Source organism: Paucilactobacillus suebicus DSM 5007 = KCTC 3549, from assembly GCF_001434475.1.
Classification (GTDB): domain Bacteria; phylum Bacillota; class Bacilli; order Lactobacillales; family Lactobacillaceae; genus Paucilactobacillus; species Paucilactobacillus suebicus.
This window is the reverse complement of sequence record NZ_AZGF01000013.1, coordinates 1-57671: the sequence shown is the minus strand read 5'-3', so window position 1 is coordinate 57671 and position 57671 is coordinate 1. Positions and strand designations below refer to the sequence as shown.

56 protein-coding genes and 1 pseudogene (1 of these 57 running past the window's edge) are annotated in these 57671 nt (G+C 39.5%); 39 read left to right on the top strand and 18 right to left on the bottom strand.

Going from position 1 to position 57671, the window contains the following annotated elements; translation table 11 throughout:
* The 3 genes from FD16_RS06870 to FD16_RS06860 all read left to right on the top strand — a co-directional run.
* Nucleotides 1-161: the 3' end of a MarR family winged helix-turn-helix transcriptional regulator gene (locus FD16_RS06870; RefSeq protein WP_010622701.1), read on the top strand. It extends 265 nt beyond the left edge of the window; only the last 161 of its 426 coding nucleotides appear in the window; its start codon lies beyond the left edge, outside the window; its stop codon occupies nucleotides 159-161.
* On the top strand, nucleotides 161-859 hold the full coding sequence (locus FD16_RS06865; RefSeq protein ID WP_010622702.1) for a YczE/YyaS/YitT family protein: 699 nt from the start codon (nucleotides 161-163) through the stop codon (nucleotides 857-859). Before FD16_RS06870 ends, FD16_RS06865 begins: the two co-directional genes overlap by 1 nt.
* Nucleotides 860-1145: 286 nt before the next feature.
* On the top strand, nucleotides 1146-2342 hold the full coding sequence (locus FD16_RS06860; protein ID WP_010622703.1) for an MFS transporter: 1197 nt from the start codon (nucleotides 1146-1148) through the stop codon (nucleotides 2340-2342).
* Nucleotides 2343-2642: 300 nt separating this feature from the next.
* Here the strand turns inward: FD16_RS06860 and FD16_RS06855 are convergent, their stop codons facing one another.
* The gene (locus FD16_RS06855; RefSeq protein ID WP_010622704.1) at nucleotides 2643-3659 is read right to left on the bottom strand and encodes an aldo/keto reductase; all 1017 of its coding nucleotides are present in this window, start codon (nucleotides 3657-3659) and stop codon (nucleotides 2643-2645) included.
* Between the two features lie 119 nt (nucleotides 3660-3778).
* The gene (locus tag FD16_RS06850) at nucleotides 3779-4438 is read right to left on the bottom strand and encodes a phosphatase (protein ID WP_010622705.1); all 660 of its coding nucleotides are present in this window, start codon (nucleotides 4436-4438) and stop codon (nucleotides 3779-3781) included.
* A 228-nt stretch (nucleotides 4439-4666) separates the two neighbouring features.
* Here FD16_RS06850 and FD16_RS06845 point away from each other — a divergent pair, with 228 nt between their 5' ends.
* The 3 genes from FD16_RS06845 (at nucleotide 4667) to FD16_RS13025 (ending at nucleotide 5889) form a co-directional block, all read left to right on the top strand.
* Nucleotides 4667-5395, top strand: a complete 729-nt coding sequence (locus tag FD16_RS06845) for a M57 family metalloprotease (protein ID WP_029508411.1) — start codon at nucleotides 4667-4669, stop codon at nucleotides 5393-5395.
* Nucleotides 5396-5416: 21 nt separating this feature from the next.
* Complete coding sequence (locus tag FD16_RS06840) at nucleotides 5417-5677, top strand: hypothetical protein (protein WP_010622707.1); 261 nt, start codon at nucleotides 5417-5419, stop codon at nucleotides 5675-5677.
* A gap of 71 nt (nucleotides 5678-5748) precedes the next feature.
* Nucleotides 5749-5889: a hypothetical protein gene (locus tag FD16_RS13025; RefSeq protein WP_164478691.1), complete on the top strand. Its 141-nt coding sequence runs from the start codon at nucleotides 5749-5751 to the stop codon at nucleotides 5887-5889.
* A gap of 178 nt (nucleotides 5890-6067) precedes the next feature.
* On the opposite strand, the gene FD16_RS06835 is transcribed toward FD16_RS13025, so the two are convergent.
* Entirely contained in the window at nucleotides 6068-6511 is a 444-nt protein-coding gene (locus tag FD16_RS06835) for a MerR family transcriptional regulator (protein WP_010622708.1), read from the bottom strand.
* A gap of 152 nt (nucleotides 6512-6663) precedes the next feature.
* On the opposite strand from FD16_RS06835, the gene FD16_RS06830 reads away from it, so the two are divergent.
* Both FD16_RS06830 and FD16_RS06825 read left to right on the top strand, forming a co-directional pair.
* Nucleotides 6664-7617: an aldo/keto reductase gene (locus FD16_RS06830; RefSeq protein WP_010622709.1), complete on the top strand. Its 954-nt coding sequence runs from the start codon at nucleotides 6664-6666 to the stop codon at nucleotides 7615-7617.
* A 171-nt stretch (nucleotides 7618-7788) separates the two neighbouring features.
* On the top strand, nucleotides 7789-8748 hold the full coding sequence (locus tag FD16_RS06825; RefSeq protein WP_010622710.1) for a zinc-binding dehydrogenase: 960 nt from the start codon (nucleotides 7789-7791) through the stop codon (nucleotides 8746-8748).
* 96 nt (nucleotides 8749-8844) lie between these two features.
* Here FD16_RS06825 and FD16_RS06820 read toward each other — a convergent pair whose 3' ends face one another.
* Nucleotides 8845-9681: an aldo/keto reductase gene (locus FD16_RS06820; protein WP_010622711.1), complete on the bottom strand. Its 837-nt coding sequence runs from the start codon at nucleotides 9679-9681 to the stop codon at nucleotides 8845-8847.
* Between the two features lie 258 nt (nucleotides 9682-9939).
* Between FD16_RS06820 and FD16_RS06815 the strand changes: the two genes are divergently transcribed.
* On the top strand, nucleotides 9940-10905 hold the full coding sequence (locus FD16_RS06815) for a ketopantoate reductase family protein (RefSeq protein ID WP_010622712.1): 966 nt from the start codon (nucleotides 9940-9942) through the stop codon (nucleotides 10903-10905).
* A gap of 330 nt (nucleotides 10906-11235) precedes the next feature.
* Complete coding sequence (locus tag FD16_RS06810; protein WP_010622713.1) at nucleotides 11236-12723, top strand: glycoside-pentoside-hexuronide (GPH):cation symporter; 1488 nt, start codon at nucleotides 11236-11238, stop codon at nucleotides 12721-12723.
* Between the two features lie 138 nt (nucleotides 12724-12861).
* On the opposite strand, the gene FD16_RS06805 is transcribed toward FD16_RS06810, so the two are convergent.
* Nucleotides 12862-13980, bottom strand: coding sequence for an ROK family transcriptional regulator (locus FD16_RS06805; protein WP_010622714.1), 1119 nt, complete (start codon nucleotides 13978-13980; stop codon nucleotides 12862-12864).
* A gap of 226 nt (nucleotides 13981-14206) precedes the next feature.
* Here FD16_RS06805 and FD16_RS06800 point away from each other — a divergent pair, with 226 nt between their 5' ends.
* From FD16_RS06800 to FD16_RS06785, 5 genes are all read left to right on the top strand, one after another.
* Nucleotides 14207-14983: an SDR family oxidoreductase gene (locus FD16_RS06800; RefSeq protein WP_010622715.1), complete on the top strand. Its 777-nt coding sequence runs from the start codon at nucleotides 14207-14209 to the stop codon at nucleotides 14981-14983.
* Nucleotides 14984-15027: 44 nt separating this feature from the next.
* Complete coding sequence (locus FD16_RS06795) at nucleotides 15028-16569, top strand: FGGY-family carbohydrate kinase (RefSeq protein WP_010622716.1); 1542 nt, start codon at nucleotides 15028-15030, stop codon at nucleotides 16567-16569.
* A gap of 89 nt (nucleotides 16570-16658) precedes the next feature.
* Nucleotides 16659-17273: an HAD-IIB family hydrolase gene (locus FD16_RS06790; protein WP_010622717.1), complete on the top strand. Its 615-nt coding sequence runs from the start codon at nucleotides 16659-16661 to the stop codon at nucleotides 17271-17273.
* Nucleotides 17188-17475 (top strand): HAD family hydrolase, encoded by a 288-nt coding sequence (locus FD16_RS13140; protein ID WP_081479637.1) that lies wholly within the window; start codon nucleotides 17188-17190, stop codon nucleotides 17473-17475. The genes FD16_RS06790 and FD16_RS13140 overlap by 86 nt, the downstream gene beginning before the upstream one ends.
* 73 nt (nucleotides 17476-17548) lie before the next feature.
* Nucleotides 17549-18163, top strand: coding sequence for a sugar O-acetyltransferase (locus FD16_RS06785; protein WP_010622719.1), 615 nt, complete (start codon nucleotides 17549-17551; stop codon nucleotides 18161-18163).
* Between the two features lie 169 nt (nucleotides 18164-18332).
* Here FD16_RS06785 and FD16_RS06780 read toward each other — a convergent pair whose 3' ends face one another.
* The gene (locus FD16_RS06780) at nucleotides 18333-18758 is read right to left on the bottom strand and encodes a peptide deformylase (protein WP_010622720.1); all 426 of its coding nucleotides are present in this window, start codon (nucleotides 18756-18758) and stop codon (nucleotides 18333-18335) included.
* Between the two features lie 91 nt (nucleotides 18759-18849).
* On the opposite strand from FD16_RS06780, the gene FD16_RS12760 reads away from it, so the two are divergent.
* Together FD16_RS12760 and FD16_RS06775 are read left to right on the top strand one after the other, a co-directional pair.
* A complete protein-coding gene (locus FD16_RS12760) occupies nucleotides 18850-19014 on the top strand; it encodes a hypothetical protein (RefSeq protein WP_155804387.1) in 165 nt (54 codons plus the stop codon).
* Between the two features lie 42 nt (nucleotides 19015-19056).
* Nucleotides 19057-19380 carry a DMT family transporter gene (locus tag FD16_RS06775; protein ID WP_010622721.1) on the top strand — a complete coding sequence of 108 codons (324 nt, stop codon included), beginning with the start codon at nucleotides 19057-19059 and terminating at the stop codon, nucleotides 19378-19380.
* A 143-nt stretch (nucleotides 19381-19523) separates the two neighbouring features.
* On the opposite strand, the gene rpsN is transcribed toward FD16_RS06775, so the two are convergent.
* From rpsN to FD16_RS06760, 3 genes are all read right to left on the bottom strand, one after another.
* Nucleotides 19524-19793 carry a 30S ribosomal protein S14 gene (rpsN, locus tag FD16_RS06770; RefSeq protein WP_010622722.1) on the bottom strand — a complete coding sequence of 90 codons (270 nt, stop codon included), beginning with the start codon at nucleotides 19791-19793 and terminating at the stop codon, nucleotides 19524-19526.
* A gap of 169 nt (nucleotides 19794-19962) precedes the next feature.
* Nucleotides 19963-20289, bottom strand: coding sequence for an AzlD domain-containing protein (locus FD16_RS06765; protein ID WP_010622723.1), 327 nt, complete (start codon nucleotides 20287-20289; stop codon nucleotides 19963-19965).
* Nucleotides 20276-20983: an AzlC family ABC transporter permease gene (locus tag FD16_RS06760; RefSeq protein ID WP_010622724.1), complete on the bottom strand. Its 708-nt coding sequence runs from the start codon at nucleotides 20981-20983 to the stop codon at nucleotides 20276-20278. The genes FD16_RS06765 and FD16_RS06760 overlap by 14 nt, the downstream gene beginning before the upstream one ends.
* Before the next feature lie 177 nt (nucleotides 20984-21160).
* On the opposite strand from FD16_RS06760, the gene FD16_RS06755 reads away from it, so the two are divergent.
* Nucleotides 21161-21883, top strand: coding sequence for a DUF554 domain-containing protein (locus tag FD16_RS06755; protein WP_010622725.1), 723 nt, complete (start codon nucleotides 21161-21163; stop codon nucleotides 21881-21883).
* 501 nt (nucleotides 21884-22384) lie between these two features.
* On the opposite strand, the gene FD16_RS06750 is transcribed toward FD16_RS06755, so the two are convergent.
* A complete protein-coding gene (locus tag FD16_RS06750; RefSeq protein WP_029508412.1) occupies nucleotides 22385-22882 on the bottom strand; it encodes a phosphatidylglycerophosphatase A family protein in 498 nt (165 codons plus the stop codon).
* Nucleotides 22883-23105: 223 nt separating this feature from the next.
* On the opposite strand from FD16_RS06750, the gene FD16_RS06745 reads away from it, so the two are divergent.
* Nucleotides 23106-23420 carry a DMT family transporter gene (locus FD16_RS06745; protein WP_010622727.1) on the top strand — a complete coding sequence of 105 codons (315 nt, stop codon included), beginning with the start codon at nucleotides 23106-23108 and terminating at the stop codon, nucleotides 23418-23420.
* On the opposite strand, the gene FD16_RS06740 is transcribed toward FD16_RS06745, so the two are convergent.
* Complete coding sequence (locus FD16_RS06740) at nucleotides 23417-25474, bottom strand: heavy metal translocating P-type ATPase (RefSeq protein ID WP_029508413.1); 2058 nt, start codon at nucleotides 25472-25474, stop codon at nucleotides 23417-23419. The genes FD16_RS06745 and FD16_RS06740 overlap by 4 nt on opposite strands.
* Nucleotides 25475-25664: 190 nt before the next feature.
* Between FD16_RS06740 and FD16_RS06735 the strand changes: the two genes are divergently transcribed.
* The 6 genes from FD16_RS06735 to FD16_RS06710 all read left to right on the top strand — a co-directional run bounded on the left by FD16_RS06735 (nucleotide 25665) and on the right by FD16_RS06710 (nucleotide 31928).
* The gene (locus FD16_RS06735; protein ID WP_010622729.1) at nucleotides 25665-26597 is read left to right on the top strand and encodes an aldo/keto reductase; all 933 of its coding nucleotides are present in this window, start codon (nucleotides 25665-25667) and stop codon (nucleotides 26595-26597) included.
* Between the two features lie 171 nt (nucleotides 26598-26768).
* A complete protein-coding gene (locus FD16_RS06730; RefSeq protein ID WP_010622730.1) occupies nucleotides 26769-27983 on the top strand; it encodes a betaine/proline/choline family ABC transporter ATP-binding protein in 1215 nt (404 codons plus the stop codon).
* A complete protein-coding gene (locus FD16_RS06725) occupies nucleotides 27976-28605 on the top strand; it encodes an ABC transporter permease (RefSeq protein WP_010622731.1) in 630 nt (209 codons plus the stop codon). Before FD16_RS06730 ends, FD16_RS06725 begins: the two co-directional genes overlap by 8 nt.
* An 11-nt stretch (nucleotides 28606-28616) precedes the next feature.
* Nucleotides 28617-29546, top strand: a complete 930-nt coding sequence (locus tag FD16_RS06720; protein ID WP_029508414.1) for an osmoprotectant ABC transporter substrate-binding protein — start codon at nucleotides 28617-28619, stop codon at nucleotides 29544-29546.
* A 3-nt stretch (nucleotides 29547-29549) separates the two neighbouring features.
* On the top strand, nucleotides 29550-30215 hold the full coding sequence (locus tag FD16_RS06715; RefSeq protein ID WP_010622733.1) for an ABC transporter permease: 666 nt from the start codon (nucleotides 29550-29552) through the stop codon (nucleotides 30213-30215).
* 279 nt (nucleotides 30216-30494) lie between these two features.
* Entirely contained in the window at nucleotides 30495-31928 is a 1434-nt protein-coding gene (locus FD16_RS06710; protein WP_304622513.1) for an NADP-dependent glyceraldehyde-3-phosphate dehydrogenase, read from the top strand.
* A gap of 238 nt (nucleotides 31929-32166) precedes the next feature.
* Here FD16_RS06710 and FD16_RS06705 read toward each other — a convergent pair whose 3' ends face one another.
* Complete coding sequence (locus tag FD16_RS06705; RefSeq protein ID WP_010622735.1) at nucleotides 32167-32841, bottom strand: type 1 glutamine amidotransferase; 675 nt, start codon at nucleotides 32839-32841, stop codon at nucleotides 32167-32169.
* A gap of 182 nt (nucleotides 32842-33023) precedes the next feature.
* Between FD16_RS06705 and FD16_RS06700 the strand changes: the two genes are divergently transcribed.
* From FD16_RS06700 to FD16_RS06685, 4 genes are all read left to right on the top strand, one after another.
* Nucleotides 33024-33797, top strand: coding sequence for an acetoin reductase (locus tag FD16_RS06700; protein WP_010622736.1), 774 nt, complete (start codon nucleotides 33024-33026; stop codon nucleotides 33795-33797).
* 168 nt (nucleotides 33798-33965) lie between these two features.
* Entirely contained in the window at nucleotides 33966-34439 is a 474-nt protein-coding gene (locus FD16_RS06695; protein WP_010622737.1) for a Dps family protein, read from the top strand.
* Nucleotides 34440-34548: 109 nt separating this feature from the next.
* The gene (locus tag FD16_RS06690; protein WP_010622738.1) at nucleotides 34549-34971 is read left to right on the top strand and encodes a MarR family winged helix-turn-helix transcriptional regulator; all 423 of its coding nucleotides are present in this window, start codon (nucleotides 34549-34551) and stop codon (nucleotides 34969-34971) included.
* A gap of 10 nt (nucleotides 34972-34981) precedes the next feature.
* Nucleotides 34982-36379, top strand: coding sequence for an MFS transporter (locus tag FD16_RS06685; RefSeq protein WP_010622739.1), 1398 nt, complete (start codon nucleotides 34982-34984; stop codon nucleotides 36377-36379).
* Nucleotides 36380-36532: 153 nt separating this feature from the next.
* Here FD16_RS06685 and ade read toward each other — a convergent pair whose 3' ends face one another.
* From ade to FD16_RS06670, 3 genes are all read right to left on the bottom strand, one after another.
* Entirely contained in the window at nucleotides 36533-38194 is a 1662-nt protein-coding gene (gene ade / locus FD16_RS06680) for an adenine deaminase (protein ID WP_010622740.1), read from the bottom strand.
* A gap of 163 nt (nucleotides 38195-38357) precedes the next feature.
* Nucleotides 38358-39557 (bottom strand): pyridoxal phosphate-dependent aminotransferase, encoded by a 1200-nt coding sequence (locus FD16_RS06675; RefSeq protein ID WP_010622741.1) that lies wholly within the window; start codon nucleotides 39555-39557, stop codon nucleotides 38358-38360.
* Nucleotides 39558-39662: 105 nt separating this feature from the next.
* Entirely contained in the window at nucleotides 39663-41069 is a 1407-nt protein-coding gene (locus FD16_RS06670) for an MFS transporter (RefSeq protein ID WP_010622742.1), read from the bottom strand.
* 191 nt (nucleotides 41070-41260) lie between these two features.
* Here FD16_RS06670 and FD16_RS06665 point away from each other — a divergent pair, with 191 nt between their 5' ends.
* Nucleotides 41261-42706: an ABC transporter permease gene (locus FD16_RS06665; RefSeq protein WP_010622743.1), complete on the top strand. Its 1446-nt coding sequence runs from the start codon at nucleotides 41261-41263 to the stop codon at nucleotides 42704-42706.
* Nucleotides 42707-42719: 13 nt separating this feature from the next.
* Nucleotides 42720-43379: an ABC transporter ATP-binding protein gene (locus tag FD16_RS06660; RefSeq protein ID WP_010622744.1), complete on the top strand. Its 660-nt coding sequence runs from the start codon at nucleotides 42720-42722 to the stop codon at nucleotides 43377-43379.
* A 344-nt stretch (nucleotides 43380-43723) separates the two neighbouring features.
* Here FD16_RS06660 and carB read toward each other — a convergent pair.
* Together carB and FD16_RS06650 are read right to left on the bottom strand one after the other, a co-directional pair.
* Nucleotides 43724-46854, bottom strand: a pseudogene (gene carB / locus FD16_RS06655) (carbamoyl-phosphate synthase large subunit).
* Entirely contained in the window at nucleotides 46847-47923 is a 1077-nt protein-coding gene (locus FD16_RS06650; RefSeq protein ID WP_010622745.1) for a carbamoyl phosphate synthase small subunit, read from the bottom strand. The pseudogene carB and the gene FD16_RS06650 overlap by 8 nt, the downstream one beginning before the upstream one ends.
* Nucleotides 47924-48164: 241 nt before the next feature.
* On the opposite strand from FD16_RS06650, the gene argC reads away from it, so the two are divergent.
* From argC to FD16_RS06620, 6 genes are all read left to right on the top strand, one after another.
* Entirely contained in the window at nucleotides 48165-49193 is a 1029-nt protein-coding gene (gene argC, locus FD16_RS06645) for an N-acetyl-gamma-glutamyl-phosphate reductase (RefSeq protein ID WP_010622746.1), read from the top strand.
* Nucleotides 49194-49212: 19 nt separating this feature from the next.
* The gene (gene argJ / locus FD16_RS06640; RefSeq protein WP_010622747.1) at nucleotides 49213-50424 is read left to right on the top strand and encodes a bifunctional glutamate N-acetyltransferase/amino-acid acetyltransferase ArgJ; all 1212 of its coding nucleotides are present in this window, start codon (nucleotides 49213-49215) and stop codon (nucleotides 50422-50424) included.
* Between the two features lie 18 nt (nucleotides 50425-50442).
* Nucleotides 50443-51201: an acetylglutamate kinase gene (gene argB, locus FD16_RS06635; protein ID WP_029508415.1), complete on the top strand. Its 759-nt coding sequence runs from the start codon at nucleotides 50443-50445 to the stop codon at nucleotides 51199-51201.
* 21 nt (nucleotides 51202-51222) lie between these two features.
* Complete coding sequence (locus FD16_RS06630) at nucleotides 51223-52374, top strand: acetylornithine transaminase (RefSeq protein ID WP_010622749.1); 1152 nt, start codon at nucleotides 51223-51225, stop codon at nucleotides 52372-52374.
* Nucleotides 52371-53384 carry an ornithine carbamoyltransferase gene (gene argF, locus FD16_RS06625; RefSeq protein WP_010622750.1) on the top strand — a complete coding sequence of 338 codons (1014 nt, stop codon included), beginning with the start codon at nucleotides 52371-52373 and terminating at the stop codon, nucleotides 53382-53384. Before FD16_RS06630 ends, argF begins: the two co-directional genes overlap by 4 nt.
* Before the next feature lie 318 nt (nucleotides 53385-53702).
* Entirely contained in the window at nucleotides 53703-54830 is a 1128-nt protein-coding gene (locus FD16_RS06620; protein WP_010622751.1) for a hypothetical protein, read from the top strand.
* 73 nt (nucleotides 54831-54903) lie between these two features.
* Here the strand turns inward: FD16_RS06620 and FD16_RS06615 are convergent, their stop codons facing one another.
* Nucleotides 54904-55380 (bottom strand): nucleoside 2-deoxyribosyltransferase, encoded by a 477-nt coding sequence (locus FD16_RS06615; protein WP_010622752.1) that lies wholly within the window; start codon nucleotides 55378-55380, stop codon nucleotides 54904-54906.
* A gap of 227 nt (nucleotides 55381-55607) precedes the next feature.
* On the opposite strand from FD16_RS06615, the gene FD16_RS06610 reads away from it, so the two are divergent.
* Both FD16_RS06610 and tyrS read left to right on the top strand, forming a co-directional pair.
* The gene (locus FD16_RS06610) at nucleotides 55608-55862 is read left to right on the top strand and encodes a hypothetical protein (RefSeq protein ID WP_010622753.1); all 255 of its coding nucleotides are present in this window, start codon (nucleotides 55608-55610) and stop codon (nucleotides 55860-55862) included.
* 295 nt (nucleotides 55863-56157) lie between these two features.
* Complete coding sequence (gene tyrS / locus FD16_RS06605) at nucleotides 56158-57411, top strand: tyrosine--tRNA ligase (protein WP_010622754.1); 1254 nt, start codon at nucleotides 56158-56160, stop codon at nucleotides 57409-57411.
* The last annotated feature ends 260 nt before the right edge of the window (nucleotides 57412-57671 follow it).

Here is a 57671-nt window from a genome sequence, read left to right as displayed (position 1 = left end):
TTATTACAATGACTGCGAGTGGAACTGAATTAGTTGTTAAATTGCACGAAAATATGGATGAGTGGTGGGATCGGTTATTTAAAAATAACCCAGAAATCGATCAAGCTGTTTTGGCTAGGGAGCTTGATAAAGTCTATCAAGGATTGGAGGAATCAAATTGATGTTAAAAAAATTGGGGATACTAGGCGTAATTAAACACTACGCTTGCCTTATATTTGGTATTGCTCTAATGGGCGCCAGCGTTGCATTGGCTAAGATTGCGTTACTGGGAACTTCACCAATTTCAAGTGTGCCAAATGTATTGAGTGAGGTTAGTAATTTAACGATTGGCCAGTGGACAATTATTTTTAACTTTTTACTTGTTGTGCTGGAATGGATTGTTTTGAGACATAATTTTACTTTTTTGAATGTTGTTCAGTTATTACCGTCAATGTTGTTTGGAGCACTGATCGATTGGTTCGTTAAACTATTTAGTTTTATAAAGTTGCCAAATTATGGTGTTCAGATTGGTTTAACTTTATTAAGTATAGTTTTACTAGCAACTGGCGTATTTTTCGAAGTTAACTCTCGTACAATTATGATGGCAGGTGAAGGGATCTCATTTGCTTTTGCTTATGTTTTGCGGATCGCATTTTCTAGAATGAAAGTGCGTAGTGATATTACGATGGTAATTGGAGCAGTGATTATTGGTCTATTGTTCAGTCATCAGTTAATAGGTGTACGTGAGGGAACTGTGTTATCGGCACTATTATCGGGACGAATAGTTGGATTCATTGAATTACACATGCCCAGACTGACACATTGGGTTCGCGATGACCAGGATAATACACCTAATCAACCCGCAATGGCGGACCGTTAATCTCAATCCGGCATATACTAGATGGTGAATCGGACACTGGTTTGCAATTAAATAATCGTTTTATGATTGTAAGCTTGCTACTAAGAAATTTTCCCCACATACCAGTCGAATTTATGAAATTAATTTAACTGATTAGTGGAATTACAGTGAAATGATAGAAAGTCACCAATACTTGTCGAAGATAGTTTATAATTGATACTTATATAATCAAAAAACGTGAATGACAGTCGTCGTCCACGTTTTTGATTAATAAATTTAGCTATAGATATGAGAAAGAGTGTTTAAAGTGACCAAGCAAAAGAAGACAACAATTGGGTTATTATTAGCGGTAATTGCAACAGGTGCATTAATGCGAGCACCAATTACTACATTGCCACTAGTCTTGAAACAACTGGCAGATAGTCTGCATGTGTCACAAGGCAGTCTTGGCATTTTAACCACACTACCGTTAGTAATGTTTCTAATTTTCTCAAATTTTGCCTCAATTCCGTTGGCTAGAATTGGTATTAAAAAATCAATGGGAATTTCTATCTTGCTACTACTACTCGGTTCGATTATCCGTGCAATTGTCACAATGCCAACGATGCTAATTGGGACAATTCTCATCGGTATCGGAATTGCCCATTTGAATGTATATATGCCATCATTTATTAAAGCATACTTTCCCGATCGAATTGATGTATATACCACACTTTATTCGTTTTCGATGAACCTCGGCAGCGGTGCATTTAACCTGATCACTGCTCCTGTTGTAAACGGTTTTGGCTGGCGCTCAATTCTTATGATTTTAGCAGTTGCTCCTGCACTAGTGATGGCAATTTGGTTGTTTGCTAGCAGTGGACTTCAGGAGAAACTAAAGATCAGTCGAAATAAGCAAATTAACCGTTCCAAAAAGGGTCAAAGTATTTGGACCAATACTAAGGCGTGGCCTTTTTTAATAACATTTGGTTGTCAGTCATTATTAAACTATACGCTAGCCGCCTGGTTTCCTGTACTGATGGCGTACCATCATTTAAATCCAGGTAGTATTGGCATTATCGTGGCCGTTTATTCTTTGATGGGAATACCCGTCTACCTAGTTATGCCAAGGCTGTTAATTCAATTAGGTAGAATGGGTACTTCAGTCATTATTTTTCTTGGTGGCCTTTGTGGCCTTATTGCCGGTGGTATGTTGTTTTTCCAAGGAACGTCATCGTTTGTGTTTTGGATGACCGAAAGTGTATTGATTGGATTGTCGATTAGTTTCTTTTTTATTTACGCAACGACCATGTTTGGCGTAAAAACTAACGATCCAATGACGACTGCCAGGCTGTCTGGGATGGCTCAATCCGGTGGCTACTTTTTGGCAGCCCTTGGTCCATCTGCATATGGACTTGCATTTAAAATAAATCCGATTGGCATTACACAAAACGTTGCTTATTTAATGATTATTATAGTTGCCGTTATCGCAGCTTTGTTGGTGGCTCGAACGGACAAAGTTTAGGGATTTTGATGATTTTGGGGCGGTTCCGCACTCTGTCTTTTGAAACGTGCTGCAGTCCACTGAGACTTAAAGAATAAGGGACTTATACAAATCAATCGCCCAACCCGCGATTAATCCGCATAAGTCCCTTATTCTACAGTCTCAACCCGTGGACTTCCGCACTCTGATTTCTGAAACGTGCTACAGTCCCACTGAGACCTAACATGTAAGGACACTATGCAAATCAATCGCAAGCCCGCGATCAATTCACATAGTGCCCTTACATATCGGTCTCAACCCGTGGGACTTCCGCACTCTGTCTTAGTGTTTGCCCCAACTGATCTCACCCTGTCCTGCAAGAATTTGATCTATTTGATCTAGTTCTTCATTTGTGAAATTTAAGTTGTTTAATGCGTGTACGTTATCTACTAACTGCTCTGGCCTGCTGGCACCTACCAGTACCGTTGCAATTGCCGGTTGTCTTAGATTCCATGCCAGCGCCATTTCTGCAAGAGTTTGGCCTCGTTTGGTTGCTAGATCATTTAGTTTGGCTACCGTTTTCAGTGTTTGATCAACTTGGGTTTCTTGCAGAAACGGACTAGTTGATTTGTTGGCCCTTGAGTTTTCTGGAATGCCATGGAGATATTTATTGGTTAACAATCCTTGAGATAATGAACTAAATCCAACTGCTGCTTTACCATTTTTTGTTAACACTGGAAATAGGTCACTTTCAACATCACGATTAAACATGTTGTAGCGCGGTTGGTGAATTAAAAATGGGGTTCCTAACTTATTGAATTCGTTCGTAATTGCTTGCGTTTGCTTGCCATTATAATTTGAAATCCCGACATAGAGAGTTTTGCCTTCACGAACAAGCTGGTCAAGAGCTGCTGCGGTTTCTTGAACAGGCGTGTCTGGATCTGGGCGGTGGGTATAAAATACATCTACATAGTCTAGTCCTAATCTTTTCAAGCTTTGATTTGCACTAGCGATGATACTCTTTCGAGATCCCCAATCTCCATACGGTCCCGGCCACATTTCGTATCCAGCCTTGGTTGCAATAAACATTTCATCACGATATGATTTCATGTCGCCAGCCATAATTCTGCCAAAATTAATCTCGGCACTACCAGGCTCAGGGCCGTAATTATTTGCTAAATCGTAGTAGGTGATACCAAGGTCAAAGGCCTGATGAATAATTGCCTTTTGGTTTTCGTAGGCGTCTACACTACCAAAATTGTGCCATAATCCTAGGCCAATGGCTGACAGTTGAATACCACTGTTACCAACACGGTTATAGACCATCTGATCATACCGTTCTTGTTTTGCTTGATACATAAATAGTTACTCCTCTCAAAATGGAATCGCTTCAAAGCTTATGATTCTAATGTACCACTTTGCTTATACCGTTGGTTAGGACAAATTAAAATGATGTTGATTAATGAAAGCAGGGCAGTCTAGTTGTAATCCGAATTTCTGAAAATTCTTGATCGTCCTAACGTGCCAAACCACTTTAGATAAGACCATTCTGAAAATTGTCCCCAGATATAACACAGAAGGATACTGCCAACCATATCAAATGAATAATTTTCAAACATTTTGATTCGTGCCACCATGACAATTAGACAAATGAGGATCATGAGAAACATGATTAACCACTTCTGCCAATTTTTTGTGATCCAAGGAAAAACGGCAACCCAGATGATAAAGCAAATCAACATGATGGCAAACAGATGATGGCTCGGGAAACCACTACTTACTAATTTAGAAGAGTGTCCGGCTGGTCGAGTTCTCGAAACCCACTTAGCGATGATCGTAAATACCAATTGACCAACAAAATAAGTTGCAAGTGCCCAGGTTGCAATTAGTTTATGTTTAAATCCCCATAGCAAAAACCAAATAATTACTGCGTAAATTCCACATACAACGGGATTACTAAGGGCTGAAAAAACATGACTGAAGACGCCAGCGTGACTGGCGGTCAACTTTGATTGGATCGAAGTATCAATTAAAGCTAAGAGGTAAGAGTTGTACTTGATAAGTGCGATTACAATTAGAAACAGTAGTCCAGCAATCGTGATGTTAAGCCAACGATCACGGTTAAACGAAACATACATGTCGAATACCTCCTAAGTATGTATTACTGATTTTTATTTTACCGCTGTTGTACGTCAAAATCATAACAATTGGAAAGACCAATTAGATTTCGAGACATTTATGATGAAAAATTGGATTATTTTGTTTTGTTGAAGGAATGGTTAAGATTGCGTCATGATTGGGTCTAAATAGATGACCGTTACTACTATTTTGGTTAAAATGCAGGATATAAAGGCGAGGAAAAATGTATGAGACATAAATCTTGGATAATTTGGATATTGTTTGGACTTGTGATTGGTGGAATGTACTCTAATACTGACTTAGAGGCCGTACCAACCAATATTTATGCTAAAGTTCAAAAATATGTTTCTGAGTTCAAAAGCGCTACTGATGGTAATTCAAGCAAAAAGGCATCGGAGTCTAGTAGTAGTGAAAGTGCCACTAGCTCATCGACGTCTAGTTCAAACTCTACTAGTACTAGTTCAAGTGAGAATGCGACGCCAATTGAATCAAACGTAGCCGGTAAAACATTAAGCAATACTTATTACTACCATTTTGATAAGAACGTGCCTCAATCAGTTAGAGAGGTATTTAAAAAGGCAATTGCCACCTATAACGCGACTGGCCTAGTTCATCTGGTTGCAGGACAGGGTACTGCCAAACAAAATCAAATTAAAATTTTTGTGTACCATAAGCAAATCGATCAGTCTCAAACTAATGAGGTCGAATTAGGCCATGGTGGGCCAACGGTGATTGAACAGACTGGTTGGGGCGCCTATACTGCAAACCATGCTGAAGCCGGATTAAACATTACTTATACAGAATCAATTAAACAATCCGTTGCAACTCATGAGTTGGGCCACGCATTGGGACTTGCCCATAGCACTTTGACTAGTTCAGTTATGTATCCAATTGATCAAGGGCACACGGTATTAACAACGGAAGATATTAACGCATTGCGTCAGATATATGGATAAATGAGAAAGGGAGCACTGACAATGAGTTCACTATTACTGCCAATTGCTATGACCCAAGGAGCTAAACTTGGAATCGGCGTCGGCGTTTTAATTTTTGTTTTACTATTCATCAAACTAATTATTGGTTTTATCAAATTTTGTTTTCGTCACCCAATTATTTTTATTTTGTTATTAGTTTGCGGTGGCTTGGGATTGGCATTTAACGTGATGTTAGCGGGTGTAATTATAGTTGCTGTTTTGGGTGGCGGAATTGTTGCGTTTATTTTCGGTAATTTTAATTAAAAAAATTATGCGTACGTATTTACCAAATCGATGAAAGCTATTACAATTATGTACAAAGGTGGTGAACTCTGGTGAAAAAGAAGTTTACAACAACGCTAGATGATAAGCTGATCAAACGTCTTAAAATCGATGCCGTTGAAAATAACACCACGGTAGCTGATATTTTAGAACATCTAATCAGACAATATCTATTAGAAGAAAATGCTAAATAAGGAAATCAGGCTATTTGGTTTTATTTTTGACGATATCTTAAACAGAAAATTGAATTGAAATACCAATTAATGGGACCTTGATACTAAACAGGGTCCTTTTTTGGACCAGAAGGCACAAAAAATCTGTAAGACACTATATTGGTCGTTACAGATTAACTTGCACATTTAATTTGTAAATTTAGATAACTTTTGAATCTGTTTGCTTGATTCGGATTGGTGATCCTGGTATTTCACAGTCTCCCTCGACTGCAGCTTCGGTTCCCGCTTTGCAAGCGGCAGTGAAATAACGAACCTTGAAGTCCAATTTTTCCAGTCGCTTGTTTGCAGCAGCAATTTGCCTTTTTACCGCTGCTTTTTGTTGTTTAAATAATTCCAAGCGTTGGTCAAGTGTGGCATCACCTTCCACTGTCATTTCAACAAAATCTTTGATTTCACTTAGTGTCATGCCAGTGTCTTTGAGACACGAAATTAATCCGATAAAATCCATATCATCTTGACTAAACATCCTTCTGCCTGATGATGATCGTTGAACGAATGGCATTAATCCTTGTTTATCATAAAAACGTAGTGTGTATTCTGAAATGCCAGTTTGATCAGCAACTTCACCGATTGAGTATGCCATGATTTTCCTCCTCGATCTAAAACTTATCTCAAATAATACCACACATTAACGGGTATAAGTTGACTTAGACAGTGGTCTAAGTTTTATAATTGACCTATGTTGTAAAGGCTATCATTTTACGACCTAAATTAATTAGAAATGGGGAGTATGTTATGAAGACAATTAAGCTTGGTAATAGTGAGTTAACGGCTTCAAATGTTGCATTGGGAATTATGCGCATGGATCAGTTAACAGTGAAGCAGGCTGCTGAGGTATTAACAACTGCAAAAGAAGCTGGTATTACTTATATTGATTCAGCTGATATCTACGGTGAGGGAGAATCTGAAAAACGGTTTAGTGCTGCGATGAAAGAAGCAGGATTTACACGGGATGACTTTTTGATTCAGTCAAAAGGTGGCATTATTGTTGATCCAACCAGGAGTGAAGGTGGCGTGGTATTTGGCAGTCGTTATGATTTTTCAAAGCAACACTTGCTGGAGGCCGTTGATGGCATTTTGACGCGACTAAACATTGATTATTTGGATTCATTCTTGCTCCATCGTCCAGATCCGTTAATGGAAGTTGATGAAATTGCCGAAGCTTTTGATGAGTTGCAAACTAGCGGCAAGGTACGCCATTTTGGGGTATCAAACTTTAATCCTCAACAAATTGAATTGGTCCAAAGTGCTGTCCATCAACGTTTGATGTTTGATCAGTTACAATTTGGATTAATGCATACTGGAATGATTGATCTTGGCATGCACACTAACATGGCTGATGACGACAGTGTCGATCATAATGGTGGACTACTAGAATATGCTCAGCGTAAGGGGATGACCGTCCAGGCATGGTCACCATACCAATACGGAATGTTTGAAGGACCATTCATTGATAATCCAAAATTCCCTGAATTGAACGAAGAATTACAAAAAGTTGCTGATGCGAAGGGTGTTACCAAAAACGCAATTGCAACAGCTTGGATTCTTCGTCACCCTGCCAAAATTCAAGTAATTTTAGGTAGCATGAATCCACAGCACATTAAAGAAAGTGCTGCAGGATCTGGTGTAGAGTTAACCAAGCAGGAATGGTACGACCTGTACTTTAAGGCGGGACATATCCTACCATAATCGAAGCTAGTAAGATGTACATGGAGACACCGTGATGATTGAATGTCTGTTTGAGGCAGTTGATCAGCATAGTGTCTCTTTTTACAGTTATAATGAAAAAGGTAAAACCAATTCTGTTATACTAGCCACAAATTCACTTAAAACGGTCAAAAAAGTAGGGAGATAGTTTCAATGAAGGCAATTGTTGTTAGCCATCCAGGTGGCCCTGAAGTTCTCGAATATCGTGAAGTGCCAACCCCAACAGTTAAAGAGGGTTGGACGCTAATGAAGGTTCACGGGTTTGGCATTAATCATTCAGAGATATTTACTAGGCGTGGAGATTCACCATCGGTTCATTTTCCGAGAATTTTAGGCATTGAGGCTGTGGGCGAAGTTGCAGAAACTTCAGCGCCATCTTTGTTCCACCAGGGTCAAAAGATTATTTCAATTATGGGTGAAATGGGACGTGATTTTGATGGTGGATATGCTGAATATGCATTGCTACCAAATACTCAGATATATCCTGTCACGACAAATTTATCTTGGGAAGAACTAGCAGCTGTTCCAGAAACCTATCAGACGGCTTATGGTATCGTGACTGCATTACAGTTGAAAAAAGATGATAAAGTACTTATTAGAGCCGCCACCAGCGGTGTTGGTCAGGCCTGCTTAAAATTAATCAAGGCAATTGAACCAGCCTCATTTGTCACTGGCACGACCAGATCAGACAAAAAGAGACATCAGCTCATCGACGCCGGCTTTGATGATGCTTTAGTTGCGAATGAAGTTCTACCCGGCGACCGCAAGTTTGATAAAATTGTGGAACTGGTTGGTCCAGCAACCTTACGTGATTCGTTAAAACATGTGGCTCCCTTTGGAATTGTTAACATGACTGGAGAGCTTGGTGATAAATGGACGGTCGATGATTTTGATCCAGTTTACGATGTCCCCAATTACGCTTACCTGACAGGATTTCAATCGGGACTAACTAGTACTGAAGAGTTACAAGAAATGATTGATTTGATTGAAAAAAATCATATTGATGTCAAACCAGAAAAGGTATTTAAATTAGCAGAAACCGCCAAAGCCCACGAATATTTGGAAGGGCAACAAAGTTTTGGCAAAGTGGTCGTAATGAATAGTGAAGAATAAGATTTGAACGAAGGTTAATATTATTTGGCTTTTGTTTCAGTTTATCTAGCCTAAATGTGCCTTATATCCTGGGAGCAGAGCGTCATTTGTTGCACTCTAAATAACTTTTAATGGCTCCTTGTGGTTTGGGGCAGGAAAGGCAGTATCAATAATAGACAATTCGTCGGGAGACCATTCAATATTCATTGCATCAATATTATTTTGAATGTGATCAACGGAGCTTGCTTTTGGAATCGCCAAAATATTGTTTTGTCTTAAAATCCATGACAAAATAAGTTGGTGAATTGTCACTTTTTTATCATGGGCAAGTTGAGAGATTATGGATGGAATTTGAATCTCGTTACCGTTGCCTGAACCAAAAGGAGAATAAGCAATGGTGGCAATGTTGTGGGTACGATGGTATGGTAACAAGTCATATTCAGTGCCACGAGTGGCCACGTTGTACAATATTTCGTTAGCTGATATGTCCTCAAAATAGTGATTTGCGGACGCAGCATTCAAATCTCGAACATCAAAATTAGATACACCAAATTGTTTTATTAATCCATCTTGTTGAAGACCATGAAGAGCTGATAGTGTTTCTTCAATTGGTGTGTCTCCGGGCCAATGCAGAAGATAGAGATCTAAATAGTCGGTACCTAAGCGTTGCAGACTCGCAGTGAGTGATGCCTTCATATTGTCCTTATCAGCGTGCCAAGGGTAGAACTTGGAAATCAAAAAAAGACTTGAACGATCATATTGTGTAATAGCCCGACCAACTAATTGTTCAGCTGCACCATCGCCGTACATTTCGGCGGTATCAATCACGTTAATTCCGCGATTAATGCCATATTGAAGGGCGTTAATTTCTTGATCACTTCTAATATTGTTACCCTCGCCAAGGTACCAAGTGCCCATACCCAAATTTTTAACTATATCTTGTCCAATTTTCATTTAAAACAGCCTCCCATTTCAAATTTCGTATTACTAATTGGTTCAATTCTAGCAGTATCGATAAATCAATGTTAGTAAAAACATTTAATAATTTAATTGAATTCTAATCTTATATAACTAAAGATAGATAAAAATCATATAGTTAACTGATTTATGTCTATAATCTTCCACAAAGGTTGACTTTATCCAACATTATGAGTAAATTATTAGCGACTTATTATAATATTTTAATTGGTCATTACTTTAGGAGGTATGATGATGAAATTTGCTGTGATTGGTTCCGGCGCAATGGGATTACGCTATGGAATTTTACTTCAAGACGCAGGTAATCAGGTTGATTTTATTGATGGTTGGGAAGATAACGTTGAAAAAATCCGTGAACAAGGCGGTGCAATGGTATCACGCGATCACGAGAATACACACCTGGTACCAATCAATATATATTACCCTGAAGAGTATCAGGGAGATCCAGATTGCTACATATTCTTCACTAAGCAAATGCAATTGGCAGATATGCTTGATCGTTGTTCACATTTCTTTAAGCCAAATCAGTATGCCTTTACTTGCATGAATGGAATGGGACATATTGAAAAATTAGCCCAGTATTTTAAGCCAGACAAGCTGATTGCTGGTACTGCGCTGGTTGCAACTGTACTCAACGGGCCTGGGGATGTCGATTTTATTGGCAAACGTGGTGCAGGTTCAATGAACCTTGCTAACTATACTGAGAAACCTGACGAGTTCACTCACCAGTTAGTTGATGAACTCGAAAAGGCACAGTTTCATCCAACACTGACAACCAATTTCATGGGAACTCTGTTGGCGAAGGTAGTTTTTAACTCAGTTGTTAATACAATTTGCACAATGTTTGAAATGACAATGGGTGAGTACGCCGCATACGATGGTGCGGAAGACATGGCTCGTCAACTAATTGATGAAGCTTACGATGTTTGTGAACGTGATGGAGTAAAGCTTATCAATACTCGTCAAGACGAAGTGGCTAGTATTATGCACGTCAGCAAAGGAGCCATGCCTCTTCACTATCCGTCTATGTACCAGGATATGCATAACTATCGACCAACAGAAGTTGACTTTATCAATGGATACTTAGTTAAAATTGGTCGTCAGCATCACTATAATGCCAGTACGCATGCTTTCTTAACGCATGAGGTCCACTTGGCAGAACTAGGTAAACAACGCGAATTAAAGCAAAAACAAGCTTAATGACATAGTTCAATGAAAACTGGGGTTGAAAATCGATCCCAGTTTTTTTGTTGTTAATTTAGAACTGTTAGTTATATAAAATTAATGAAAAAAGATCACAAAAAGAGCTAAAAGTGAATTAATTTTGGTAATTGGTAACTTCCTGAGATACTATTAAAACACCAATTCGGCTAATTATTGGGTGATTGGAATAGTTGTGAATTTAAAAATTAATAAATAACTCATTGCAAATGAAACCGTTTACAGATATAATTACTTATGCAAAATGCTTTTATTAAATGTCTTTACAAAATTGCTTTCAATTTTAAATCTATGAGTGGGGTGTGCAAGATGAGGAAATATTTGGCATATGCGTTTGGGACGTTTGGTCATGATGCGTTCTACAACACAATGAGTATTTATTTTATGATGTTTATTACTAGCCAACTGTTTACCAGCGGTGCTAGTGCAAAGATGGTAGGTATGGTTACTGCTATTATTGTTATCATTCGTGTCGGTGAAATCATGTTTGACCCAATGATCGGTGGGGTTGTTGATAACACCAATACTAGATGGGGGAAGTTCAGGCCCTGGATCTTAATTGGATCTGTGGTTGCCTCGATCGGATTATTGTTCCTGTTTTCTGACTACTTTGGTTTGGCATTAAACAACCCAACAATGTATTTGGTTGCTTTAGCCGTTTCATTCTTAGTCATTGATGTTTTCTATTCATTTAGTGATATTGCCATCTGGTCACTACTACCAGCTGTTAGTCTTGATAGTAAAGTTAGAACTAGATTTGGTACCGCTTCCAGAATTGGGTCTACTTTAGGAGCACAAATTGTAATCGTTATCATTTCTCCAGCAATCATGTTTTTCTCACATCTGATTTCTAAAGTACCATTCGGACAAGAGACTCGTGCTGGTTGGACTGGATATGTCGCAATTGTTGCTATTTTATGTACGGGTGGTGCAATTATTGCCTGCATGAATTTGAAGGAACAACATAACTTAATTCGTTCAAACGTTAAGCATACGACAGTTACTGACATTTTCCGTGCTATTGGTCGTAACAGCCAACTTCTCTGGATTGCGGCATCTTACTTCTTGTTTGCATTTAGTTATGTTGTTACTAACTCTCTGTTACTTTACTACTTCACTTACCGTCTGGGTAATGCCGGTGCATATACTTGGGTTGGTGTGATCACTTGTATCTTAGGTGTTATTTCTGTTTCATTGTTCCCAGCTCTTGAAATGTTGATCAAGCGCAAGGCTATCTACATTGGCGGAATTGCCTTCATGCTGATTGGCTACGTTATCTTCTTATTTGCTGGTCAAAGTTTGCCAATGGTTCTAGTGGCCGTTGCATTCTACTTCTTCCCATACCCATTGATCTTCTTAGCAACATTAATGACTATCACTGATAGTGTTGAGTATGGTCAATTGATTAATGGAACACGTAATGAATCGGTTACTTTATCTGTTCGTCCTTTGATTGATAAATTAGCTGGTGCAGCTTCAAATGGGATCGTCGGTATTGTTGCGGTTGCTGCTGGTATGACTGGTAGTGCCAAGCCATCAGATATCACTGCACACGGAATTTTTGAATTCAACACGTTTATGTTCTACATTCCCATTGTGCTCCTGGTGATCGCCGCATTTATCTTCTTTGCCAAGGTTAACTTAACTGAAAAGCGTCATGCTGAAATTGTTAAGGAACTGGAAGCACGTTTGGAAAAAAAAGAAGTGAACGTTGATGAAACTGGTTCAGTTGAACAAAGTGAAAACAACGATTCAAACTACAATACGAATGATTTAGGTATGAACGAAACTCGATAGATCTATAAAAAAAGTCTCTGGAACTCACAGAGGCTTTTTATATTGGGATATGTTTAACAAAAAAACACTTAGCAATTATTGGTGAAACCAATTAATTGCTAAGTTTTTTTGGAATTCTTTAAATCACGAGTTAATGTGTTAGATTTCTTCGATTCTTGCTTCAATTCCGGGAATAGCAGCGCCAATTGCCACCGCATGATCAACGACATGACCTAGTCTGAGATATTCTTCATCTTCAGGAAATACTGAGTAATCCTTCAGATATTTTTTAATCACGTTCATTGTCTCCACGTTCATGTATTTAGTGAGTTGACCAGCAATTACAATTGGGATGTCCACAAACATATGCAGGTTGTAAATTGATTCTGCTAATAATTTTAAATATTTATGGAAACGATCAACGATTTCAGTTTTGCTGTGCTGTAATTCGGTAAAGAAACTAGATAACGTTTCGTTTGGCTTCAGTAACGAGCTGAGCGAACAGTACGTTTCAATGCATCCTTTGCGACCACAGTAACAAACTCTGCCGTTAACAGAATCAAGTGTGATATGTTCCATTGTGCCATCCCGACCACTGGGGCTCTTTAAAATACTCCCATTAATGATAATCGCGGTCCCAAGGTGCTCGCCAATTGACATGAAGATTCCATCCATTGCATGGTAAGCATTTTCTGCAACTGCGACACAGTCGGCGTCATGGAAGAATGTCACTGGAAACGGTAAAAACTGACTAAAATTAGAAGCTTTCATACCAGTGCTATCTAAAATCTTGCCATATAAGATGGTTGTGCCATCATTTGAAATTAATCCTTGGATGCCAATTCCCACACCAATAAATTGTTCTGATTTGTATCCCTTATTCTGAATTAAAATCAGTAATTGCTGGCTTAGTGATTGGGAGTAGTGAAGATCATTTGAAAAAGGTAAATTCACCGTGTGAACAGCCAAAACTTCATGACGCAGATTAAGAATAGTGACTGTTGAGTAATTTCTAAAAATCTCAACCCCCAAGCTTAGTGAAACATTGGGTTCAATTGAGTAGGCGGTTGCCCGTCTACCAATTGTTGATTTAAGCTGACCATTTTTGATTATTAAGCCTCGATCGAGCAACTTCTGCAGGTTAGAGCTGACAGTCGGTAAGCTAAGATCAAGGGAATCAGCGATATCTTGCTTTGATAATTTTTCGTTCTTATAAAGCAAATGGTAGATGTTGGAATAGTTAGAATGCTGAATTGATTGCATATTACTAGAGCTCATCGATGTCCCTCCTTAAGGTTTTGATAAGGCTAGTTTATCACAGTTGACTTCTGTAAAGTAGTTTTTAAAAAAGAAAAAACAGAAAAAATGAAAACGTATTCAAAAAAGTGTTGACATTCTGAAACGGTGGCGTTATGCTTATATCGAATTAAAGAAAGTCGTTTTATAAAACATCATTATAAATTAATAAAGCGGCCTTAATATAACTTTTTAGGAGGAACATATCATGGGTGTTTTAGATCGTATGCGCTTAGACGGTAAGGCCATTTACGTTACCGGTGGTGCTCAAGGTTTAGGTAAAGCAATGGCAACAGGGTTGGCTGAAGCAGGTGCCGATATTGCTATCGTTGATATTAATGGAGATAAGGCACAAGCAACTGCTGAAGAAATTGCCAAGGCTACTGGTCAAAAAGTAATTTCAGTTGCTACCGATGTTACTGATCCAGATGCTGTTGAAAACATGGTCAGCACAGTTGTTGATCAATTAGGTGGTTTGGATGCTGCCTTTAACAACGCCGGCATGTGCTTGAACATTCCTGCAGAAGAGATGTCATACAAAGACTGGCTGAAGGTTGTTAACTTAAACTTGAACTCAGTATTCCTTTGCTCAACCGCTGCTGGACGTTACATGTTAAAGCAAGGTCACGGTTCAATTATCAACACCGCTTCAATGTCAGCACACATTGTTAACCGTCCACAACCACAATGTTCATACAATGCTACTAAGAATGGTGTTATTCAACTTTCGAAGTCATTAGCCATTGAATGGGCAAAGCGTGGCGTTCGTGTTAACACTATGAGTCCTGGTTACATGGGTACTGATTTGACTCTCAGTTCACCAGATCTGAAGCCATTGATCAAGACTTGGAACGACTGGGCTCCACTTGGTCGTTTAGGCAAGCCAGAAGAATTACAGGGTATGGCTGTTTACTTGGCCGGTGATACCAGCAGCTTCTCAACTGGTGACGATTACCTTGTTGATGGTGCCTTCACTGCATGGTAGACACAATCTAACCATTAAATGTTTGTAGAAGAGGAGAAACGATCATGAACTATTTAATCGGAACTGATATTGGAACGTCAGGTACAAAAAGTATTCTGATGGATACAAACGGCAAGTTGATTGCCCAAGATTTGGAAGAATATGATGTACTTACACCAAAGCCTCTATGGGCTGAACAATGGCCTGAGGTGTGGCTCAAGGGCGCTAAAGAATCGATTAGAAGCGTGGTTCAAAAGAGCGGCGTTAACCCTGATGATATCAAGGGTGTCGGTATTAGCGGTCTGTATGGTGGTTCTGGCATTCCAGTTGACAAAGATATGAATCCTGTCCGTCCTGACTTGATCTGGATGGACCGTCGGGCAGCTGAAGAAACCGAGTGGGTTAAGGAAAATGTCGATTTAGATCGACTTTCTGAAATCACCGGTAACGACGTTGTTGATCCGTACTATGGCTACACAAAGGTGCTCTGGGTTAAAAACCATGAACCAGAAAACTGGAAGAAGACAAAGCTGTTCTTACCACCGAACAACTATGTTATCTACAAGTTGACTGGTGAAGTGTCAATTGACTATTCTGCTGCTGGTAACATTGGTGGATTCTACGATATCAATACTGGAACATGGTCTAAAGAAATGATGGACGCGATGGGCGTTCCAGTTGATAAGATGCCACAAAAATTTGTTGATGCAACAGAAATTGCCGGTCGAATTTCTAGTGAAGCTGCTAGTGATCTTGGCCTTAAAGAAGGAACACCCGTTATTGCCGGAGGTGTTGATGTTGGTGCTGCTAACATTGGCATGGGCGTTTTGGAACCTGGTCGTTATGTTGCAGCCATTGGTTCATCGATGAATGCCGCTTTGGTTAGTGAAAAGCCAATTAAAGGCAAGGGATTGATCGTTTGGCCATATCCTTATAAGTCACGTGACTTAGTCTATAACTTTAGTGGTTCTGCCACTGCTGGTGCTATTACTAAGTGGTTTAGAGATAACTTTGGTGATGCTGAAGTTGCCGTACAAAACCATGGTGGCAAAGATGCCTATGTAACACTCGGTGAAGAATCTAAAGATGTGCCGGCCGGAAGTCGTGGATTGGTTGTCTTACCATACTTCATGGGCGAACGTGCTCCAGTTTGGAATTCAGATGCAAAGGGAATGATATTTGGGCTGTCCCTTGTACACACTAAAGCTGATATTTTCCACGCATTTGAAGAAGCTGTCTGCTACGCATTGCGTCATAGTATCGAAAGCACTGGTCGCGATCTTGGAGATTACATCGTCATTGCTGGTGGTGTAACTCATTCGGCACAATGGGTTCAAATGTTCGCTGATGTCACTGGTTATGCAGTTCGCACACCAGTTGACGATGCCGAAGCTAATTTAGGTGACGTTATGTTAGCTGGATTAGCAACTGACACACTTTCAATTGATGAAGTTCAGAAGTGGCAAGTACTTGGTGACAAGGTTGAACCACGTGCTGAACAACATGAAACTTACAACAAGTATTACAAACTTTACCGGAACCTGTATAATGACTTAGGTGACGACATGCATAACCTGTCATTGATTTCTGGTATTGAAGAATCTTAAAATAACAAATGTAGTTAATAGATTTACAATGCAGAAGCGGGACAGCACAGGGCTGTCTCGCTTTTAATGTTAATAGGAGGATCTATTCAATGTACAAAATGATTACTTGTGATTTGGATGAAACCCTGCTTCGTAAAGATGGTAGTGTTTCCCAAGAAAATATTGATGCAATTGCTCGTGCTGGGCGGCAAGGAGTGAAGTTCGTACCAAACACAGGCAGAAGTTTTTGGTCAATTCAGCCGTTGCTCGAAACACTCAAACTAGCCAATCTGGCCAACGAATATGTGATTTCGTACAATGGAGGAGCAGTTGTTGAAAATAAAGATCACAAGGTAATCATCAGCAACGAAATGCCATTTGAAGAAGCAACCAAGGTCTTCTCCATCTTCCAAACATTTGATGACATTGATGTGCACATCTATTTGATGAATGATCTTTATATTTATCATCCGCGTCATGACGATGAGAAATATTTAAAGACACGTGGTGTAAGCTTTAAAGAGTTAACTGCGGACAATTTGTCACAATTTCGACAAGATAAAATAATGAAGATTATTGCAATGCATCCCGATGAGACTGTGCAGCACAGAATGTACGATCGGGTGAAGAAAGCCTTTGATGATAACATTAATTGCACTTATTCTTCAGGACAGTACCTGGAGGTTAACCACGCAGGGAGTAGACAAGGGAACGGCAACTATTGAATTAGGTCGTAAACTAGGCATTGATGCACGCGAGATTATTGCAATCGGTGACAATGGGAACGACCTACCGATGCTGATGAAAGTTGGTATGCCAGTGGTAGTGAATAATGGCATTGAAGATGTTAAAAAAGTGGCAAAACTCGTGACGGATCAAGACTATGAATCTGGGGTGGCAGAAGCCATCAATAAACTTATCCCTTAATAATTACTTGTTGTTTTGTGGTAGAATGACTGGTGATTACGACATGATGACAAATATTTAAGGGGTAATTTTGATGAAAGATAAACCAGAAAGTCCTAAAGATCCAGAAGCATTGTCCAAAGTTGATATCTTTGAACGCGTTAAGCGTGGGGATTGGTACCAGTACAGCCATGAACCCAAAATGCAAAAGATCGTTCGTCATAGCGCCCAAATGGTCCAGTCAATTAACGATGTTGCTAAAACGAATATTGATGAAGCTGACGAGATGGTCGATGAATTTCTACCACACGCTGATTCAAGTGTGCAACTATACTATCCAATTGGCACAATTGAGCACCCTGAAACGCTATTTATCGACGAAGGAACATTCTTTAACTACAACCTACAAGTTTTAAGTGCGGGAAAAGTCACGATTGGCAAGCACTGTTTATTTGGCCCGAATTGCCAGATATATACTCCAAACCATGATCCCTATAATGTCGATTTAAGGAGAGTGGGTTGGCAGTATGATCGGCCAATAACGATTGGCAACGATTGCTGGTTTGGCGGTTCAGTGATTGTATTACCTAATGTTACGATTGGTGACAATGTGGTAGTAGGTGCTGGTAGCGTTGTAACTAAGGATTTACCTAGTAATGTAATTGCGGCTGGAAATCCGGCTCGAATTATTAGGAGAACTCAAAAATAGAGTGCGGAGCCAAGTGCTTAGGCATTGTAAAATAACGAGGAAAATGACAAACCGTTCAAAGATCAAACGATTTATCATTTTCCTCGTTATTTTATGGATGCCTGCTTGGCGTAGCACATTTCGGCAAAATTGCAGTAAAGAGACAATTTTTTAAGTGATCTTTCTATTTTTATAGACTAAACGTGCAAATTAGCACCCCATCACAATGATCCACCTCATGTTGAATAATCTGTGCAATAAAATCCGTAAACTGTTGCGTGTGTGGTTTAAACTGCTGATCTAAGTATTTAACTGTGATTGAGTGGTATCTGGTGACGGTCCGTTGTCCATCAAGTGAGAGACAGCCTTCACTTTTGGGTGAAGGTCCAATTTTCTTAGTGATTTTTGGATTGATCATTGCAACCGGCATAATGCCCATTTGAACGACGATAATTCGTTTGGTTTGGCCAATCATGTTAGCGGCCATTCCAACGCATTCTTCTTGATGTGCCTTCAGTGTATCTAACAGATCTGTCACAATTTGCAGATCCATTGGTGTGGCGTCAACTGATTTAGTAGATAAAATAGCCTGGTCACGGTTAATTGGTTGAATCATGACAATGCTCCTTTGAAATTAATAGTGGTCATAGTATAGCATTAATTGGGCTGTTAATCTGTTATGATGATAGATGAAACGGGGGATAACGATGAAACTTCAACCAAAAGATTATGTTAACGGGACAACTACGGGAATTGCAATTGCTGTAGTATGCGGATTAGCCTTTAAAAATTGGCCGTTAGGAGTTGGTTTAGGGATAGCTGCTGCAGTAATTGAACTTGTGATTTCAACGTATGCTCACAGAGAAAAGTAGTAAGATAGAGGTATTAATTTCTGGTGAGTGGGGGCGTTTCGAGTGGGTTATTTATATTTGGGATTAGCCGTTGGCGGTGAAATCGCCGGGACCAGTTTTCTTAAGTATTCGAATGGATTTAGTAAAGTTTTGCCAAGCATTGGTGTGGTGATTGGTTACATTCTGTGTTTTTATTTTCTATCATTAGCGTTTCGTAGTATTGATTTAAGTATTGCGTATGCGATGTGGTCAGGAGTTGGCACGGTAGCCATTACTCTAATTTCAGTGTTTGCATTGCATGAATCAATCAATCTTCCCAGTATTATTGGTATTACATTAATCTTGCTGGGCAGTGTTATTCTTAACCTTTTTGGTTCAGCCCATTAATAATTTTGATTTTGTTATTACTATTTTGAAATCTAGATGAAATGTTGTTAAACGGTATATGTTGATACTTTAATGATAAATAAATAGGGTAGTACATTAATCATCGATAATGTACTACCCTATTTTTATTATTAGCCAACCGACTACCAGCTAGCTTTTTTAACACCAGGAATTTGACCTGCATGTGCATACTTTCTAAAATTCAAACGAGACATTTTAAATTTACGCATGTACCCGCGTGGACGACCATCTAACATATCACGATGGTGACTACGAACGGGGGATGCGTTCCGAGGCAACTTACTTAATGCTTCATAGTCGTGATTCTTTTTCAATTCGCGACGTAAGCTAGCATATTTTGCAATGGTTGCGTCGATCTTTTTTTCTTTAGCAATTTTTGATTTCTTAGCCATCTAATGACTCCTTTTCTGATTTATTCTTCAACTGACAAGTGTAGCAGACAATCTGGTCAGCGACCATTAATTTGTCTTATTATTTATAAGCGACTAAGTTCCGACTAGAACATTATATGCCCTTTTAGCATTAATGTAAATAGTAATTGTTACTATTTATTGGCAAAAATCACATGATCATTCGAATAACAGCCAAGGAGACAATCCCGATGATGACAATCGCCAGCAGACTTTTGGTGAGGATGGCCCCAATGATTGTCGGAATTGAGGCAAATAGGTTTTCATAGTCGATACCAGGTAAATGCCCCATTCGTTGGGTGAATAAATTTTCAAACCAGAGCGCTGCCATAATAACAATTGGCACAAATGAGAGAAATTCAATTAAAGTTGGGGAGAGTCGATATTTTTTGAGGATCACAAATGGTGAAATTCTGGATAGCCAGGTAATAATGCCGCAACCGATAATGGTAAGTAAAACAAAGTTAAAAGAAGGCATGTTTAATCACCATCCCTAATGTGCATCCGACCAATGTGACAACTAAAATTAGGATATTGCTGGGAATGAATATTAGGCCCAGGTAAACAAGTGCGCAAGTCAAAACGATTACGATTAACTGTAACAAGCGCGATAAAGATTTATCTGAAATGACTTGCAAGTACAGCAGACCCATAAACATGGCAATTAATGCAAAGTCTAGGCCGAATTTATCTGGGTTAGTAATTAAGTTACCAAGTACCGCTCCGACAACACTAGAGATGATCCATGTTCCATAGGCGATTAAATTGGCGGTATTCATCCAGGCAAATCCAAGTTGATTATCTGTGTAGTTGCGTTTGTTCATGCTTAGCGCAAAGGTCTCGTCAGTTAAAAGACTACCTATAATGACGTTTTTTAGCATCGACGACTTATTGAAATATCTCGCAACGGTGGTACTCATCAAGATCATTCTTGAATTAACCAAAAAAATTGCGAAAACAATCGATAAGATTGGACTGTGGGCTGCGAGCATACTAACGGCAACAAACTGAGCTGATCCAGCATATGTAATCACAGACATTAAAAACACTAATAGAGGGCTCATTCCTGATGCCTTAGCAACAATGCCAAATGCGATACCAATGCCAATGTATCCAAACACTGTGGGTAGTGTATCTTTAACTGCTGTTCTTGAATCCAAACGATTATCCATATTGGATTCCTCCTCATTAAAATCTCATTATGTATTCTGTCCGAAAAGACAATAAATTAATTCTATGAGCTCGGTGAATAATTGTCAATTACTACTTTGAGCTGATTACAAATCAACTTTTATATCTGATTTAATTAAGATATAATATTAAAGATTAATTAGAAAGGAGACATATTTTTGTACATAATCGGGACAGGAACTTTCGTGAACACGGGGGCTATTATTCTTGGTGGATTGATTGGCTACATCTTTCAAAGACTATTAAATCAAAAGCTGCAAACATCAATTATGCAGGCAATTGGTGTCTCCGTGATGTTTATTGGTATTGCGGGAGCATTACAGCATATTTTAGTAATTCATAACGGTCAAATTACCACGCAAGGAACTTTAATGGCCACAATCTCACTAGCACTGGGAACCTTAATTGGAGAACTGATTAATATTGATGAAAAATTTATTCGGTTGGGTAAGTGGCTACGTCTCAAAGTTGGTTCAAAGAACGATTCTCAATTTGTGGATGGATTTGTCAGTGCCACGCTAACTGTGTGTGTTGGAGCGATGGCAATTATTGGACCACTTCAGGATGCTTTATTGCATGATCCCAACATGCTTTTTACCAAAGCGGTTTTAGATGGAGTCATTGTGGCCATCTACGCTGCCGCCTTTGGCTTAGGTGCAGTTTTTAGTGCATTGCCTGTATTTGTTTTTCAGATGACAGTTACGTTACTGGCGGTTTTAATTCATCAATTTTTATCAACGTCAATGACTAACGGAATTGCATTAGTTGGATCAATGATGATTTTTTGCATTGGCGTTAATTTACTGTTTAGTACTAAAATTCGAGTGGCAAACATGTTGCCGGGGTTAGTGATTGTGGTGCTATATGTGGCGGTTGCTTGAATTTTTATCTACGCGTTGTACGCGTGCAATATAGGTGAAATGTGCTCCTCACATAAATATAGCAGGGTCACCCCAATCGGACTAAATTTAGTTCAATTGGGGTGACCCTGTTATATTTTATGGGCTAGGCGTGGTGATGAGCACTTTTGCCGAAATGAGCTTCGCAATACTGAGACTCGAATGTATAAGGAGCTCTCTTACAAATTAATCGCAAAACCACAATTAATCCGTTGGAGTTCACGTCTTACTTTTTTATATTTGAAACGTGTTCCGCAACACTGAGGCTCAATATATAAGGGACATCAACGAATCAATTGTAAAAACCACAATTAATCCGTTGGAGTTCGCTCTTACTTTTTTATATTCGAAACGTGTTCCACAACACTGAGGCCCAATATATAAGGGACATCAACGAATTAATTGTAAAAGCCACAATTAATCCGTTGATGTCCCTTATATATCAGCCTCAACCCGTGTTGCTCCACACTCTAGTTCCTAGTTCTAACTGTTTTGGTGCGCAACCTTTCCCGAGACCGCTGCTGCTACTGCACCGACTAGGTCATCCACAAACGTGTTGACCGTACTTTTATCCTTATCTAGCTTGCCAATAATACCTGGCTTGATGTTATCAACGTAGCCATAACTAGTTGTTCCAATTTGACCATAAACAGTGGCAATTTGGTTACCAAGTGTTTCATCAACACCAAAGACACCAAGGTCATGACCAACAATAGTTTGCAATGGCTCATCTAGTTGTCCTTTATTAGCCATCTTATCAAGTTGCAGTCCGACCATGATGTTGTTGAGAACCTCTCGTTTGTGCAAGACGTCAATTACTGCATCTGTAACTTCATCCATCTTGATGTCAGGAATATGTTTCTTTTGCAGATCAAAGGCCACCTTAGCAATTTCGTCGATTGTAATTCCACGTTTTTCAAATTCACTGATCACGTATTCGTACGCTGCAGTATCCGGATATTTAACATTTTTATCCATCATATTAATCACTTCGATTCTTTTTAATTTCAACGATTATAGCATAACTCACTCAAGCGACAACGTAAAACAAAACCAATCTCTTTGGTTGCCGGTCACACTAAAATCAGATACAATATAACTATTCTAATGAAATTATCTGCCGCCGGGCAGCAAATACCGTTACGACTCCTTTAGGTCATGTAGGAGCCGCAACGGTATTTTTCGATTAAAGGGGATGTAAAATATGGCATGGATTTATTTAGTAATCGCGGGGTTGTTTGAAACATTTTGGGCAACAATGTTGAAATTCAGTATGGGTTTTACCAAGATTAATTTTTCTATTTACACTGTGATCGGCATGATCCTTAGTTTTTGGTTTCTCGCAAAGGCGGTGAAGACCTTGCCTTTAGGAATTGCCTATCCAGTATGGACAGGTATTGGCGCAGTTGGAACAATTATTCTGGGAGTGATTCTATTTGGAGATCGTATTCCAGCAGTTACTTGGATATTTGTAGTTCTCTTAGTGGTTAGCATCGTCGGAATCAAATTGACGGTCTAATCATTCCGCAAAGTCATCGCATTAAGAGCAACAATCACGGTACTTAGGGACATAACAACCGCACCAACCACAGGATTAAGAACAAAGCCAATCGGGGCTAATACTCCAGCTGCTAGTGGAATGGTGATGATATTATAACCAGCTCCCCACCATAGGTTTTGGGTCATTTTGCGAGTCGTCTTCTTGGCTAAATCGATAAATTCAGTGATACTTGCCGGATCACTTTTGACTAAAATAATATCGGCAGAACTGATGGCGACTTGAGTTCCTGAACCGATCGCAACACCAATATCAGCACGAGCTAAACTTGGCGCGTCATTGACACCGTCGCCGACCATCATGACCTTGGCACCAGTATCCTGATACTTACGGATAATCTGTTCCTTATCCTCAGGCAATAGTTGGGCATGAACCTCGTTAATGCCAAGATGATCGGCAACGATGGTTGCACTTTGCTGATTATCACCGGTTAACATTACGGGAATAATGTTTTGGTTCTTTAAATCTTTAATCAGCTTTTCAGCGCTTGGCTTGATGGTATCGCCTTGACCTACGTAACCTAGTATTTCATTTCCATTAATTAGGAAACTGATGGAATCACCGGAAGATAATAAGTTTGAAAGGTCCAATTTTTGAGTATCAATCTGTTGCTTTTCAATATAACCAGCAGAAACAATTGAATACGTTGTACCATCAATTGATCCAGAGATACCGACACCAGTTTGTTGAGAGACATCTTGTGCATCAGCGGGTGTTATTTGTGCATCCTTAGCGGCTTGCAGAATTCCCACCGCAAGGGGATGACTGGAACTGTTTTCCAGTCCCGCCATTAGCCCAAGAACTTGATCATCTGTCAGGTTATCGTTGACACTTTTGAATTGATGAACTTTGAAATTGCCTTCAGTTAAGGTGCCAGTTTTATCCATTAAAACGTATTTGATTTGGTTAACTGTTTCCATTGCTTCACGGTGTTGAATCAGGAGACCGTGGCTAGCGGCAATCGCAGTACTGCGAGCGACTACCAATGGAATTGCTAATCCTAGGGCGTGAGGGCAGGCAATGACTAAAACAGTAACGGCAATGGATAAGGCAATTGCTAAATTATCGATCAACAGCCAACTGATGAATGCCACAATTGCAACAGTCAATGCCGCGTAGAACAACAAACCAGCAACACGATCTGCCATGTTTTCTTTTGAAGATTTTGAATCCTGAGCATTTTGCACAAGTTCCATTACTTGAGCCAGGTAGCCCGATTTGCCAGTCCCGGTTATTTTAACCTCAAAGGTACCTTCACTATTGACTGAACCACCGATGACTGTATCATCAACCTTTTTAGTAACGAGGGCTGCTTCACCTGTTAACATGGATTCGTTAACGCTCGAACTGCCATTGATGACTATTCCGTCAGCTGGAATTTTTTCACCGGCCCGGACTTCGACAATATCGTCTATGTTAAGTTCACTAATGTTAACGTCTTTAGGCTGATCATCGATGATTTTGTGAGCTTTGCTAGGCAATAGTTTAGCTAACTTATCAACGGCTGAGCCCGCATTCATAACGGTATCCATTTCAATCCAGTGGCCTAGCAGCATGATATCAATCAATGTTGCTAGTTCCCAGAAGAAATCCATTACGTGAGTGGAAGAATTAAATACTTGATTAGCAAGAACGGCATAGATACTGTAAACAAAAGCTACGGTGATACCCATGGCGATCAAAGTCATCATCGCCGGCTTTTTGCTGGCTAGTTCTCCTCTTGCACCACTGAAGAACGGCTGTCCACCGTAAATAAAAGTAATTGTTCCAATAATAGCAACTATATAATCGGTCCACGGGTGAATCATAATTTGAAATGGTAATGATACCCCCATCATTGGACTCATGAAAATGATGGGAATAGTTAAGATTAATGACACCCAAAACTTACGTTTAAGGTTGCCCATGTGCATCATGTGACCACCATGGTTCATCATGTCCATGTTGTGACCGTTCATATTCATATCGCCCATGTCCATATCGGACATATCTTCGCTCATGTCCATGTCTTTCATTTGATTGTTCATTTAGAATGCCTCCTTGGTTACACTTGTAATCTATAAAATGAGTTTACAAGTGTAAACATAAAAAGTCAACAGTTTCACTTAAATTTGGTTCAAAATGGTTGATTACGATTGCCATCAGCCTAATAATTGGGTGGAATTAAACTTGTCAGAAATATCAGATTCGAAAGGAGAATGTTTTATGAGACAATTAGTTACAATTGGCAACACAGACGTTAAAACGACAGCTTTAGGATTAGGTGCTAACGCCGTTGGTGGACGCAACCTATTCCCTAACTTAGTGGATCAAACAGGTATTCAAATCGTTAAGGCTGCATTGGACAGTGGCATTACATTAATTGATACAGCCTATGCTTATGGACTGGGCCATTCTGAGGAGTTAATTGGTCAGGCGATTAAGGATTACGATCGTCATGATTTTGCGATTGCATCGAAAGGTGCACAAGATGGTGATGCCATTAATAACGATCCAGACTTTTTAACATTTCAAGTGGAAAAAAGTTTAAAACGTTTAGGTACGGATTATCTTGATATTTTCTATATTCATTTTCCTGATGAACAAACACCAAAAGCTGAAGCGGTAGGTGCATTACAGCGTCTCAAGGAGAAAGGCGAGATTCGAGCAATTGGCATTTCTAATTTTAGTCTTGATCAAATAAAAGAGGCTAACGCAGACGGTTACGTGGATATTGTTGAAGATCAGTACAGCTTGTTACATCAAGACAATGCCCAAGAAATGATGCCATATTTGCAGGAAAACAATATCAGTTTTGTGCCATATTTTCCACTTGCTTCAGGACTGTTGACTGGTAAATATCATGGTGTCGCAGAATTTGATAATGGCGATATTCGTAAAGGCAACCCAGACTTTACTGGCCAGAGATATGCTGAAATTATTAAAGCTGTTGATCAAGTAAAGCCAATTGCAAATGATCATAACGCCACAATTGCTCAAACATTGTTGGCCTGGTATATGCAAAATCCATTGATTTCAGTTGTTATTCCGGGAGCCAAAAAACCTGAACAGGTTGAAAGTAACGCTAAATCACTCGATGTTGAATTAACTGAACAGGAGTATCAAACAGTCGAACAGTTATTTGCACAATTTAAATAGGATTTTGAAAAGACAGTGTCATATCTGATTTTAGGTACGATATTGTCTTTTTTGTTCCTAATTTTGGACGATTAACGACATGAATTGTTACAGAAATTACCGTATCAATTGAAAATGAATACCTATGTACGTTATGCTGAATAAGAAATGTAATTTTTAAGGAGGCCCTCTTTGCTAATATCATTACAACATTTACGAAAAGAATATGCCGGTGGCAAGGTGGCTGTGGAAGATGTCTCGCTCGACATTGATGCGGGCGATTTTGTCTGCTTTATCGGGACTTCAGGTTCTGGAAAAACAACAACTTTGCGAATGATTAACAGAATGATTAATCCAACCTCGGGTAAAATTTTGTTGAATGATCAGGATGTTACCAAGATGGATCCGGATAAATTGCGACGTCAGTTAGGCTATGTAATTCAAAACGTTGGCTTAATGCCCCACATGACAATTCGGGACAACATTACGCTAGTGCCCAAACTATTGAAATGGTCTAAAGATAAGCGTGATGAGCGTGCTAACCAACTAATCAAGCTTGCCCAACTACCAGCGGAATTTTTGGATCGTTATCCATCTGAATTGTCTGGTGGACAGCAGCAGAGAATTGGAGTTGTGCGTGCATTTGCTGCTAATCAAGATATTATATTAATGGATGAACCATTTGGCGCCCTTGATCCAATTACTCGTGAGTCATTACAGGATTTGGTTCTAGATTTGCAGAAACGATTGGGCAAAACATTTATTTTTGTTACCCATGATATGGATGAAGCATTACGGTTTGCAACTAAGATAGTCATTATGTCCCATGGCCAAGTAGTTCAGGTTGATACTCCCGATAATATATTGAAGCATCCTAAAAATGATTTCGTGAAACATTTAATTGGAGAGGATCGCTTAATTCAGGCCAGACCAAGTGTTACAACTGTTGGTCAAATTATGTTGAAGTCGCCAATCAGCATTAATGAAAATGAATCGCTACATACAGCTCTGGAAACAATGCACCAAAAGCGTGTTGATACATTGTTAGTCACTGATGATGACGGTCATTTAGTTGGTGTTCTAGATATTCAACAGTTGGATCTTGGCTACCAGCGCAAACGACCTGTAAGCGAAGTTATGAACCGTGATGTTTATTTTGTTCATGAAAGTTCAGTTATCCGCGACTCGGTCAACCGGATCTTGAAGTTGGGTTATCGAAACATTCCAGTTATTAATGCCGAGGGTAAGCTAGTAGGTATCGTGACCCGTGCAACGCTTGTTGATATGGTTTACGATGCTTTATGGGGCCAAGATGAAGGCGAAGAAGATACACACGCTGCCAGTGCTGTTCAGGCACAACAGAAACGTGATATTTCTGTACCGAAGAAGGGGGCATTAGATGATTAGCTTTTTACAGGCTAATGGTGTGCAGCTATTAGTTAAAACGTGGCAGCAAATCTATATCTCCTTTATTTCACTCGGGCTAGGAATCATTGTTGCGGTACCTTTGGCAGTTGTTTTGACTCGGTTACCGAAGGTTGCAGGTTTTGTGATTGGACTCGCTAGTGTCTTGCAGACGATCCCTGCTATGGCATTGTTAGCAATGATGATTCCAATCTTTGGCATTGGTAATCTACCGGCGATTGTTGCTCTGTTTATTTATTCACTTTTGCCAATTCTCCGCAACTCGTACCTGGGTATTAAAAATGTGGATCCGGCCGTGTTAGATGCTGCTAAGGGGATTGGCATGAACAATATGCAGTCAATTTTCCAGGTTGAGATACGTTTAGCTGCACCGGTGATTATGTCAGGGGTTCGTCTATCAGCAACCTATGTCATTGCTTGGGCTACTCTAGCCTCCTATATTGGCGCTGGTGGATTAGGGGATTTTATTTTCAATGGTTTGAATTTGTACCGTAGCGATTTAATCCTGGCTGGGTCAATTCCTGTAATCTTACTAGCATTGATTACCGATTATTTACTTGGTAAGGTTGAGCTCCTTGTTACGCCGAAAACGGCGCAAGCTTAGGGGGTGGCCAAATGATGAAAAGGAAAAAATGGCTACTGACAGCTGGATTGATGGCAGGATTAGCACTAGTCTTAAGTGGATGTGGGTTTCCTGGTCTTAGTAGCTCATCCAAAGATACGATCACGATCGCTGCTCAAAGTACAACCGAACAGCAAATTGTGGCTGCCATTGATCAACAGATGATTGAACACTATACGCCCTTAAAAGTAACTGTCATTCAGAACTTAGGCTCTGCTACTGTCAGCATGGCTGCCTTGAAAAAAGGTGAAGTTGATATGTCAGCAGCCCGGTATAACGGAACTGATTTAACTGATATCTTGGGGAAAACGTCCAGCCATAACCCAACAAAAGATACTGAGTATGTTATCAAGACATTCAAAAAGAAGTACGGGTTGATTTATTTGAAACCTTATGGATTTGCAGATACCTATTCATGGATGGTCACACAAAAAACGGCCAAAAAGTATCATCTTAATGATGTTTCGGATATGAAGAAGTATGCATCGACAATGAAAGTTGGGATTGACCAACAATGGCGTGATCGTCGAGGCGATGGCTATGCTGATTTTGAGAAACTTTATGGTTTTGGATTTAAGAATATGTATTCTATGCAGATTGGCTTAGTTTATGATGCGCTGGATGCAGGTAAAATGGATGCTATTTTGGGCTATTCAACTGATGGACGAATTAACAGCTATCATCTGAAAATGTTGAAAGATAACAAACACTTTTTCCCACCATACGAAGCTTCACCTGTAGTGCGCGAATCGGTTTTGAAGAAGCATCCGGAACTAAAACCAGTGTTGAATAAATTGGCTGGTAAAATTTCTGTTAAAACGATGCAGAAGTTAAATTATCAAGTGGACAATGACCTCGAAGAACCAAGCACGGTGGCAGAAAAATATCTCAAGGCTCATAACTACTTCGAAGGGGGGAACTAACTGATGGCAAATATGAATATATGGCAACAGCTGGTCACCTACTTCAGTCAAAATGGTATGTATGTGCTACAACAATTTACCCGACATTTTTTAATTTCTATATATGGAGTGTTGTTAGCCGCAATTGTTGGTATTCCCCTGGGAATTTTTATTTCGAGATATCGTAAACTGAGTGGAACGGTGATTGGAATTGCTAATGTGATTCAAACAATTCCTTCGCTAGCGATGCTGTCAATCCTAATGTTAGGACTAGGGTTAGGCGTGAACACCGTGATTGTGACGGTATTTCTGTATTCGATTTTACCAATTCTAAAGAATACCTATACTGGCATGCAAAATGTTAGTCCTGACATTATCGATGCAGGTCGTGGTATTGGAATGACATCATGGCAGCGACTGATTTATGTAGAACTGCCCCTATCATTATCCGTCATTATGGCGGGTTTAAGAAATGCCCTGGTATTAGCAATTGGAATTACGGCGATAGGGTCCTTCGTCGGTGCGGGTGGATTAGGCGATATCATCATTCGCGGAACCAATGCAACCAATGGTGGCGCCATTATCTTAGCTGGTGCTTTACCAACTGCATTGATGGCCATTATTGCTGATGCAATTTTGGGGATGTTGGAACATCGACTAGATCCGTCCAGCAGAAAAGCAAAAAATTAATTGTTTTTCATTATTGCAAATTAAATTAAAAAAATAAAAAGTGTGATAACCGTTTACATCATTGGGTTATCACACTTTTTGTTTAATGGGGTTTTTCAATATTATCATCTAAAGAAAATTAAAAATGCAAAATACTGATAATTTGTTTAATTTCATAAACTAATATACAAGTATTGCTCTTTACATTATATTTCATAACAATTAAAATACTATTTAATGTTTAACGACTATAAAAACAGAACGTACATAAAATTGATGGCAGGGGGAATTGTTGTGGATGTGGTAAAGAGTTATCAGGCGTATTTTGCGGGTCAATGGCAAAACAGTGAATCAAAAGAGACACTAGATATTAGGTCTCCATGGCGTCATGAGGTGATTGGATCAGTTCAATCAGTTACTAAAAATGAGGTTGATAAAGCAATTGAATCAGCACATGAAGTACAGGAAGACTGGGCCAATTTATCTTTAACTCAGCGAGGACAATATTTGGATCGTTGGGCTGATGAAATTAATAAAGACGTGAATAACTTGGCGATGGCGGTGATGGATGAAGTAGGTAAAAATTTCGATGATGCCAAAAAAGAAGTATTACGAACAGTTGACTTAATTCACTACACAGTTCAAGAAGCGCTACATATGAATGGGCAAAGTATGCGTGGCGATGGCTTTCCAGGTGGATCAAAAGATAAAGTTGGCATCATTACACGCGTACCACTGGGTACCGTGCTTGCAATTTCTCCATTCAATTATCCGATCAATTTGTCAGCCGCTAAAATCGCGCCAGCTTTAATGGCAGGCAACACCGTGATTTTTAAGCCAGCAACGCAAGGCTCAATTTGTGGAATTAAGATGATTGAAGCATTTGATCGTGCTGGTTTTCCAGCTGGTGTGTTGAGTCTTTTAACAGGTCGTGGATCGATTATTGGAGATTATCTCACGGAACATCAGGGAATTAACATGATTAGCTTCACTGGCAGTACGAAAACTGGTCAGCATTTGTCTGAAAAGTCGATTATGATTCCGTTAGTGCTTGAGTTAGGCGGGAAGGATCCGGCCATTGTCTGTGAGAATGCAGATTTGGACCGAACAGCTAAGAATATTGTTTCCGGTGCCTATGCTTATTCTGGCCAGCGTTGTACTGCCGTTAAGCGAGTACTTGTTAATGATAAAGTGGCTGATCAATTAGTCGAAAAATTAGAGCCATTAGTCGAATCTTTGAAGGTTGGGTCACCAGCTGAAGGAAACGATATTGTACCCTTAATTGACGACAAAGCTGCCGACTTTGTTCAAGGCTTAATCGATGATGCGGTCACAAAGGGAGCCACTTTGATCACCGGTAGCACAAGAAATGGTAACTTGTTGGCACCAACTTTACTTGATAATGTAACTCCGGATATGGACATTGCATGGGTAGAGCCATTTGGACCGGTCTTACCAATTATTCGAGTTCATTCAAATGAAGAAGCGGTTAAGATTGCCAATGAGTCGGATTTTGGTTTGCAGGCGAGTGTGTTTACTCAAGACATTGACGAAGCACTTGAGATTTCAAGAGGAGTAGAAGCCGGGACGGTTCAAGTCAACGGTCGGCCATCAAGAGGACCGGACAATTTCCCATTCTTGGGTGTGAAAGCGTCTGGATTAGGTACACAAGGAGTTCATAATAGTATTTTGTCAATGTCCAGAGAAAAATTGACGGTTTTGAATTTAAAGTAGAGCGATAAAAAGAACGTTTAGATGCGTCAATATAATAAGGCCACCGGCAATCACCGCGTAGTTCAGCGGTGGTTGCCGGTGGCCTTATTATATTGTGTGCATCTGTTCTTTTTATCGCGTTTCATCAAATAAAATGCAAAGTGATCAAAAAGTGTAATGAAATAAAAATTATTAATTTCAACTGTTAACCCAATATTATTAAAAAAATAAATCAAACTAAAATCCACAAAGTACAAAATCAGTCAGTAATTCGAACCAAATAATCCAAAATATTATCAAGTAATTCTTCGTTCTGCCGTTCAATTTGATGACTTAAAATAATCTCAGGACTAGTATCGAAAATTGATTTTTTGATGAATGCTGTGTCTGCATTAACGAGAGGTGGTAGGGACTGATCTGTGGTTTCAAGGTGAAACTGTAGCCCAATGGCACGTAAAAATTGAAATCCTTGATTTTGCCAGTTGTTTGACGTGAAAAGAGAAACCGATTGTACGGGTAAATTAAAGCCTTCACCATGCCAATGCAAAACATCATTAGACATTGGTGCATTAAACAATTGTTTAGCTGTCAGTGTGGAGGCAACTGGAGCCCAACCAACTTCTACAGGAGAAGAGCTGACTTTTGCCCCGAAGGAGACTGCTAATTGCTGCGCACCTAGACAAATTCCTAACATTGGCTTATTGCTGGTGACAACTTTGTTAATTAGTTGTCGTTCCTCTTTGATCCATTGGTCTGAATCGTTAACACTCATTGGACCGCCTAAAACAATTAGAAATTCAATGCCTGCCGGCTTCGGTAATGGTTGGTTAGCAAAAAGCTTAATTATTTCCGATGTGAATCCGCGCTTGGCTATCCAGCGGCTAATTAGTCCAGGTGTTTCAAATGGAACGTGCTGAATGATTGTAACTTTCATGGGGCTTGCCTCCTTTATGTATCCACTTAATTATATTGTTTAGTCGGTTAAAGATAAAGATGAAACATTAATAATTGTTTAAGGCGGAAAAATATTTCATATTTAACTTTATTTATTTGCAAAAACATGTCATAATGTATTCATCAAATATGAAAAACAATTCACAAAGGAGATTGATTAGCATGGCAGAAAAAGTAGCCTTAATTACTGGTGCCGGCCAAGGAATTGGTGAAGGTATTGCACTACAACTTGCAAAAGACGGTTTTCAAGTTGCCCTTGCAGGGCGTCATTTAGACAAAGTTCAACGTGTTGCAGATAACATTAATAAAGATGGTGGCAAGGCAATTGCTATTAAAGCGGACGTTCAAATTAAGAAGGATGTTTTTGCCGCAGTTGATGAAACAGTTTCACAATTGGGTCACCTTGATGTATTTGTTAACAATGCTGGGATTGCACATGTTGCTCAAGTATTGGATACAAAGGAAGAAGATCTTGATCGTTTATTAGATATTAACGTTAAGGGAACTGTCTTTGGTATCCAAGCTGCTGCAACACAATTTAAGAAGCAAGGAACTCCAGGTAAGATTATCAACGCTTCATCAATTGCCGGACATGAAGGCTTTGAATTGCTTGGTGCGTACTCAGCAACTAAGTTTGCTATTCGTGGTATCACCCAAGCAGCTGCCAAAGAATTGGCACAAGATAAGATCACAGTTAACGCATATTGCCCAGGTATCGTTTTGACTCCAATGTGGGATCAAATTGACGCCGAAATGGGTGAATTACACAACGTGCCAGCTGGTGAATCAATTAAAGCATACTTGAAGGGCATCGCATTAGGTCGTGGTGAACAACCTGCCGATGTTGCTAACTTGGTATCATTCCTTGCAAGTGATAAGGCTGACTATATTACTGGTCAAGCAATCATGGTTGATGGCGGGATCAAGTACGTTTAAAGTTAAGCACCCTCAATAAAACTGACTGAATACACATATAAGAGATTGCACAAGAAGACTTGTGCAATCCCTTTTTTTATAAAGTGCAAACCAGTTGATAATGTAAGCGGTTTTAGTTATCATTTTATTAACGGAATAGTTAATATGTTTTCGAGAGGGGTTCTTATAATGGCAGAAGCAAAGTATCCGAAAACGATGGCGCAATTAAATCAGTTGATTGCTGACATTAGTCAACTTCAAACAAACGTGCAACAGACTCACTGGTACATGCGCGGATCGGAATTCTTCAGATTGCATCCACAAATGGACGACTACAATGAAGAGCTGGATGAGCATTTAGATGAAATTGCAGAAAGATTAATTGCACTGGGTGGCTCACCATATTCAACCACCCACGAATTTATTGAACATACAGGATTACCTGATGAAAAAGTTACATGGAATCAGCATACTTTACCTGAGTACATGCAAAGATTGGATGATCAGTTTAAATATTTAGCCAACCAGTATCAGATTGGCATGGAAGCTTCAGATGAAGAAAAAGATTTTCCTACTCAGGATATGTTGAACGGATTCAAAGAGACAATTGATAAATATATCTGGATGATTAGTGCATACCTTGGTAAGGGACCATTAGAGTAGATATTAACAGACGGCGTTAGCCGTCTGTTTTTTTATGATCATGATTGCATCTAAAAAAATGCTGTGATATATTAATAATGTTAGCTAGCTAACATTATGGAGGATAGACATGGCTCAAGATAGTGGAAGATTGTTAAAAAAGGCAGCAAATCAGTTAATGCGTAATTTTGATCAATTTGCTCAAAAATATGATTTGACCAGCATGCAAATGTCGATTATTGATTTCGTGGGGCGCAACGAAGGTCAAGCAATTACACAAAGAGATATTGAACACGAATTTAATATTCAGCGGTCAACGGCCACAACGATGTTACAACGGATGGAAAAGAAAGAATTGGTAAGGCGTACCGTTTTTGGCGGGGATGCACGGCAAAAACAGGTGACATTGTTGCCAAAGGCACATGATTTAAAAGAAGTGGTATCACAATATATGTTACGGCAAAACGAGCGTCTAGCGATGAAATTTTCACACGATGACATTGCTGTGTTCCAGCGATTATTAACTTATTACATTAACGACGATCAAAGATGAGGAGGATTAGATGGCAGAAAAAAGTTCCAATAGTATTTCGACAAAGGTGATAGGTGCCATTGTGGCCGCTGGCTTAATGTCATTTTGTGGCGTGATTGTTGAAACGGCGATGAACATTACATTTCCAACCTTAATGCGTGAATTTAATGTTTCGACGGCAACGGTTCAGTGGCTGACAACGGGGTATTTGTTGGTGGTAGCAATTATGGTGCCACTATCAGCAACCTTTAAACGCAAATTTAAAATGAAAAGTTTATTTCTAACGGCAATCAGTCTGTTTACTGCCGGGGTCATTTTATGTGCACTAGCTCCTAATTTCATTGTTTTATTTTTAGGTAGAATCGTGCAAGGATTCGGTACGGGAATTGCGCTACCATTGATGTTCAATATTATTTTGGAGCAGGTACCCCTTAGTAAAATTGGGATGATGATGGGCGTTGGTACTTTAATTACGGCGATTGATCCAGCAATTGGACCAACATTTGGTGGAATCGTTGTTGCTACGCTTGGGTGGCGTTACATTTTTGCATTTTTAATTCCCATACTGATAATTTCACTTATTTTGGGAATCCGCTGTATTGAACAGAAAGTGCCTACTGTGGACACCAAAATCGATTTGATCAGTGTGTTACTTATTGTCATTATGTTTACCGGCTTGATTTTGGGCTTTAATCACCTTAGTAGCAATGCAATTATTAGCCTAGCAGTCGGCGGATGTTGGATAATTGGATTGGTGGGATTGGCAGGTTTGATTGTCAGATCTAACCATGTTAAAGACCCAATTATTAATTTACATATGTTTGGTAACTGGCATTTTTCCGGCCACGTGCTGAGCTTTGTTCTATTTCAGACCACTGCACTAGGGTTGTCATTTGTAATTCCTAACTATATTCAATTGGTTAATCAAAGTTCATCAACGTTGGCAGGCCTGATTGTTTTACCGGGTGCCGCGTTTGGTGCCGCACTGGCACCGTTTAGTGGCAGAATCTTGGATCGGTTTGGGGCATCAATTCCCCTTATAGCAGGGTCTTTGATTGCATTGATCGCGATGATTGTTTTTTGTATCTATAGCTTGGATATGTCTAATATTTTAGTGATGGTCGTTTATATGTTGTATATGCTGGGCATTGGTATTTCATTTGGAAATATCATGACCAGTGGACTAAAACAATTAAATGGTGATCAGCAATCTGATGGTAATGCGGTTATGAACACATTACAGCAGTTTGCGGGTGCAATGGGAACGGCGATTGTGTCAGCAATTATTGCTTTAAGCCAGTCTGGCAACCATGTTAAGTTGGCGGCCGCTACTGCCATAGGATCACAGCACGCGTATACAGTTCTGGCAAGTTTTCTAGCGATTGAATTAGTGGTGATTGTGATTTCTCTACGAGGTGCTAAAAAGTAAATATAGAAAATGAGAGTGGAAATAAGGGTGTTTTTGCTTCCAGAAGGTAAGGCCTCCAAAACTAAAATTCTTAATTTTAGTTTTGGAGGCCTTATTAACCACGGAACGGCTACTTAATATAAATGAGAAACGATTTTCTAATCACATTTTGTACTAAATTTCATTTTCAATAAATCGATATTGGTCAAAATCAAACAGACCTTGATCAGTTAGCTTGATTGATGGTATGACTGGCAAAGTTAAGAATGAGAGGGTAATAAATGGATTAAATTCACGGTTGCTGCTAATTTTATCGTATGCTTCGGTAATCTTTTTTAAATCTTTAGCAGCATCCTGATAACTCTTGTCAGACATTAGGCCGGCTACGGCTAATGGCATGGTTGCCAATACATGGTTATCGTCGACTACCGTGATACCACCGCCAACATTGGTTAATTCTTGGACTGCTCGATACATTGCTTCGTCATTAGTACCAACAACCACTAGATTGTGTGAGTCATGAGCGATAGTGGTAGCAACTGCACCACACTGTAATTTGAACCCGTGAACTATACCTAAACCAACGGTCCCTAAATCATGATGACGCTCAATAACGGCCATTTTTAAAATATCACTGTCGGTATCTGCCACGAATTGGCCATCTTTAAGATTAACATGCTCTTTCAAATGATCAGTGACAATATGATTAGGTTGAATCCCAATCACGTGACAATAGTCAGATTTTAACGGTAGCGCCAGGTCTTCTAATTTTAAGTGATGATGAACGGTCGATGCGCCAGCAGGTAGAGGATTGGTTTGTTGATCTTCAATCCATGCTCCGTCTTTCATCACAGAATCAATAGCAACTTTGTGTGGATCATCTAAAAAGACTAGGTCAGCGTGATAACCAGCGGCTAGTGCACCCGTATGTGGCAAGTTGTGAGCCATCGCAGCATTATAACTGGCCATAGTGTATGCGAGCTCCGGTCTTAAGCCAAGTTGAATGGCTAACTTAATGCAGTAGTCAATTGATCCTTCGTCCATTAGGTCATCGATTAATTTATCGTCGGTACAAAATGAAAAGTCTTGGGCGTTACTTTCATTGACTGCCTGAATGGTATTAGCAATGTCTCGTTCAACAGTTCCTTCTCGGAGAAACACTGAAAACCCGGTTGCTAGGCGATCGTTGATTTCTTGAACGTTACCAGCTTCATGGTCGGTATGAATGCCTGCTTGTCTGTACACATCTAACTGGTCAACCGTTAGTCCAGCGGCGTGGCCGTCAGCATGATAGCCGGCTTCAATTGCGTCATTGATTTTAGCCATTGTTTCGCTATCACCAGCGGCAACGGCTGGATAATCCATAACTTCAGCTAGCCCTTTAACCTCTGGGTATTGGTATAACGGTTTTAAGTCAGCAGCGTTTAAGATTGCACCAGCGTGTTCAAAAGGTGTACAAGGAACCGATGATGGCAACATAAAAAATACATCCAAGGCGGTTTGACGAGCATCTTGAATCATATATTCAATGCCGGCTGTCCCTTTAACATTAGCAATTTCATGGGGGTCAGTAAAAATGGCTGTGACACCGTGCTTTAGTAGAACTTTACCAACTTCACTCGGGGTAACCATTGAACTTTCAATATGCACATGTGCATCGATAAATCCAGGGACAATGTATTTATCACGGGCATCAATCACATTTTTAGCGGCGAAATCAGTGCTACCGACCGCAATAATTATTCCCTCGTCAATCCATAAATCTCTTTGTTCAAATTGACGTTTAAAAACGTTTAAAACTTGTCCGTTTTTAATACATGTATCTACAGTGCGCATTCTTTCATCCTCCAAGTGTTTGATCAGAACTTTTTAATGTTACATTATTTGACATCATCGATAATATGTCAATTAAACTTACAGTTATACAGAGAAAACGTTAAACATTAAGAGCGCAAAATCAATAAAAAAGAACCACCATCAGGTGATTCTTTTTTAAATTTTATTCATTAACTGTGACGCCGTGGTTATTTAAAAACTTAACGATTCGATCATAAGCTTCAAGTAGATTTTCCTTGCTGTTGGCATAACTGAAACGAATATTGTCGGGCTGACTGAATGCTTTACCACTGACAACTGCCACGTGGGCCTCTTCTAACAGTGCGTTGACAAATTCTTCAGTATTGTTAAATCCGCAAAGTGACACAGCCTTCTTAACATTAGGAAAAAGGTAGAAGGCACCTTGAGGTTTGGTTGGCAGGTCAAAGCCTGGTAGATTGGCGATCTTTGGGTAGAAAATGTTTAAACGATCTTCAAAAGCCTGACGCATTTTTTTAGCATCAGATTGATCGTTAGTCAAAGCCTCAATTGCCGCGTATTGACTAACGGCCGCCGGATTACCGGTAGCGTGGCTCGCAACGGTATTCATGATTTTAATGATTTTTTCATCACCCAGCACGTAGCCAATTCTCCAGCCAGTCATGGAATATGTTTTAGATACACCGGACACAAGCAAAGTATGTTTTTTAATTTCATCACCCAGCGTCACAATTGATGTGAACTTATGACCATTAAAAATCAGGTTACTGTATATATCATCTGCGATAATTAATATGTCATGTTTTACCGCCCAGTTACCGATTGCCTCAAGTTCATCCGCTTCATAAACGAGACCTGATGGGTTTTGTGGTGAGTTGATCACTAGTGCTTGAGTACTTGGCGTAATCGAGCGATCTAGATCGGCTACGGTGACTTTATGGTCCTTGCCGGTTGTTTTGACAGCAATTGCGTTGCCACCAGCAAGGTGAACTTGTTCTGCATAGCTAACCCAAAATGGCTCAGGCAACAAAACATCTTCACCTTCATTTAGAATTACTTGAAAAATTAAAAATAGTGAGAATTTGGCGCCGTCAGTCACGATCACTTGATTTGGATTGTATTCAACACCATCTTCAAGTTTAATTCGATCACATACCGCCTGTTTCAGTTCTGGCAATCCACCTGCTGGAGTGTAGAAGCTGGCTTTTCCAGATTTGATTGCGTCGATGGCCGCTTGTTTAATTTGCTCCGGAGTGGTGAAATCTGGTTCCCCGATTGACAAGTTGATTACGTCAACACCTTTTTTGATCATCGCCTTGGTTTTTGACGACATCGCTAGGGTTGCGGATGGTTGAACTTTTGCAACATCTTTTGAAATTGACACGTTAACTACTCCTTACTATTCAAAATTTTTAAGGCAACATTGTTCAACTATAAATATATCCTTAAACAGATCAGAATTACAGGATTAATCGTTAAAATCTAAATTTTAGTTATCTGTCCGTTGATGACCATACTTCATTTCAGCATAAATCACCGAGCATAGGACAAGAATACCTAAAATAGAGACAGCCAAAAATGCCATATGGCTACCGTTCATCGTATTGATAACAGTGCTGCGGTCGGCGTGCATGACGATGGTAGCAGAAATCACTACTGACAAGACATTAGTTCCTAACGAACCAGCGTATTGTTGCATCATGCTGAAGAGTGAGTTTTGATCAGCTTTATTTTTAAATGACACTTGAAGGCTTCCATCAGATATTGCGGTGCCAAATCCGGTGTTAAAGCCAATTCTCATGACTACATAAATGAAAGTAGTGCTCATGACTGTTAACGATTTTGTCATGAAGAAAAAACCAAGTGTCCCGACAAGCATCAGTATTGAACTAGTTAACAACGGACTAAACGCACCATGTTGATCATAAAACCGACCAGCGATTGGCCCAGTAATTGCGCCAATTAACGAGCCCGGCAGCATCATTAGGCCGGCCTGCATTGCCGAACAGTGCAGAACGGTTTGTGCAAATAATGGTAACACGAACGACATACCGATATTGATTAGTTGCAGGCTAAAGTAGTTAAACAGTCTTAACCGTAGCAATGGTAATTTAAGAATGCGATAGTCGAGCAACTTGCGACGACCTTTATTTGCATACAAGAGGAAGATACCTAAAAATAGTACTGATAAGATGACGCCAATCCAGAACCTGATTGAGTACCAACCGTAATTACCGGCTTGATCGAATGTCAGCAAAATTGAAGTAAACACGATAGCTAGTGCGATCGCACCAATATAATCAAAGGTACCCTTTTGAATGCCAATTGCCTTTTCGTTAATGGTTGAGATACCAAAGAATCCCACGATGATAATGATTGGAATAACACCAATAAAAATTGCGCGCCAAGACCAAATACTAGTTAAAATCCCACCATAAGTGGGGCCAAGTGCAGGGGCTAATGAAATTACCACACTTGCCATACCGGAGTAGACCCCTAATTTTTGCTTTGGCACTTTTGCAAAGATTAAATTAAACATTAACGGTGTTGATAATCCAGTGGCAATGGCCTGAATTAGTCTTCCGACTAGTAGGATCCAGAAATTGGGTGCTACTAATGCTAAGATTCCACCTATTAAACTAAAACTTGCCGCAAAAATGAAGATATTTTTAGCATCGAATCTTTTCATAACATAAGCTGTAGTGCTCATTACAATTGTGACGAGTAATAAGTAGCCGGTTGTTAGCCATTGAACTGTGCTCAGACTGACGTGCAATTCCTTAATTAGCGTGGGAAATGTCACGTTCATTGAAGTTTCAACTAATATGCCGACAAATGATAACAGCCCAGCAGACAAAATTGCGAGTTTTACTCGCAAAGGTATACGTGAATCCATATTACTCCCTCTCTCTTGAATAAAAATTAACCTTACTAAGAATAGCAAAACATTTAATTAATATCCAAGCAAGGATATTAATAATTTTAAATTTGAGCGTTTAAAGGCCTTACTTATTTCATAAATAAGTCATGATTATTGGTTAGAGTGTAATTCGTAAATCAAGAAAAAATTTAAAAAGGAGGGCCATTATGAATTTTATTAGACGTGCATGGCTAAGTCTCACGGCCAAAAAGGGAAGATCAATTCTTTTAATTTTAGTTACATCAGCAATTATGTTATTTGTGCTGGCAGGTTTACTAATTCGTAATGCCGCTGATACGGCAACGGCTAACGCTAAAGCAAGCGTGGGTGCATCGTTAACGTTATCAGCAAACAGGAGTCAAGCTTTCAAAGAAATGAAGAAATCGTCATCGTCATCATCCAGGCCAACTTTGAAAATGTCATCAGTTAAACTCAGCGACGTAAAAAAGATTGCCAAGTTGGCCAATGTTTCGAGTTATGATGTTACATCTTCAACAACCGTTAATGCAAAGAGCTTTGATGCCATTTCTACATCGAGTTCATCAAACATGCCAGGGGGTTCATCAAGCAACAGTTCTGGTGATATTACTGTCACTGGTGTAACCAGTACTAGTGAATCGTCAAGCTTCGATGATGGAACATATAAGATTACCAAAGGACGCGGTATTACTTCTGCTGATGAAAACACCAATCACGTAGTTATTGAAAGTGAACTCGCTAAGGAAGATAACTTGAGTGTTGGTGACACGATTACCGTTAAGAAATCATCTGGTAGCGGGACTTATAAACTGAAGATCGTGGGTATCTATAAGGCCTCATCAAGTTCTGAAGCAAGTTCAGCAATGCCTGGCCAGTCTGATCCGTCAAATACGATTTATACGTCGTATACATTTGCTAATACCATCAAGGGTAGCAAGTATGCAAACACGGCCGATTCAGCGACTTTCACAGTCTCAAATCCTTCAAAGATTAAGTCGGTTAAGAGTGCGGGGAATAAGTTGATTAATACTAAAAAGTATTCACTTTCAACTGATGATAGCAACTACGAAACTGTCAAAGCTTCAATGAAAAACATTAAATCATTTGCTGATAAGATAGTTTGGCTGGTGGCAATTGCTGGAACAATTATTTTGGCACTGATTGTGATTTTAATGGTTCGTGAACGACGTCATGAAATCGGTATTTTGTTATCACTCGGCGAATCTCGCTGGAAGATTGTTGCTCAATTCTTTACAGAATTAGTGGCAATTCTGATAGTTTCACTCGCTGTTGCCGGAATTGGTGGCAAATTTGTAGGTAACAAACTGGCACAAGAACTACAGAGTCAAGAAACGACTACTTCAACATCAATGTCTGCTCCTGGAGGACAAGGTGGCTCCATGAGTGGCGGCAGACCGAGTGGTGGAGCAACCGTGACTGCTGGTAAATCTGGTGGCACACCAGGAATGATGGGCGGTAGACAATCATCATCGCAAGAACAACTTGATGTTAGTGTTACGGCTCTAACGATGGTCGAGTTGGGTGGATTTGGACTAGCAATTATTTTCCTATCAACAATGATCGCATCGTTTGGAATACTACGATTAGAACCTAAAAAAGTATTGATTGAATAAGGAGGAATGTTAAATGCTTGAAGTTAAAGATGTCGGGTATTGGTATACGCATCAAGATGATAGCTTGTTTGAACACGTTAATCTATCCTTTGAGGCCGGCCAATCATACGCAATTGTTGGGCAAAGTGGAGCTGGCAAAACTACTTTTTTATCTTTACTAGCTGGACTGGATAAGCCAAAAGCAGGTCAAATTTTGTATGATGATCGTAATATTAGCGAAATTGGATTAACCAATTATCGAAAGAATGATGTGTCGATCGTTTTTCAATCTTACAATCTCTTTACCTATATGTCGGCGATTGATAATTTATTGACGGCAATGGCGATTACAGGTTCTAAACATACTGGAGATAAGAAATACGCAATTGATATGTTGCATAAGCTCGGATTAGCACATGTACAAATGCAAAAAAATGTTCAGAAACTTTCTGGTGGTCAGCAACAAAGAGTTGCCATTGCCAGGACAATGGCGTGTGACGCCAACTTGGTAGTAGCAGATGAACCAACTGGCAATCTTGATGAGGATAATACGATTGAGGTAGTGGATCTATTTCAAAAAATTGCTCATGAACAAGGTAAGTGTGTTATCATCGTGACCCATGAAGCGGCAGTGGCACAGATGTGTGATCACACTTATAAGTTGGAAAAACATGTATTTAGTGAGAGTGTATAGCAAACCGCTCTGACACCGTAATATAAACATAAAATGCACTATCGATCATGGTTTTAGATCGGTAGTGCATTTTATGTTTATATTTTGTGTGTCAGGCTTGCTACACACGTTTAGTCAATATTGAAATTGAGGATGAGTGTGTGAGCGTTCGGGCAATATAGTCGAAACGTGCTGCATACCCACTGAGACCTAACGTGTAAAAGAACTATGCAAATCAATCGCCCAACCCACGATTAATTAACATAGTACTCTTACACACCGGTCTCAACCCGTGGGTATTCCGCACTCTGGTCGAAACGTGCTGCATACCCACTGAGACCTAACGTGTAAAAGAACTATGCAAATCAATCGCCCAACCCACGATTAATTAACATAGTACTCTTACACACCGGTCTCAACCCGTGGGCCTCCGCACTCTGACTTGTTAATATTCCTTTTAATGTCTCCGTTGCACTGAAGAATGGGATGCCATTACTTAATGCAAAGTAATTTAATTTTGTTGTGGTTGTTTGTTCTGTCTCACTGTTAATCACCAGCCAAACGTTGCTTGGATTAATGGTTGGGGTTTCATTTGCGGCAATCACCTGGATATCGATATTTATTTGATTTAGTAAATTCATTAAGGACGTGTCTTGAGCACTGGCTTCGTCAACTAGAGCGGTTTGTTCGCCGATTGGTGCGGTTAAGTGGTAGCTATCACTGAGCGCATTATGCATTGCTTCTTCATAGGAATCACCCAAGCCAATCGTTTCACCAGTTGATTTCATTTCAGGAGATAGAGAGCAGTCCATGCCAGGTAATTTTTTGTGAATGAGAAGACTGGTGCCTTGATTGACACATGGGCTGGTTCTTTAGCACAACCAGCTTCTAAGCCCAGATCCGCCAAACTATTTCCCATGATTAAACTGGTGGCAATTTTTGCCAAGTGCTGACCAGTGATTTTACTCATGAAGGGAACTGTCCGACTAGCTCGAGGGTTGACTTCAATTACATAAACCTGGTCTGCAACGATAAATTGAATGTTCATCATGCCAACGCAGTGTACCTGCTTACCAATTTTAATAGCAATTGATTCGATTGCTTGTTTTTGCTGATCAGTAAGACGCTGCGATGGGTACATAGCAATTGAATCTCCGGAGTGAATACCTGATCCTTCCAGGTGTTCCATGATGCCGGGGATGAAGACATCGTGGCCATCGCTAAGAATGTCCGCTTCACATTCGATGCCTGCCACATAGTGATCAATTAAAATTGGCTGGTGAGGCGCTGCTTTCATTGCTTTATCGACATAGTTGGCGAGCTCATCTTCATTATGCACCACCGCCATTGCTCGACCACCAAGAACAAAACTTGGTCGAACCATGACTGGATAACCAATGTGAGGTGCAATTGCCGCAGCCTCTTCAAGGTTCATTGTGGTTGCTCCTTTTGGTTGAGCAATATGCTGACCAATTAGTAGCTCTTCAAATTGGTGCCGATCTTCTGTTTGGTCAATACCGGCTAACGATGTGCCTAAAATTTTAACACCGTGTTGAACTAAGGATGCGGTTAAATTAATTGCTGTTTGCCCACCAAATTGAACAATGACTCCCAGTGGCTGTTCCAGATTGACGATGTTCATAACACTTTCCGTAGTCAGTGGTTCAAAGTATAACTTATCTGAGATTGAAAAATCTGTTGAGACGGTTTCGGGATTATTGTTCACGATAATAGCGTGATAACCAGCTTGTTGAATGGCTTGCACACAATGAACCGTTGTGTAATCAAATTCAACTCCCTGACCAATTCTGATTGGGCCTGAACCCAGGACAATAATGCTTTTACCGAGTGGTTTGCTTTCATTTTCGCCGGGGAAAAAGCTGCTATAAAAATATGGAGTTGCACTAGCAAATTCACCGGCACAGGTATCAACCATTTTATAAACTGGTGCGATATTTGACTGAACAATCAGTTCTTCAATCTGTAATTCTGATTTGCCGGAAGCGGCAGCAATCATTGCGTTACTGAAACCATATTGCTTAGCATCAGCTAACAGTGATGATGTGAGTTGACCACCAAGACTGTTCTTTAACTGCCAGATATGAGCTAATTTGTGTAAAAAAATAGGCGTAATTTTTGTTAAGTCAGCGATTTTTTTGACACTCCAGTAACGATCCAGTGCTGAAAATATTTCAAATAGTCGTTGATCAGTTGGATGGGTTAGGGCGAATGATAGTTCTTCATCAGTCTGCTTTGTTAAGGGCAAAAGAGACGTCTCAATTTGTGGCTCAATTTCTAGAGAAGCAACTGCCTTAAGTAAGGCTTCCTCAATTGTTAAACCAATTCCCATTACCTCCCCAGTTGCTTTCATTTGAGTGCCGAGTTGACGATCTGCACCTGTGAACTTATCAAATGGGAACCGCGGAATCTTGGCAACGACATAATCTAAAGCCGGTTCGAAAGCTGCATAGGTTGTCTGAGTTACAGGATTCGTAATTTCATTTAAATCGAGACCGACGGCAATTTTGGCTGCAATTTTTGCGATTGGATATCCGGTCGCTTTGGAAGCAAGGGCCGAAGAACGGCTAACTCGTGGATTTACTTCAATAATGTAGTACTGATCACTATTTGGATCTTGTGCGAGTTGAACGTTACAACCACCTTTGATTTTTAATGCTTCGACAATTGAAAGTGACGCATACCTTAACTGTTGAAACTGGTGATCATTCAAGGACTGACTTGGGGCTACTACAATGGAATCACCAGTGTGGATACCAACAGGATCAAAATTTTCCATACAGCAAACGCTAATCTTATCTCCATTGGCATCTCGCATGACTTCAAATTCAATTTCTTTGAATCCGGCAATACTTTTTTCGATTAAGCATTCAGTCACCGGGGACATTGAGAGCCCCCGAGTGCCAATCTTGACTAGTTCATCCTGATTTAAGGCAATTCCACCACCAGTACCGCCAAGAGTGTAGGCCGGACGGACAATTACTGGGTAACCAATTTTTTTGGCAAAGTTTAACGCATCATCTAAGTTATGGACGGTTAAACTTGCTGGCACCGGTTGGTTGATATCTTGCATTAGCTGTTTGAACTGTTGCCGATCTTCAGCTTGTTCAATGGTTTTAAGCCCGGTACCTAGTAATTCAATGTGATACTTATCTAAAACTCCGGCGTCGTTAAGCTCAACGGCTAAATTAAGTCCTGTTTGACCACCGAGGGTTGGTAAGAGTGCATCTGGTTGCTCCTTTGCCAAAATTTTACTGACAGAATCTAAGGTAAGTGGTTCTAAGTACACTTTATCGGCAATTTCGTCATCGGTCATAATGGTTGACGGGTTGGAGTTGATCAGAATTACTTCGTAGCCCTCTTCACGCAAACTAATGCACGCCTGACTACCCGCGTAATCAAACTCGGCGGCCTGACCGATAATAATCGGTCCAGAACCGATTACCGCGATTTTATGAATCGAATTATTTTTAGGCATGAACTTTTACCTCCTTATGCATTAATTCTTTAAATTCATGGAAAAAATTAGTGGCATCTAGTGGACCAGGGTTAGCCTCTGGATGAAATTGAACACTAATGGCAGGCAATTGCTGTAAAGCCAAGCCTTCAATTGTCTGGTCGTTGCCTTCAACGGCAGTAACTACTAAATCGGTATCGGTAAGTGAATCAGGATCAACAGCAAAGCCATGATTTTGACTAGTCATAATCGTCTGATTAGTATTAAGCAGTTTAACTGGATGATTGAGGCCGCGGTGACCAAAAGGTAGTTGATATGTTTTTGCCCCGTTTGCAAGTGCTAACAGCTGATGACCTAAGCAGATGCCTGCAATTGGATACGACTGTTCTAGTTCCTGAATCAGTGGGAGCGTATCAACGTAAACATTGGGGTCATCGGGACCGTTGGATAACAAAATTCCATCTGGATTTAAAACTTCAATATCCTTAAAATTTGTGGTGTAAGGCACGACTGTGACACTGCAACCAACGTTCATTAATTCTTCAATAATGGCTTGCTTGATCCCATAGTCGATAACCACCACGTGAAATTCGGCGTCATCAACTTGATATGATTCATGCTGAAGGGTCGGTTGTTTGCTAATACTATTACCTAAGACTCCATACATATGTAGAAATTCATCGTGATCAACTGGTTGGTTTGAGAGAATCGCCTTCAAGGTACCATGTTTGCGGATATGTTTAGTCAGTGCCCTAGTATCTAGGTCGCACATGCCTGGAACATACTGCTGCTTTAACCATTCATTCAGTGTTAGATTAGCGTTGTCGACTTCTGTTTCCAAATGTCGAACTAATACAGCTTGACAAGTGGAACTGCCACTTTGATTTTGATCCTTAACGATGCCATACGTTCCGATTAATGGATACGTAAATGTCAGTAACTGGTTAGTGTAAGAAGGATCAGTAATTGCCTCTTGATAGCCAGTCATACCTGTGTTAAAAACTATTTCTCCTGCAGCAGTTATTTGTGTTGCACCAAATGCGGTACCGCTAAAAATTGTGCCATCTTCTAAAGTAAGGTATTTTTTCATTTTTATAGACCTCCGTATTATTATTCAATTTATTTGTCACTATATTAACGATATTTGAATGTAATAGTCAAGTATAAAATTCATAAAATATGGAAAAATGCGGTATTTTATGAATAAAAAATAGAATACAGCAAATTATAATGAATAAAAATTAAATAAAGCTTGCAATTTATATTTAGTCATTGTAATCTAGTATCAATTAATAAAGATCCATTAAATGCATGTAAGAGAGATGGTTAAAATGAAAATTGCTTTAGTCGGTATTACGGGATATGGCGGCATGGTGCTATATCAAATGCTTCAAGGACATTCACACGTTGAACAGATTGACCTTTACGGCCATGATCAAGATGAGACGCTTTCACTGAGCGAAGTTGTTCCATTATTAGGTGATAGTGAGCATCAAGTTTTTCCTTACAATAGTGAGACGATTATGAAACAAGATGATGCCATTTTTTTTGCAACATCAGCGGGGGTCACAGCCAAACTTGCCGGACCTTTTATTAAACACCATTTTCCAGTAATTGATTTATCTGGAGACTATCGGTTGAAACAATCAGATCTGTATGAAAAGTGGTACCACAAACCGGCTGCTAGACAGGAAGATTTGACCGGCGCACATTACGGGTTAACAGATTTTAATAGTGCTAAAGAACAAACATATGTTGCTAATCCCGGATGTTACGCAACAGCAACATTATTGGGATTGGCACCGTTAATTCAGGAACATTTGGTGGACGTTGACAGCATAATTGTTGACGCAAAATCTGGCACCTCTGGAGCAGGCAAAAAATTGAGTGAAATGACGCACTTCACGCAGGTCAACGATAATTTGCAACTATATAACGTCAACCACCATAAACACATTCCGGAAATTGTGCAGCAGTTAAAACAGTGGGATCGAAACGTTAAAGCAATTCAATTCAGTACCACGCTGTTGCCAATTACACGAGGAATTTTATCAACGATTTACGTAAAGGCATTACCTGGTATTAACGCGCAACAAGTTGATGATGCCTTTCATAAGATATATGACGATGATACTTTTGTCCGATACACTGGCGAAAAATTGCCAACAATCAAACAAGTTGTCGGTACGAACTACTGTGATTTAGGTGTTCTGTATAATGACACGACACACACAATCATGGTTGCAAGTGTCATCGATAACCTGGTTAAGGGTGCCGGTGGACAGGCTATTCAAAATTTCAATCAAATGTTTGATTTTAACGATCAAGACGGACTACCAACTGCAGTGATTTTGCCATAATAAAAAAGGGGTTTTATATATGAAAGCAACATTAACAAACGAAATAAAAAAATTAGATACTTACACGTGGCCAACAGGATTTTATAGTGACGGACTGCATGCTGGCTTAAAAGAAGAAAAAAAGGATATGGGTTGGCTCTACTCAGAAGTTCCTGCATCAGCGGCAGGTGTATACACAACTAACCAATTTCAGGCCGCACCAACTAAGCTGACCAAACTCACCATTAATGTAAATCATCAACTTCAAGCGATGATTATGAATAGTGCTAATGCGAATTCATGCACTGGGCCCCAAGGAACAAAAGATGCACATATGATGCAACAGTTAACTGCGCAAAAGCTAAACATTAACAATGATTTGGTTGGTGTTGCATCAACAGGCATCATTGGCGAACAAATGCCAATGGATAAGATTACTGAAGGAATTGAACAATTGGAGTTAACTAAAAATGCCAATGTGACGGAAGCAATTTTGACAACTGATAAACACCCAAAGACAATCAGCGTGCAATTTAAAATTAATGATCAGACAGTGACGATGAGTGGATTTGCAAAAGGCTCGGGAATGATTCATCCGAATATGGCCACGATGTTGGGCTTTGTCACTACTGATGCAAACGTTGATGGCATTGAACTGCAACAACTACTAAGTTCCCAGGTTGATGAAACCTTTAACCAAATTACCGTGGATGGTGATACATCAACCAATGACATGGTGGTGGTGATGGCTAATGGTATGGCATCTAATCAACAGTTGACTAGCGAGCATGCAGATTATCCAGTTTTTGTAGCAGCATTTCATCAGGTACTTGGTTTTCTAGCAAAATCGATTGCTGAAGGTGGTGAGGGTGCTACAAAGCTGGTTGAGGCTAACGTGATGGGAGCATTAAATCATGAAGAAGCTCAGACCGTTGCTAAAGCGATTGTGGGATCAAACCTTGTTAAGGCGGCCATTTTTGGTGAGGATCCTAACTGGGGGCGCCTGATGGGAGCAATTGGACAAACTAATGCTCATGTGGATGTGGAACATGTATCAGTGTGGTTTAACGATCAAATTATTGTTAAAAATAGCCAGGCGGCAATTTTTGACGAAGGTGTGATGAAAGACAGTCTTAAATCAAATGTTGTGACGATTAAAGTTGATCTGAATAATGGGGATGCAAACGGACAAGCTTGGGGTTGCGATTTGACGTATCAATACGTCAAGATTAATGCCGCTTATCACAGTTAATTAGGAGCGTGAAAGATGATGGCAGAAACAATAGTAATTAAAGTTGGCGGTCACGCGAGCGATCAGCTGCCAGAACAATTTTATAGTCAGTTAGGTAAATGGCAGACACAGGGTAAACATATTTTAATTATTCATGGTGGTGGTCCGCAGATTAATCAATGGTCAAACCAAATGGGACTAGCTGTTCACAAACAAAATGGTATTCGAGTTACTGATCAGCAAACCCTTGCCCTGACACAAGCAGTATTACTGGGCGTAGTTCAACCGGCAATTTGTCAACAGATAAGCCGACATCATCTTTCCGTTGTTGGTCTAAATACAAGTGACAACCAATTATTGTCTGGTGAGTACCTTGATCAGGCACAGTATGGAAGGGTCGGCAAAATTACTTCCGTTAACGATCTGTGGCTTAACGATGTGCTGGATAAAGAAATCGGTGTGTTGGCACCACTGGCACAAACCACTGATGGTCAGCTACTGAATGTTAATGCTGATACAGCTGCAGCAGCGATTGCAGCAAAAATGGGGGCTAACAAACTAGTATTGTTAACAGATGTACCAGGTGTTTTAAATGCTGGTAAAGTTGTGCCCTTACTTGACCAAAACGCAGCCGACAAATTATTTCAACAACAGCAAATTAAAGCCGGAATGATGCCAAAAATTAAAGCTGCATTTCATGCATTACACTCAGGCGTTCATCAAGTGCTCATTACTAATGATCTTTCAAACTCAGGCACGGTTCTGCATAAGAGCTCTGCTAATAGCATTATTGGGTAGATAAAAAAGGAGACAAACATTATGGAACATATTTTTCCAACATATCAACAGTATCCAATTGATATTGTTGCTGGGCATGACTGGCACTTAACAGACAGTAATGGTCATACATACCTAGATTTAACAAGCGGGATCGGAGTATGCAACTTTGGTTATAGTAATGAGATCATCCAAAAAAATGTTGCAGAACAAGCTACTAAAATTTGGCATACTTCCAATCTTTACGAGAGCCAATTAGTAGACGATGTTGCGGGTGCATTGTGTGAACCGGACATGCTGGCGTTCTTTTGTAATTCAGGGACCGAAGCCAATGAAGCAGCGTTGAAGTTAGCTCGTAAAGCAACTGGAAAAACAACTGTTTTAGCATTTAACAATAGTTTTCATGGTCGAACATACGGATCCATGTCGTTAACCGGCAATCCAGATATTCAAAATGGCTTCGCTCCTCTAGTTCCTGACATCAAGTTTGCAAATTTCAACGATGAATCGGCGCTGACGCAGATCAACGATCAGATTGCTGCGGTCATATTGGAAGTAATTCAAGGAGAAGGTGGCGTCATTAATGGAGATTCAAAATGGCTTCAACAAATTCAAGATGCTTGCAAAAAAAATGGGGCGCTGTTAATCATTGATGAAGTTCAAACTGGCATTGGTAGGACGGGTAAAAAATTTGCCTACCAGCATTACAATCTAGATCCGGATATTGTGACCGTTGCTAAAGGAATTGCTAACGGGTTACCACTCGGTGCGATGATTGGCAAACAAGCATTGGCGCCTGCCTTTGGTCCAGGTACTCATGGCACGACATTTGGTGGCAATAAGTTAGCATTAGCATCAGCAAAAGGTGTCTTACAGCAGTTGACGCCCGCATTTTTATCTCAAGTTCAAGATAAGACGAATCAAGTTTGGCAGTACTTGAATGATAAAATTGTTTCATTGGTGGGAGTTGAATCGGTTTCGGGTAAAGGCCTCATGATTGGAATCCATTTAAATGATGCGTTAGACGTCAATAAAATCATTGATACACTTCATGACCAGGGTGTTTTAACTTTGTCTGCTAAGCACAATACGTTGCGTTTACTACCACCACTGATAATGACGACTGAAGACTTATTGACCGGATTATCACAGATCGGTGCAGTGTTGAAAAAGGAAGGAGCTCAATTAGCATGAATCATTTCCAAAACAAATCATTTTTAAAAGAAATTGATTTTTCGTCCGCAGAGCTTAATTATTTAATTGATTTTGCGGCACATCTAAAGTATTTAAAAAAGAACAATATTCCTCACCCCTATTTACAAGGAAAGAATATTGCCCTTTTATTTGAAAAAACTTCTACTCGGACACGCTCCTCATTTACGGTCGCATCAGTGGATTTAGGAGCTCATCCTGAATTTTTAGGCAAGAACGATATACAATTTGGGAAAAAAGAATCTACTATTGATACTGCTAAAGTCCTGGGTAGTATGTTTGATGGCATCGAATATCGTGGATTTGCTCAAAAAACTGTCGAGCAACTAGCACAGTTTAGTGGGGTCCCGGTTTGGAACGGATTAACCGATGAATGGCATCCAACTCAGATGATCGCCGACTTTTTAACTTTGAAGGAACATTTTGGTCATTTAGAGGGATTAACGTTGACGTACTTGGGGGATGGCCGTAACAATATGGGGAACTCTTTGCTAGTGACGGCAGCTAAATTGGGAGTTAATATTCACATTGGTGCCCCTAAAGCCTTGTGGCCAGCTAATGATATTATTGAGTTAGCACAAACTGCTGCAGACCAAACTGGTAGTAAGATACTACTTACTGAGGATCCAGTCGAGGCAGTTAATGGTGCTGACGCCTTATACACCGATGTTTGGATTTCAATGGGTGAAGATGTGGATCCGAAAACTAGAATTGATCTTTTAAAACCTTACCAAATTAATCAAGAGTTACTTGCTCAAGCTGGTTCAAGTGCAATTGTGATGCATTGTTTACCGGCATATCATAACCACGACACCGTGGTTGGCAAACAATTAGGTGAACAATTCAGTATGGATGCAATCGAGATTACTGACGATGTTTTCAACGGAAAACAGTCAGTTGTCTTTCAAGAAGCTGAGAACCGAATGCATGCAATTAAGGCAATCATGGCAGCTACTTTAGGAGATTTATTTATTCCAGATTCATTGTTTTAACATTGATTTTATGATGTTTTGAAACGTGGTAAATAGGCAATGTTCATTAATATAAGCGTCAGTATCCGAAATTCGTTAAAACGGAATTTCGCTATGACAAACCTTGTATAATTGAATTGAGATCGCCTGTTTACCGCGTTATTTAATTGTTGAATTTATGATTTTCTTATGGATTAGAACAATATTTGATTAAAAGTTAACGAATTTTTGAATTATTTGCGTTAATTACCAGTTGAAAAGTAGTTTATGATACAATCAGTGTTGCAGTAATTTTTTTACGTTATTAAATACAGGGTAGACCCTGGGATAGGTGGAGAAATGGAGAAACAGACTAATTTATCGATTAAGCAATTTTACGCTGCTATCAGAAAGGCACTCAAGCGTAACTACTCAAGCGCATTGGGGGCCATTATTGGTTTATTCGTTGTTGCCGCAATACTGATTGGTATTCTGGGCTTTGCAGCCTACATGCTGCTTCGTGAACTTTCGTTACAATATATGATGATGATGTATGGTATGAGTTCAATATCATCAATGTTAATTTACGGGCTTGGCATGGTGTTAGTATTGATTTTATACATCATTTTGTTGTTCTTTATTCAATTCTTTAAGGTTGCAATCCAATTTAATCTTCAAGATGGAGTTCGGGATGCCTCTGTGAAAGTTAAATTTCGTGCAATCTATAGTCAGTTCAAGCGTTTAAAGAAATGGCAATTAGTTCGTTTAAGCCTCTGGACTTGGTTGTTCATGACACTTTGGCAATTACCGTTTGAGATTCTGAACACATTCTTTGGTAGCAATTCGATTATTGCCGCAATACTTAAAGCACTTTTAGCAGTTGTTACAATTTGGAAGACTGTTGAATATTCTCAAAGCATTTTCTTATATCGTGAAAAGCAACCGAAATTTTTAGGACAATCTATGCGTCATGCACTGACTGTCAGTCGTCGTTTCATGGGTGGTCGTAAAGTTAACTATATCATCTTGATGATTGCAGGATACGTACCTGTTATTGTCTGGGGATTACTATGGGCGGCCATTATATATATGTCCAACAACTTTGGTAGCTTTGCAATGCCATCCTTTATTACTTGGTTGTTTGCAATTATTTTAGTAGTTGGTGTGTGTGCGTACTTACCAGTGCTTTTAATAATGGAACCTGTATTTTACGAGGCAAACAAGCTACATCTCAATCTTGACGAAGAATATGATGATACTTTCTTACCTCAAGAAAAATTGGTTGATCCGCTCCCAGATATAAAAGAAGCAACATCCATTGTTCCTGATGAGAGTGAAATCAAAGCTGCCAAAGAAGCCGCACAGGCTGCTAAATCAGCGAAGAGTTCAACTAGTGAACAAAAGGATGAAAGTGAAAAGAAACCAGATACAAAAGAAACAGAATCAGATGATGTTAAGACTGATGATTCTGAAGATAGTAAAGATTAAAAAAACGATCTAGTTTTTTGTCAAAATAAAGGACTGAGAAATTAAATTCTCAGCCCTTTTTATTGTGCGTTTTTTAGAATACTTTCATATCGGTCCAGACAGTAGGTAACGTGTTGAAATTATATTCTTTTAGTCCGTCGTTAATTTTGTCACCAGTAAACATCGCAGTGTGGGAGCGGGCGAGCATCAGGTTAAGTTCATTTTCAGGATTGAACTGGACCATGACGATAGGAATATGCCATGCCCATGCAGCCCCGATTTCAAATACTGTACCGGCATCAGGTTCTAAATTATGTTCTTCATACTTGTAGTCCAAGATTGACACGATAACATCCGCCTTTTTTACCTGTCTCATATCCGTGGCAAACACGGAATCTTGCCATTCGTGCGAGCCGAAAGGTAACTTATCTTCTTGGTGTTCTTGTGGATTATAGATTTCATCTGCGTCAATAGACGAATTATGTTTTAAAGCATTCATAACGATGTTGATCCGGCTTTTTTGTTGATCTGAGAAAAAAGGACTGGCTAAATATACCTTGTTTTTATACATAGTACACCTCAATCTTATTTAATTACCCTATTGTACGCAAAATAAGATGATAAGTTAAGGCTTGAAAACGAAAAGAGATTGTAGATTTGATCACTGTTTTTGAGATTGTGTAAAACTGATCAATATTTTTAATTTTTCCTTATAAAATTCACAAAATATTCATAATTTAAGTTTATTATAATTCTTATAGATAACATAAGAATTTAAAAATTAATGGGGTGAAGGGTATGTGGAAAAATGATGATTGTAAGTACCAACGTTTCATGGTTGAAAGTTCTGGTTGTCCGATGATTAAGCATGGCTTTGTTGGTAAAGTAACAAAAGAGTATCAGAATACCTATTTGATTGAATTGGATATGAAGTCTATACAGCATGCTGATCGATTAAGCTTAATGCATATAAATGAATTTAATGGGCGCGTAATTATAGCAAAAAAATATGTTAACGAAATTATTGAAAATTCTAAGCAGGAATATGCTTAAATAAACTTGATTGACAATTCGGTGTGGGCACGCTAGAATTTAAACATTAAAGATGCAATGAAGTAATATAGTAGAGAATGATTTGGACAACAGAAATTTGACGGGTAATGTAAGTCAAACAAAGGTCGTTTTTGAATTACAGTTATGGAGCATTAGATACGGATCGTCGCGTTACTGACGAAGAGTGGAGAGATAGTATCTTTCAATTCAAGGTGGTACCGCGGTATATTCGTCCCTGATTTCAATTATGAAATCAGGGACTTTTTTGATTCGACCATTATATAGGAGGAACAACATGAATATTATTGATGAATTACGTTGGCGTGGTGCGATTAATCAGACAACGGATGAAGAGGATTTACGTAAATTAACCGATGAAAAGAAAATTGGCTTGTACTGTGGTGTTGATCCCACGGGAGATAGCCTGCATATTGGGCACTTAATTCCCTTTATGATGTTGAAGAGGTTTCAACTAAAAGGTCATCATCCAGTGATTGTGATTGGTGGCGGTACAGGAGCGATTGGTGATCCGTCAGGCAAAAATTCTGAACGTAAACTACAAACTATGGACCAAGTTCAGCACAATAAAGAAGTTCTTACTTCTCAGATGGAACATTTATTTGGTACAGATAATTTCACGATAGTGGACAACTATGATTGGCTTTCACAGTTTTCGTTGTTGGACTTCTTACGTGATTACGGAAAACTATTTAACGTTAATACGATGCTAAATAAGGAAGTAGTTGCAAAGCGTTTGGAAGTTGGTATTTCGTTTACAGAGTTTACTTACCAAATTTTACAATCGGTGGACTTCTTACACCTATTCCAGCACGAAAATGTTCAATTACAAATTGGTGGTGCTGATCAATGGGGTAATATTACGGCTGGTATTGATTTAATTCATAAAATAGAGGGTGCAGATGCTAGAGCACATGCGCTGACGATTCCTCTAATGCTAAAGGCTGATGGTACTAAGTTTGGTAAGACTGCGGGTGGAGCTGTTTGGCTTGACCCTGAGAAGACAACACCATATGAGTTTTATCAATTTTGGATTAATCAGGATGATCGTGATGTTATCAAATACTTGAAGTACTTTACGTTCCTGAACCAAAATGAAATTGAAAGTCTTGCACATGATGTTGAGACGGAACCAGAAAAAAGACAGGCTCAGAAACGTCTGGCTGAAGAAGTCACCGAGTTTGTTCACGGTAAAAAGGCTGTTGAAGAAGCACAACACATCACTGCAGCACTCTTCTCTGGAAACGTTGCAGATTTGACTACTGACGAAATTGAACAGGGCTTTAAGAATATGCCTTCTGTTGAAGTAACAAATGAAAAGAAAAATATCATTTTATGGTTAGTGGATGATACAAAAATTGAATCGTCGCGTCGCCAGGCAAGAGAAGATGTTTCCAATGGGGCAATTCGCATTAACGGAGAAAAGGTAACTGATCTCGATGCAGAAATTGATCCTAATGGACATTTTGATGGCAAATTTGTCATTGTTAGACGTGGAAAAAAGAAGTATTTTTTGGCAAAAGTACAATAAAATAGGACAAATTACTGATGAAATCAAAAAACTTAATGTTTTTTGATTTTTTATTTTACAATATTTTGTTCAATTATGGTGCATTACATCAATATATTTAGGGTAAACATGAACATTAATGTTAAACTATTACATTAATTAGCTTAAAACACGAACTATGCTATGAATATCACATGAACTTCTACGAAAAATAATGTTGACGTAAATTGATTTCATGTGTATAATTTATATCTGTTGTCACAGCATGTTAGTTCAGCTTA

Excerpts from the sequence above, each read along its gene's own strand:
- FD16_RS06760 (WP_010622724.1), bottom strand. The coding sequence starts at position 20,983 with ATGGATAATCGTTTGGATTCAAGAACAGCAGTTAAAGATACACTACCC.
- argJ (WP_010622747.1), top strand. The coding sequence starts at position 49,213 with ATGAAAGCAACATTAACAAACGAAATAAAAAAATTAGATACTTACACG.
- FD16_RS06845 (WP_029508411.1), top strand. The coding sequence starts at position 4,667 with ATGAGACATAAATCTTGGATAATTTGGATATTGTTTGGACTTGTGATT.
- tyrS (WP_010622754.1), top strand. The coding sequence starts at position 56,158 with ATGAATATTATTGATGAATTACGTTGGCGTGGTGCGATTAATCAGACA.
- FD16_RS06835 (WP_010622708.1), bottom strand. The coding sequence starts at position 6,511 with ATGGCATACTCAATCGGTGAAGTTGCTGATCAAACTGGCATTTCAGAA.
- FD16_RS06780 (WP_010622720.1), bottom strand. The coding sequence starts at position 18,758 with ATGATTCAACCAATTAACCGTGACCAGGCTATTTTATCTACTAAATCA.
- argF (WP_010622750.1), top strand. The coding sequence starts at position 52,371 with ATGAATCATTTCCAAAACAAATCATTTTTAAAAGAAATTGATTTTTCG.
- FD16_RS06705 (WP_010622735.1), bottom strand. The coding sequence starts at position 32,841 with ATGAAAGTTACAATCATTCAGCACGTTCCATTTGAAACACCTGGACTA.
- FD16_RS06825 (WP_010622710.1), top strand. The coding sequence starts at position 7,789 with ATGAAGGCAATTGTTGTTAGCCATCCAGGTGGCCCTGAAGTTCTCGAA.
- FD16_RS06850 (WP_010622705.1), bottom strand. The coding sequence starts at position 4,438 with ATGTATGTTTCGTTTAACCGTGATCGTTGGCTTAACATCACGATTGCT.
- FD16_RS06720 (WP_029508414.1), top strand. The coding sequence starts at position 28,617 with ATGATGAAAAGGAAAAAATGGCTACTGACAGCTGGATTGATGGCAGGA.
- FD16_RS06750 (WP_029508412.1), bottom strand. The coding sequence starts at position 22,882 with ATGATGGATAAAAATGTTAAATATCCGGATACTGCAGCGTACGAATAC.
- FD16_RS06695 (WP_010622737.1), top strand. The coding sequence starts at position 33,966 with ATGGCAGAAGCAAAGTATCCGAAAACGATGGCGCAATTAAATCAGTTG.
- FD16_RS06865 (WP_010622702.1), top strand. The coding sequence starts at position 161 with ATGTTAAAAAAATTGGGGATACTAGGCGTAATTAAACACTACGCTTGC.
- FD16_RS06810 (WP_010622713.1), top strand. The coding sequence starts at position 11,236 with ATGAGGAAATATTTGGCATATGCGTTTGGGACGTTTGGTCATGATGCG.
- FD16_RS06840 (WP_010622707.1), top strand. The coding sequence starts at position 5,417 with ATGAGTTCACTATTACTGCCAATTGCTATGACCCAAGGAGCTAAACTT.
- FD16_RS06790 (WP_010622717.1), top strand. The coding sequence starts at position 16,659 with ATGTACAAAATGATTACTTGTGATTTGGATGAAACCCTGCTTCGTAAA.
- argB (WP_029508415.1), top strand. The coding sequence starts at position 50,443 with ATGGCAGAAACAATAGTAATTAAAGTTGGCGGTCACGCGAGCGATCAG.
- FD16_RS06745 (WP_010622727.1), top strand. The coding sequence starts at position 23,106 with ATGGCATGGATTTATTTAGTAATCGCGGGGTTGTTTGAAACATTTTGG.
- FD16_RS06785 (WP_010622719.1), top strand. The coding sequence starts at position 17,549 with ATGAAAGATAAACCAGAAAGTCCTAAAGATCCAGAAGCATTGTCCAAA.
- FD16_RS06795 (WP_010622716.1), top strand. The coding sequence starts at position 15,028 with ATGAACTATTTAATCGGAACTGATATTGGAACGTCAGGTACAAAAAGT.
- FD16_RS06660 (WP_010622744.1), top strand. The coding sequence starts at position 42,720 with ATGCTTGAAGTTAAAGATGTCGGGTATTGGTATACGCATCAAGATGAT.
- FD16_RS13140 (WP_081479637.1), top strand. The coding sequence starts at position 17,188 with ATGATAACATTAATTGCACTTATTCTTCAGGACAGTACCTGGAGGTTA.
- FD16_RS06670 (WP_010622742.1), bottom strand. The coding sequence starts at position 41,069 with ATGGATTCACGTATACCTTTGCGAGTAAAACTCGCAATTTTGTCTGCT.
- FD16_RS06800 (WP_010622715.1), top strand. The coding sequence starts at position 14,207 with ATGGGTGTTTTAGATCGTATGCGCTTAGACGGTAAGGCCATTTACGTT.
- FD16_RS06700 (WP_010622736.1), top strand. The coding sequence starts at position 33,024 with ATGGCAGAAAAAGTAGCCTTAATTACTGGTGCCGGCCAAGGAATTGGT.
- FD16_RS06610 (WP_010622753.1), top strand. The coding sequence starts at position 55,608 with ATGTGGAAAAATGATGATTGTAAGTACCAACGTTTCATGGTTGAAAGT.
- FD16_RS06805 (WP_010622714.1), bottom strand. The coding sequence starts at position 13,980 with ATGAGCTCTAGTAATATGCAATCAATTCAGCATTCTAACTATTCCAAC.
- FD16_RS06830 (WP_010622709.1), top strand. The coding sequence starts at position 6,664 with ATGAAGACAATTAAGCTTGGTAATAGTGAGTTAACGGCTTCAAATGTT.
- argC (WP_010622746.1), top strand. The coding sequence starts at position 48,165 with ATGAAAATTGCTTTAGTCGGTATTACGGGATATGGCGGCATGGTGCTA.
- FD16_RS06725 (WP_010622731.1), top strand. The coding sequence starts at position 27,976 with ATGATTAGCTTTTTACAGGCTAATGGTGTGCAGCTATTAGTTAAAACG.
- FD16_RS06820 (WP_010622711.1), bottom strand. The coding sequence starts at position 9,681 with ATGAAAATTGGACAAGATATAGTTAAAAATTTGGGTATGGGCACTTGG.
- FD16_RS06650 (WP_010622745.1), bottom strand. The coding sequence starts at position 47,923 with ATGAAAAAATACCTTACTTTAGAAGATGGCACAATTTTTAGCGGTACC.
- FD16_RS12760 (WP_155804387.1), top strand. The coding sequence starts at position 18,850 with ATGAAACTTCAACCAAAAGATTATGTTAACGGGACAACTACGGGAATT.
- FD16_RS06685 (WP_010622739.1), top strand. The coding sequence starts at position 34,982 with ATGGCAGAAAAAAGTTCCAATAGTATTTCGACAAAGGTGATAGGTGCC.
- FD16_RS06630 (WP_010622749.1), top strand. The coding sequence starts at position 51,223 with ATGGAACATATTTTTCCAACATATCAACAGTATCCAATTGATATTGTT.
- FD16_RS06765 (WP_010622723.1), bottom strand. The coding sequence starts at position 20,289 with ATGCCTTCTTTTAACTTTGTTTTACTTACCATTATCGGTTGCGGCATT.
- rpsN (WP_010622722.1), bottom strand. The coding sequence starts at position 19,793 with ATGGCTAAGAAATCAAAAATTGCTAAAGAAAAAAAGATCGACGCAACC.
- ade (WP_010622740.1), bottom strand. The coding sequence starts at position 38,194 with ATGCGCACTGTAGATACATGTATTAAAAACGGACAAGTTTTAAACGTT.
- FD16_RS06715 (WP_010622733.1), top strand. The coding sequence starts at position 29,550 with ATGGCAAATATGAATATATGGCAACAGCTGGTCACCTACTTCAGTCAA.
- FD16_RS06615 (WP_010622752.1), bottom strand. The coding sequence starts at position 55,380 with ATGTATAAAAACAAGGTATATTTAGCCAGTCCTTTTTTCTCAGATCAA.
- FD16_RS06690 (WP_010622738.1), top strand. The coding sequence starts at position 34,549 with ATGGCTCAAGATAGTGGAAGATTGTTAAAAAAGGCAGCAAATCAGTTA.
- FD16_RS06740 (WP_029508413.1), bottom strand. The coding sequence starts at position 25,474 with ATGAAAGACATGGACATGAGCGAAGATATGTCCGATATGGACATGGGC.
- FD16_RS06735 (WP_010622729.1), top strand. The coding sequence starts at position 25,665 with ATGAGACAATTAGTTACAATTGGCAACACAGACGTTAAAACGACAGCT.
- FD16_RS06620 (WP_010622751.1), top strand. The coding sequence starts at position 53,703 with ATGGAGAAACAGACTAATTTATCGATTAAGCAATTTTACGCTGCTATC.
- FD16_RS06665 (WP_010622743.1), top strand. The coding sequence starts at position 41,261 with ATGAATTTTATTAGACGTGCATGGCTAAGTCTCACGGCCAAAAAGGGA.
- FD16_RS06815 (WP_010622712.1), top strand. The coding sequence starts at position 9,940 with ATGAAATTTGCTGTGATTGGTTCCGGCGCAATGGGATTACGCTATGGA.
- FD16_RS06855 (WP_010622704.1), bottom strand. The coding sequence starts at position 3,659 with ATGTATCAAGCAAAACAAGAACGGTATGATCAGATGGTCTATAACCGT.